The following is a 57,671-nucleotide window of genomic DNA, read 5'->3' as shown; positions in this document are numbered from 1 at the left end:
CTATGACGACCCTATGCGCTAGAAATCACTCCTTTTTTCAATCGTAAGACTCGGAATGCTAATGGCCCTTTAAAAAGGTTCTTCGTCGTTTCATGTGGATTTGGCCTAATCGAACAGGCGGCCCATCGGGCTGCCAATCAGGTAGATCATGGCGATGAAGTTGGCCTCGTTCCGGTAGCCTCGGGCGCGTGATCTAGCCGCCTGGAACAGGCCGTTCATGCCTTCCAGTCGTGCGTTCGTCAGTCCCGAGATCCAGCGCCTCACCACCTGCTCGGCATGCCGCTCCAGGGTCGCCAGGGCCTTTCCCATCGGCTTCAGCAGCGGCTTCTCCGAGACCGCCGCCTTCATGACCTTGAGATAATTCGTGATGCGCCACCGGGCCGCTCGCGGCGTCGGCGCCTTCTGGATCCAGCGCAGCTTCTCCTTGATCACCCAGGCATCGGACGTGGCGCTCTGGTCAGCTACCAGCTCCTGGAGCGCCGCTAGCTGCTTGGGCGTGAGGTTCTCGTTGTCCAGGCTCTTCAGCAGGGCCCAGCGCAGTGACTTGGGGTGTCCCTGCTCCCGGTGCTCTTTCTTGCGCACCTCGTCCAACCGCTTGGTGAAGGTCTGCACGATATGAAACCAGTCGACCGTGATCTCAGCCCTGGGAAGGTGCTCGGCCACACCACTGAGGAAGGCTTGTGACATGTCGCACACGACCTCGATCACGTTGTCCGGGTCGCCGCCATGGGCCGCCAGGAAGGCGCTGAAGGCCTCGATGGCCTCCTTGCCGTGGCCGGGAACGGCGAAGATCACCGGCTCCTGCTTGCGTTGCATATCAAGGAACACCGTCACATAGCGTTGACCGCGCCGGGACGCGGTTTCGTCCACGCCGACGGTGGCCACGTTGCTCAGATCCAGCTGCCCCAGCATCCGACCGACGTAGTGATGCACGATGCGCCACAGCCGCTTGTCGGAGATCTCCAGCTGTCGGGAGACGGCCAACACCGGCATCTCCTTGACCAGTGGCATGGCCGCCTGCTCGAACAGCAGGGTGAAGTCGCTGCCCGGCCTCGCCCAAGGGACCTCGATACGCTTGACGCCATGCTCCGGGCACTTGGTACGCGGCACGCGGGCGTGCAGGTAGCAGTGATGCTGGAAGAAATTCAGGTGCCGCCACGTCTTGTCAGAGAAGTCATGAGCCGGACAGGCCTGGCCGCACTCAGGGCAGGGGTAGAGGCTACCACGCTCGGCCTCGACGTAGAGGTCCAGACGGTGGGGCGATACGGAGGTATCCAGGTGCTGGTCCTTGAGAATCCAGGGCGCTTCCAGGCCCAGGCTTAGGGTCAGAATCTGGGTGCCGTCCATGTCGTACCTCCTGTCGTCGTGGAGGTCATATCCTGGCCCAGCTCAGGGGGGGGAATTCCACACCCAACGACGAAGAGCCAATTATTTTTCCCTTCGACAATATTTTTTTGAATAGCCCTCTTGGTCAGTAGCCGTTAGGTTCTAGTGAACCAATAGTTAACTGAATCAATTCACCAAAAGCGGTATTGGGAAAAAGGGGTAGGCCCGCCTCATTCACGAGGGGGCCGATTGCACGGTTTGAAGGTGGTGGCTGTTGACATCGCTTACCAGGACCGGACTCTTCAGCGCGAGTAGCTATTGAGTAATACCGGAGCGCGGTCCTTTTTTCGCTTTTTGATAGCTCTTTGGAATCGATTGCGGCCGTCCAAGCAGTCGTGATCGCCGACCGCCGCCGCGGTCGCTCGCTTTCTGATGCTGTGGTGGTCTCGTTGGAGCGTCAACTCAACGCGGTCAGCTTTGGCAACCCCTTCAGCAGCGTCGGCCACCACTTGTCGGTAGCGGCTCCGAGATGAACGGTGATTCGCCGAGCGTGCAGCCTTCAGCGTGGCGGCCGCCTTCAGCACCTGCTCGCGCATCCGGCTCAGGCTCCAGCCTTGTCGGGTTTGCCGCTCCAGGAGGCAGCGCAGGCCATGCAAGACCTGGTAGGCGTAGAGGCTGAGCAGCAGACTCACCTCGTTGCGCGCCATCACGTCCTGGACGGTGGAGGCGCCGCGATCTGTCGACGAGAGATGCACGTCGAGTGCCGACTTCACCTCGCCCATGTGCGCTTCGGCGCTGCCGCGCTTGCGGTAGAGCGCCAGGACCTTCTCCGGCGGCCAGTCGAACTTGCCGAGGTTGATGACCAGGAAGAAGGCATGCAGCAGCAGATCATCGGGGTGCTCTTGCACCACCAACACCACGCGACGCGGTGCCGGCCAGGAGCCGGCTTGGTACTCCAGATCGTGGCACCACTCCCGAGGCTGCTCGGGTGGCCGGCCGGGTGGCCGCTTCAGGAGCGGCGCTGCCAGCTTCTGTAGACCGGTGTGGCTGCGCAACCGGCCCAGGTATTCGATCTCCCGATCCTCCAGGGCCTCCAGCGTCGCGTTATCGGTAAAACCGGCGTCGATGCGCACACGAACCTGGGCGCCGGTGCTCTCATTGAGTCGCCGCACCAGATGCGGGATCCAGGTATCAGCGTTCTCGGCCGGACCAGCGTTGCCCTCGCGCAGCACCCCACCCACCATGTCACCGATTTCGGCCAGTGAGGCGACCAGCGGCGAGTCAATGCGTGCCCCGTACAGGCCATGAAACGCCGAGCCGCCCTGATGGCCGTGGACTTCGATCGGCAGGCCGTCGATGTCCAGCGTCAGCTGCTTGGGACGTTCACCGTTCTTCAGCGAGGTCAGGCGCCAGAGCACCAGCCGCAGCAGGCCTTCGTGCACGACATCGATGTTGTCGTTGCGGCCCAGGCAGGTCAGCAGCCGCGACAGCGTGGCTTGCGACGGCCGGTCTTGGGCCAGGGGCGTCGTCCCGCGCGCGTCGCTGCAGCACCAGGGTACGCAGCTGACTGGCCAGCGAATGAGGATGCGCAGCGGGTTGCGCTGGTCGACCAGGTTGTCCTCGAGCGCCTCGATCACGCCGCTGTTGTCGAGGGCTTCACGCAGCAGCAGCGCGCCGCTGTCGCTGGTGGTGCGCTGGCCGCTTAGCTCGACACGCACAGCGCCGTTGCACGAGGGCGTCCAGGTGGACAGGCTTTCACCCATAGCGGATGGCTCTCTTGGTTCAGGTTCTTGGCGGAACACACTGAATTTTCAAGAGAATACCATCCGCTATCTTCGTTTTCAGGCCGGCCTCATGAATAAGACGGGTTAAGTAGTGGACGATGATGAGCAGCAGCGTACTACAGCGTCTCCACGTCAAACGCTACGATTTGCCGTTGAGCGCTGGAAAACTCTACGCCTACTAAGTGAATAGGCTTGCCGCTAGCACGGTACTTGTCGGCATAGCCCTTGGTTTTGATCTGCTCAATCGCTTTGCCTTTAGGCAGTTGTTCAACCACCTTGAACTCAAACAGGTAAACATGCCCGTTAAAGTCTATGCTCATATCCACTTTGCCGTGGTGGCTGGCGTCTTCCACCGTCACATTCACACCCAGCGCGGCGAAGTGGCTGTAAAACACGCTGGCGTAATGGCCTTCGTATTGGGCAATGGGGTTGTTGCGGTACCAGTCGTGTGGCAAGCCGGCATAAAGCGCTTTGAGGTGGGTTTCCAGGCCTTGGAGATCGTGCGCTTGCAAGTTACGGAACAGCGTAAGCCGCTCCCGAGGGGGGGCTTGCACACCCAGCACAGGTAAAAGCGCTTGGTTAAGGCTGGCTTCCACCTCAAGGTTGGGGTAGCCCAAGGTGTAGAGCCAATAACCGGTCATCGGCTCCTCGACAGCATGCGCGGTCAGGTAGCCCGTTTGGAACAAGAGCGCTTCGGTGGCGATATGGTCGACATCAAAGCGGCCTAACAATTCGGCTTCTGTTTGCAGTTGGCTCAAGGCAGGAGTGAACACACCGCGTTTTTTTAGCAGTTCGACTAAAAACGTAGGGGTAGCGCTTTCAAACCAGTAAGGGGTGAATTTCCGCTCTTCTAACAAGAGCAATACATCAAACGGGTTGTAAACGCTGGGCACGTCTTGCCCGCCCCAGCGATAGCCGTTGTACCAGCGGCGAATCTCGTCACGGTCAAGCCCAGGCAGTTCAGGCGCAAACACCGTGTCCACATCGTGGTCGGTATAGCCACAGATAGCGGCATAGTCAGATGAGAGTGTGATGTCGCGCAGATTGTTCAGCCCTGAAAACAGGCTGACTTTGCTGAACTTGGAAACGCCGGTCAGCAGTACAAAGTGCAGGTGGGGGTCGGCATCTTTCAGCACGCTATAGAGGTTTTTCAGACCTTCGCGCAGTTCGCGCGCCCTATCGCTATCGAGAATATTATCAAGGATGGGTTTATCGTACTCGTCGATCAGCACTACTACGCGTTGACCGTGAACACGATGCGCTTGCTCAATCAAGCTAGCAAAGTCGTCCGCAATACGCTTAGGAGGCGTCGACGTAATCTGCAGACGTGCACGCTGCTGCTGCAACTGATATCGAATGTTCGCATCTAGGTCCTCTCTGTCAGCCGCCACTCCATTGCCAAAGCTTAAACGCACCACCGGGTATCGCTGCTGCCAGTCCCACTTGTCGTGAATATATAACCCGTAAAATAGCGCTTCGCGGCCTTCAAATAGGCAGCCCAGGGTATCTAGCAGCAGGCTTTTGCCAAAGCGACGCGGGCGGGAGAGAAAATAGTATTTGTTTTGGTTCGCCAGCTTTTCAATGAACGGCGTTTTGTCGACGTAGTAATAGCCGCCTTCTCGGATATCCGAAAAAGTTTGAATGCCTATAGGCAGCTTACGACGATGAGCAGCTGGCATGCTGGCCTCCAATGCTGAACCGATGAAACACAGGACAGTTTAGCACGGTGGCGATAAGGGCAGGTGGCGCGTATGGAGCTGTGTTTTTTTGCATAGGTACTGCTGGCGTTCTACGCGTAGCCGAATCAATAAAAGGAGTCCGTAGTGCGCGGTGACCAGAGGTCAAATTTGGTAGAAAACAGGACACAGAAAAGTCACGGTGTGTGCCAACGTTTGGACAATGAAGGGCACAGAATGGCGTTAATGGGTGTGATAGAGAAGATTTGAAATGCATTGGAATGTTAATTAACTTGTTGATTTAAATATTGTTTATTGGTTTTTTGACGGTGGGGAAGGGCGATGCTTGTGCGGCTTAAACCGGCCTCCGAAGCCGAGGGTCGCAGGTTCGAATCCTGCCGGGCGCGCCAGATTGTGAAAAAAGGGCCTGCGAGAAATCGTGGGCCCTTTTTGTTGGTTTGGCTTCTTGTCGGCCAAGAGCGGACGTTTAGGATCCACTGAGATAGCGCTTTGATAACGCCTTGTTAAGCTTTCTTCCACTTAAACCTGATTCTATGATGATGCACTGTGTGGGGCAGTACACCGTCAAACTGTAAGCGGCCAGTAACAATACCCGGAAATATTCCAACTTTATTGGCAAACTCTTCAATGGAAGCCCTGCTAAAATCCCGTACTCGGACAAATTTTTCGTATTCATTTTTAGGAATTAGTGTCTCTTGCGCAAAAAGATCAGCCTCCTCTTCTTGCCTCATATATTGCCTGTCGCTTCGACCGTTTTCTAGGAATGTAGCCCTTTTATCATGAAGCAATATATGTCCTATTTCATGCATCAAACTAAACCAAAAAATATCAGACCAGCTACCTCTAAGTGACATCATTATTACTGCTTTATTTTTCTCTATCCAAAAAGTGGCGCCCGTCGTATATGTTTTTGGAAAGTGAGGTATCAAAACCAAAGCTACACCACAGCTGGCTAACAAGCTGCTAAGCTTATCAAGCATAACGTTAGGGTCTGTCTCAAACGTAAGGGCTTTAATGTCGGCTAGGCATCTATTTAGTTTTTCAGGATCAAGCTCATTTACTTCTTTCCGAGACGCAAGGATATGACCTGCTCTCAACCATGCCGCTAGGCCTTCATGAGAAGTACTATCTTTTTCAACTTGTCTAAATGCAGGCGCATACTCTTTTACTTCTCCTATATTAAATAAAGACGAAACGCCGAAAAATTTTCTGAGCTCCTTCACTCTAGCTATTTTGCTTTGGGTTTTCTGGACTAACCCCAATTTTGATAGTTCCGAGTAGGGATAAGACGAGACTACATCCACCTCGCCTTCAGCCTTCTTCTCGTCAATTTTTTTGGCAATCACCAATCGATAACTGGATTCCAAATTATTCCAGACATGCGCAGGTACACCCACAACTTGCTCAAGCTGTAGTGCAGTTTCCGAAGTAATTGCTTTTTCACCCTTCAAGATCTCGTTGATAGCTTGAGCGGGGCGCCCCATCCGACGAGCTAATTCCGCCTGACTGACTCCCATTTCTTCAAGCACCTCGTCCAGATACTCACCGGGCGGGATAGCCAAATCTGACATGTGTGCTTGTTCAGTCATCATAGTGTTTGCTCACTTCTTCAATCATCACAACATTCAAGTAGTCGCCATCCATAGTAAAGATCAGCCTATAGAACCCCGTAAGCTTGACCGCATATTGTCCTTCGCGCCTACCTTTTAATGCGTGGCACCTAAGACTTGGCAAGGCTATAAGGTCCTCCAGGGTCTCCGTCGCTTGGATGATTTGGATACGTTGAATGTATTTCCGCGCAACCTGATCGCCGAATTCTCTAACCGCCTGTTTTTGTTGGTTAAAGCACTTCTTTAGCTTTTTCTTGCGGAACTCGACTTTCAAAACAAGGCATCCTAAGGATAGCAAAAAATGACGGCATCTTCACCCTATGGGTGAAGACTATACGCCAAAATTATCGGTTGGTCGACACGAATGCTAAATGGTCCGAGGAGTAATATGCTTAACGCCCGGCTCACGCGCCGGTTTGGAGCCGCAGATCGGCGGAAAATCGGTCGCTGTGCAGCCGATTGTTAAGCCAGTTCCTCAACGGCCCCCCAGTGTATGCAGTTCTCTGGTAGAACCGATCCCTCCACACCAATCAGATAATCGAGCAAAGCTTTTACTTTTGCTCGAACACTTTCATCCTCTCTAATCCGCACTAGCGCATTATATGGCTTCTCGTTTTTTACTTCTTCCCCGAAAAGAGCCGTTTCGAAACAGGTCTTGCAAGCAACGAGATTTACACTTCCGTCCTCTTCCTGTAAGTCTTCGATAGTACTATTCATGCCCCAGGCGGGATTTTTCTTCCCATTAGCCGTAAGCTCCTCATCGGTATCGTGAAGAATGCAAAACGACTTAGAGAATTGTTTAAGCACTTTGGCTACTGACGGAATAATTCCTTTCCCCCTTGCCCTGATGATCTGAACATCACCATATTCCTCTGGGTAGAACTCTTTTAACATCGAGAAAGCTGTATATTCAGTGTCACCCTCAACAATGACTTGTCTTCCACCAAAGAAAAACTCATGCACATAAGGATCACAGACATTCATCAACTTCAAATTTCTTTTATCATCTTCGTCCAGCTTGGCTCTTTCAGGACGATATAATGTTGTACTCTTAACCTCACTGTCTTCGTCTCGAAACACTCTAATTATGGTCGTATTGTCTTTCGACAAATCTATAAATATTGGAGAGTGCGATGTGATCATAACCTGCCAATTACCGCTCTCCGGTAGATCATAAAGGACCGACCTAGCCTCCCGAATGGCGGAAGGGTGCAGGCATATTTCAGGCTCATCCAGCAATAGCACATGGGGTCGAGAACCCTTTTTATCCTGAGATTCAGATAAGTATTTTAATGTTGCCCATAACAGGGTTCTCCTTGCACCACTCCCTTGGTGCTCAATAGTACTAAAGTAACCGTCTTCCGGCCCCATAAGAAGATCCGCATTACCTTTGAAGGGCTGATATGCTCCTTCAAGATCAGCTTCTGGCTTTGCATCGAATTTTATTTGGTGTTTAGGAAATAACTTGCTCAAATACTCGGATACTTCACTTTCGATCACTTTGACTTCATCCTCAGTCGCTTGGACGACTTTTGTCTGAAGCTGCCGAATTCTATCTAGTATCAATTCATAATCGGATTTTTCTTGCTCAGGGTCTGTCTTAATTTCTGATATTTTTTCCTTTAGCATGCTGGTTATTAGCTTGGTTATTTCAGCTGCTTGCTTTTCTGGTGTTGCGAAAGCATCTATCCTATGTGGAAGGGGGCGCCGAGAGTTAGCAACGTTCGGTGCTCCCCAAGGAACTTGATCATCCCAATCATTTTTTTGAGTATCGAACCCTTGTCTCTTGGGGTCTTTATTTGGGCTGTCCCAAACCCATTTTTCACGGATTAACCACTCGCTATCTGCAGTGGGCTCAAGCCATCTTTCACCCGGTGCATCATCAAACACGATTGTATGCAATTCAATTGTAGGCAGATTTTCTGGATCGACTTGCCCATTGGGAAAATCGTTTATTGTCAGTCTTCCATCCTTGGAGCCGTGGGACATTACAGTTTCATAAGCCCTCAAAATACTGCTTTTACCGACATTATTAGGCCCGACAAGAACAACGATATCGTCAAGCTCGATCTCAACTGTCTCAGCCCCAATTGATCTGAAGTTATTGATCTGAAGTTTATGAAGACGGGGGCGAGGAGAGTTCCCTTCTTCATCGACAAGAGGAACCACCTCTACTGATTTCTTCTTAACAGCCATGTTATCTCCTTGTAGGGGCTTAACAGTGAAGCATTTTTTCGCCGTGCGGAGCATGGCGGATAAATGCCTGTTGGACTAAGGCGCGTCCATCAGGCAGCTATTTAATAGGGGATTGTATTGATCAGCGTGCGGCCTGAGGTACCAAGCCGTCCATTGGCATGTCTGTGGTAACGCGCTCTAATGGTGAGATTCGCCATCATGTCAGTGCCCCCGAATCTAAGTTAATCCAATGTAGCGCGCCTGATGGCTAAAATCCATCACCGGGACGAGCGTCGCCGTGACCCGCTAGCGGGCCAGTTAGCCAAGTCCGTTGTCGTCGTAGGGCGTTACATCATGCTCGATAGCGTTGCTCCTTGTGGTTAGGCGGCTGATCATGGATGGGCCGCTGGGGAGTGAGCGTCCCGATCATCCGCAATGTCGGCTGACGACAGTGTGGACAGGTGTAGGTTGGCTCCGCATCGCTGGCGGCTGTATCAACATTTGGGACTTGCTCAACAACCGCTAACGCTCGACGAATCTGCATCAGACGTTGCTGACGGCAGCGATTGGCCAGAAAACCGTAGTGACGCACCCGCATCAGTCCTTTGGGCAGGACGTGAAGCAGGAAGCGACGCACGAACTCCTCGCCATTGAGGATAAGTGACTTGTGTCGGTCATGGTCGCGATAGTCCTTGTAGCGTAGGGTCACTTGCTGGTCGTCTACGGCGAGGATACGCGCGTTGCTGATGGCGATCTGGCGCGTGTAGCGCGTCAAGTAGCGAACCACCGCATGGGTGTGTTCAAGGCAGTCCTTGCTGTAAACCACCCAGTCAGTGGCCATCAGCGTGTTAAGTTGAGCATCGACATCACCGGGCCGGGTGACTCGGTGGAGATCGCCTGCATGGGCGGCCTTGCGCAGAGCGCTCACCATGTGCCCGCGAAAGTGGCGTGACAAGGCCCGTACGGGGAACAAGTAGTTGCTATGCGCCCCACGCCAGCGGCCATCGTCACTCAAGGCACCGCCTGGGACTAAACAGTGCAGATGCACATGCTGGCTCAGGTTCTGGCCCCAGGTGTGAAGCACGGCGATCATCCCCATTTCGCCGTCAAGGCGTTTGGGATCTCGTCCAAACGTGCGTAACGTCTGCCAGGCACTCTGGAAAAGCAACCGATGGATCACTTCGGGATGAAGCTGAACCCAGCCATTAAGGCTGTGCGGCAGCGTGAACACGACGTGGTAATAGCGCACCGGCAGGATATTGGCTTGCTGACGCTCGGCCCATTGTTCAATGGCGCGGCCTTGGCACTGTGGACAGTGACGATCGCGACAACCGAAGTAACGTGGCTGTACGTGAGCACAGTCGGAACACTGCAAGACCATTCCGCCCATCGCCTCCGTTCGGCAGGCCAGCAGATGGGTACACACCCGTTGGCGCTGGCGATCAAGACCGATGGGATCGAGAAAACGGGTCAATGCCTGTTGCAAGGTAGCGGCCTTAGTCATGGCTCACCTCCAATCCGGCCACCAGGTCAATATGACACTGATCTCCCCCTTGCTGGCTCGGTAGCCAGTGCAGGTAGCGCATCGTCGACTGGAGGTTGCGGTGGCCCAGTAGTCGCTGGAGCTGATGGACGGGCAGGCCTTGCTCCAGAACATGGGTGGCATAGGCATGGCGCAGACTATGGATGCCACCGACCCGCTCGATCCCGGCCAGGCGCTTGGCTTGAGTAAAGGCCTTCTGTGGCGCACTGGCGTGCAGGGCTTGATCGGGAAACAGAGCGCTCGGGAACAGCCATGTGACTGACCGATAGGCGCGCCAGTAATCGCGCAAGCGATCAAGCAGGGTCACCGGTAATAGCACCATACGATCCTTGCCGCCCTTGCCCTGCGTCACGCGGAGTTGGTAACGCTGGCTGTCGATGTCACTGACTCGCAGGTGGCAGACCTCGGTCACACGCAATCCGCAGCCGTAGCACAGTTCGAGCATCATACGATGCTTGGGGTTTTGGCAGGCGGCCAGGATCCGCCGAACCTCGTCGCGGGTCAGCAGTTCTGGAATCCGCTGCGGTTTTTTGGGGACGGTGAGAGGCACATCAAACGACGGCCACTGCAACACGTGCAAGTACAGGAACCGCACGCCGTGCAGGTAGACACGGCAGCTAGCGGCGGACAAACCGCGCTCCTGAACCAGGTGATTGAAGAAGTGTTGCAGGTCGTCGGTACTCAACGTGTCTGGCGAACGGTGGAAATAACGTGCCAGATCAGTGACCACCATCAGGTAGGTGTTGTGGGTACGTTGCGCAAAGCCACGCTGACGCATGGCCGCGATCATCTTCTGTCGCAAGGCAGTCATCGTCGTCACTCCTGTCTATTGACCCACGTGGGTCAATCAACAGTGTGGCCCGATGAGGCAAAAAACGTGGTTCGTCGACAGCTACCGCGAAGCGGTTTAGTTCAACAGCGTATTAGACGGCGCGCTCTATGATTGAATGAACAAGCTGGCACTTTTTTCCGGAAAATGCAGCTTGTCAGGCTCTCCCAAGGCTATGATTCTTTGGCCTATTAATTTCCATTAGGCCATATAATCAAAATTCGCGCGCCTACTGCATTTCCCGGAATGTCCGCTCAGGGTCGAGAGCTGACGCTGGCGATGTTAACTGGCTGTATTTTCTAATCGTAACGGAAAATGGTGCGCTAAATAGCTGACATTCGAGGCGCTAATTTGAAAGTGACGCGACCTAGTCAGGTTTTCGCATTGTACAGCCATTTCGAATACTGAATCCGCGGCCGATTCCACGCTCTGCATAAACGTCTACAGCACCCAAGAATAGCGCCATCCCCTCGCCTGATTTGACCTACGATTGAGTGTTAGAAGTAGGCTGATAAACGTGAGTACGCTTGTGAATATGTTGGTGGTTCGCGTAGTACTCGTACAAGTTGTGCACTTCGGTTGACCTGTGATGGATACCACGTTCTCCCCACATGAGCCACACCAGCGATTTGCCGGACTGCGTCAAGTAACTGTCAAGAAGATCACGACGCAAATAGCTAAAAGACCCACTGATCTGCGAGCCGTACTCACCGACTTCGCGGTATAGGGACGCCACACCTGCGGCATCGTGCAAGTCCCATTTGTTGGCATGGTATTTGAGACTCAAAGCCTTACAGAGCCATTTAGAAGGCAGGCATGCACCGCTATTCTGGTTCATTAAGCTGTGGTAGCTCTCCCAGTTATATTTCTGCACTGGGAGCTCGACCGCGACGCCACTGTTTGACCACCTATCATCGGACACAATGTATTCCGCGCGGTTGTCCTCTTGCTCATCAGCGACAGGTAGTCCAGGAATCGAGGAGAAAGGCATCTCACCCGCATAGGTGTAGTAGTAGCCAGGCTCTTGCGGAATTGCTTCATTGCCAGGGTATTCGAGACCAGTGAACAACTTGCACAGGCGTTCGACTTCTCCGCTGTCAACAAGTACACCTCGCAGGAAGGTGAAAACCTGTCGGTCATCGGCCGGGGCATTCTGTTCTAAGAACCCGTCAAGCAAGGCCCACTGCCCCGTCAAGCCATCAATATCATTGATCTCTAGTATCCCGCGGTAGTCTGGTTGCGGACCTCTCACGATCCAATCACCGGTACTCGTAGGCTGATCGCTAAACAAGTCTGGGAGTTGCAGATCGATGCTCTCAGCCTCAAGAGGAAACGTCGGATCGATGTCTGCATCTGAGGGCCTAGCGCTGCGTTCATCGGCAAGGAATCCCCCTGCATACCGGACACCCCACATCTCGAAGTAAGCGATCCAGCCGTACTTCTTCCCGTATCGGTCGACCTTGTGCTTATCACCTCCCATACGAGGGCCGGAGTTCATTTGCCGGTCAACGGCTTCAAATTGCTCGGGGTCATAGCCCAGCTCCAGCATTCGCGAAACTATTGCCGGTAGCACCCGTTGGTATTCTGGGTTGCTATCGTCGTAGTTCCAGCGATCTGGAATCAGTCTCCCTACCGTGTAGTTGCTGAAGTCCATTCGAATTGCTGCGTCCTTCGCACGTTCGATCACCGCCGAGTCGTACTGCGGCAAGCTGTCAAACGGACTGGGCAGCTGGCTAAACGGCGGAAGCAGGTGTGCTGCCTCGTCCTCAGACAAGCAAGCCGGATCAAGTATCCTTGCAATGGCAATTGTTCCCAGACAGTACTGCTGATATAAGGCATGCCAAGTAGGATGCGAAGCGCCAGGTGAGAACATTGCTTGATAAATCTCACGAGCAACTCGAGGCAAGGCCTCACGCATCTCTACAGCATTGATATCCGACCAGGTTGTCAGCGCCGCACCGTAGGCTGCGGCGAACATCCGCTCGGGGACGTATTGGTCTGGAACGGAAATTGACTCCACTGCCAGCTGGAAAAACTCCCCTGGCCGTTTGGCTGCGAATTCGTACAGGGTCTTGGTGGCCACGTCGCGCAGGCTTCTGATTGTTGATGTCAGCGTCCACATAACCCAGCGGGCCCGCCGAATCTCTCGCTCGTCTAGGTCACTCGATTTCCATTTAGACGACAGGAATTTGAAGTCGTCTTCAATTTCTTCAGTTCTCTCTCTAACCCACTCCGACCAGAAAAGATCGCGCTGCGTATTGGGCATAGCTAAGAGCACGCCGTGCAAGAAGTCCATGTCAAACGGATGCGCTCGTGCTGCCCTGGTACTCCGGAGTCTCGTGAAGGCAATCTGTGCGAACCGTTTCGACTTTTGCATTGCGTGCGCAAACTGTTCTACTGTTTCCCGCCCGTTGTGCCTTGGATCTGATTGCGCCGTCAACAAAAGAGCGTTCATGACGAGGTTCTCGTCCGACAAGTCTTGCCAAAGCTGGCGCCTGCCAAGGCGTTGGGGATACAGGCCAACTAGAGCCCGAAACACGTCAAAGGCGAAGGTATGCGACCCAGGCTCACGGAATTGGAATTGCGCGCGTCCCTCATCGCTTTGCAGCCACTGCGCCAAGCCAGGCCTGTCAAGCAGGTGGAGCGCCATCATATATCCGGCCATCAGGTCGTATGAAAATGCGATTCCTTGGCCTCCTTCTTCAGAAGTTGTTCGAACGAGGACGCCTTCGGATTCCAGCGCGCGAATGACGCTAGCATCCCAGCCCATGTCTCGAACTGCCGTCCGAGCAGCGTTGAACTCCACACTTCTCACGTTGCCTTCCCAGAGAAGGCGCGCGATCGTCAGTAAAGCATCTTGCACTTCTTCCTGATAGATGCGATCCGCCGTCGGTGAAAGCTCAGCGACTCGTGCGGCAACCCTGTTGAAGTGCTCTTCGAACAGGCTAGTAAGCGAACTGGGCAGTGCCTCCACTCCGACAAGGTGCTGGCGACGAGGGTTTGCCACCTCGCAGAAGATTCTTAGCGTCAGCGGGTGCTGCAAGAACTCGATTGGCAGATCCGCATCGGTGGCATCGATCTTGTAGTACTCAAGGTACTTGTCGATGGCCGTCTGCGGGTCTTCCTGGAACCCATTGTGCTCAAGTTGAGGAAGTTCTTCCGGCAGGCACATCTGAGCGAAATCATTACGTAGAGTGACAACTAACAGGACATACGGAAAGTCCTTCAGTAGCTCTTCCGCTCGCGCAAGCTCATCCTTCCAGTTTCTTGGGTCTTCTGCCTCATTCAGGCCGTCAATGACAACGGGTAGGCGCTTGCCCGCGCGCTGTCCCGCCGCATCTACAGCCTCAATCAGCCGTTCGAAGCTCTCCGCCGGCCTGCCAGAAATCTTGAAGGCAGATACAAGAGCGTCAAGCCCTTTGCCTGCATGAAGATTCTTGCCCAGCAGCAAGACTCCGCCGGGGAGGTCTCCGTCCGGTTGTGTCACCTTGATGGCAAGCTCGGATTTTCCTTCGCCTGCAGCTGCGAGCACAGCCTCGGATCGAAGGCCGATCGACCTCTCCAGACTTTGCAGCGCCGACGAAACCGTGTGGAGATCCGCGACCAGATTCGCGGCTAAAGGTGCTCCACCTGAACGCGTCCCACGCAGCTTCGAGAGCAGCTTGTGGTAGCGCACCGGCTGAGACGAATTCGCTACCAGTATTTGCTGTACAGAGTCGAAATCGCCCTTGCCGAGCGCCGCGTGCAAGCTATCAAGGAAGTCAGCCAATCCGGTAGCTCGATCCAGGAGCGAGTCGACTTCGGCCTTGAGTTCGGTTTTGAGTTGTCCCGTGAGCGAAGCAATGGCCGCACAATTTGTCTTGAGGACGCTTGAGAGCTGCTCCAGTGACCCCCACGCGCTCTGGCCGCCCAGATGCCTGAGTATCTTCTCCTCTGCCCCAACGACCACATGTACTTCTGGCTGGTATCGGCGGTTGAATGGAGCAGCAGCGAGCCTGTGCTGCTCAGCAAGTAGCTCAGGCGTCAGAACTAGCTCACCGAAGTAGGTTTCTCGAAGTAGTGCTCCAGGCCCAACCAATAGATCTTCGATGTCCGTTGCTGTCAGCAGCTCCAGCTTCAACTCGGGGAAGCGGTCTTTCTCAAGCGCAAAGAACCACTCTTGGTCTACCTTTGTCAGCGTGTGGCGTGTCCACAGCTTCCAATCGGTAACTCCTGGGACATGCTTACGCGTCTTCTCTATGCCCTCTATGATCTTTCTGCGGCGTGTGGTACCCAAGTTTTGTCCGTTCGCCAGTTCATACCATTTACATTGCCAACCAATCCAGCGTGGCGGCGCTCCGAGATCACAAGACTCGGTCAGTTCAAGGTGAAACTCCACACCAGGCTGGTTTGCGAGTTGCTTGAAGCGACCGAAGCGTCTGTAGTGTTGGCGCACCAGAGCACGGCAAAGCTTCTCAAAGTTTTCGTCCGCTGCTCCGGGCAACTCACTGAATACATCCCAATTTGCTTCAGGCATTAGCGTTTTCTCTTTCAACTGGCGTCGTCGGGATCGGACGGGTAGTCGTGTGCTGAGAAGACTTCAACTTTCGCACCAGCCTCGATAAAGAGTTTCACAAACGCTGAAACCTCTGCCTCGTCAGTCGTGACAGTGATTTGATCGCCTTCAAGATCGAGGTGATGATCAGATACCAGTTGGTCGAGATCATTGGGACCTAAGGTGTAGAGGTTCAACCTGTGAAGCAACGAGAGCATGTCATCTGAAAATCTCTGATCCTCTGGAGCACCAAAAGATATGGAGTGGCTGTCATCTTTCGAAGCCTGATCGCTAAGCTTGTCAATGTCCTTCACGACCTTCTCCGCGTCTTGCACTCGTTTAAACTTTCCGATGAGAACCAGGTTCATCGAATGCTCAGACCCGTATCCGTTCCAAATCTTCATGATTGCGTCTCTAGTTTGATCTCGAAGGTGCTTCTGAGTTGTTTTAGCGCCGACAAAACTCCGGCACCTCCGATTTTCGCTCCAGCGGGTGAGTAAGAACTCGCGCGCAGCATGCCGGATGCGTCTATGTGCGCATAGGCTTGAAGGCCTTGCTCATTGGGAAGCGGATCGCACGTAGGCAGTCCTGTCGCACCCGCCTGACTGACCGTAAGGGGAACCTTGCCTCTGTAGTTGGAGACCCACTCCTGAAGTGCTCGGCCGACCAATTCGTTCATGCTTGTGACCGCAGTGGTTGCTTGCTGAGGAAGCAGCAGCAATTCACTAGCTCCAACCTTTTGAGCAAGCTCGCTTATTGCGTCGAGTTCTGCAACCGTGCGCTCGTTGACTACGACATTGATCCCAAAGGGCGACAAGGTAGCAATCTACTCCATGCCTCGAAGCAGGCTGGCAAACGGCTTCCCACGCTGTTCTTCATAGGTACGACCTACCCCATCAACGCTAATGCGCGCGAAGTGGATCGACCCCTTGAGGCGCTCGACCAGCTGTGGAGTCAGGCGATGACCATGAGTCGTGAATGTAACCGCGAGCTGAGTTTCTCCCGCAGCCCGTTGGCATATGTCGGCGAAATCAGGATGCAGCGTTGGTTCGCCGCCGCCAAATCCAATGCCAAGGCATCCCTCAGTATCCAATTCCTTCAACCAGCCAAGCAGTTGATCAGTATGCAGCGACGCCTTGTGCTTAGGCGCATAGCAGTACTCGCAGTGAAGATCACAAACATTGGTGAGCGCAATGGATACTTGGCGGGGAGACATCGACCAAACCGCCTCTTCCGGGCGCCATTCATCTAGCAGGACATTCAGACCTGAAAAGCGATCGAAAAGATGCACCCCATCAGGGCCGATTCTGGTCTTCATAAGGCATTTCACCGAAAGCAGTTCTACTTTGAATGGGGCTTAAAGCGCGTCGAAGTTATCGAGGCAGAAGTTGGCGCCTAGTCTGCTAAGGGTCGTTAGCAGCCACCGTATTCCCAACTCGTTGTGCCGAATGACCTTCGCCAAGCGTCTGCTACTTCAACTGACTTGAGTCCAGCCTAGCACAGGCTGGTTAAGTTGGCTGAGAGTCGAGGGGCGAGCTATCAACGCTTCTTCCGTCGGGTAGGGGAGCCGTCTTGGATAAGAAATTCTTCAACGAGCGCGCTATCTACACAGACAACACATGCAGCCGTTGCTGCAGCTATTGCATAGGCTTAGGTATAAAGCGCCAAGTAGCGGTTTTTGGAAGGTAGCAGATGTTGGCGACACAGGTCAGCCAGGCGTTCGCGGTCTTCGTCCCGAATCGCCTCAATCATCAATTCGTGCTCGCGGCGGGCTTGAGCGAGGGCGTCGCGGTCGGTGATCGCAATGAAACGGATGCCGTGGGCTTTCTGGGCGAACTCGTTGATGGTGGCGTAGAGGTAGGTGTTGCCGCAGGCCCGGAAAAGCGTGCGATGGAAAGCGATGTTCATATGAAACACCTGACGCAGGTCGTGGGCATACACGGCCTCGCTATGCTGCTGATGAACCGCTTCCAGTTCAGCAAGCCATTCTGGCGGAGCTGGCAAGGGCAGCTTGTTGACGGCGGCCAGCTCGAGAATCTCGCGCATGGCGTAGATCTCTTCGACCTCATCCGGTGGATAGCTCCTGACGAAGGCGCCCCGGTTTTTGATGCGCTCCGTCAGGCCGATGCTATCGAGTTGGAATAGCGCCTGACGGACGACGTGCCGCTTGCAATTGAAGCGTTCCATCATGGTTTCTTCGACCAGCCGCTCGCGGGGGTGCAGGCGGCCGAGCACAATGTCCTCTTCTACCGCGGCCACGATGTCACTGACACCATGGGTAGATTGCGAGGCTTGGGTTTCGGCACCGCGTGTTGACGGCTGGGCGGTTCGGCTCATGATCGGTTTCTCAGCCTCCATGGCAGGGCATATGGTTAAGAAGTGTACCAAACTCGCCTTCACGCTTCATGCTGCCTCGGAATCCTGCAGGTGGGCGCCGGTCGACAGGCGCGGAAGTCGCAGCCTTCCTCGGCTTGCAGGATCTGCTCCATAAACAGGCGACGATAGCCCAACAGCGGCGCTTCGCTCGTCTCGGTTTTGAACGCCTGCCGACGTGCATCAAGCTCCGTGTCATCCACTTCCAGACTTAGCCGATTGTTGCTGACATCCAGCGATATGACGTCGCCATCGCGCACCAGTCCTAGTGGGCCGCCCTCGGCAGATTCCGGGGAAACGTGGAGCACGACGGTACCTGCCGCCGTGCCGCTCATGCGCCCATCGGATATGCGCACCATATCTTTGACGCCTTGGGCGGCCAGTTTCTTGGGGATCGGAATGTAGCCAGCTTCGGGCATGCCCGGTGCGCCCTTGGGCCCGATATTCTGCAGTATCAGCACGTCGTCGGCGTTAACATCCAGGTCGGGATCGTCAATGCGGTTGGCCAGGTCTTCAAGGCCGGTGAACACCACGGCGCGGCCACGATGGGTCATCAACTCGGCGGAGGCAGCCGACTGCTTGATGATGGCGCCGGCGGGGGCCAGATTGCCGCGCAACACTGCGATGCCCCCCTGGGCATAGATAGGGCTTTGCTTGGGGCGCACGATCTTCTGGTCGATGAGGTGCACGGCGGCATCGATGTTTTCACCCAGGGTGTGGCCGTTGATGGTCATGGCATTCAGGTGCAATAGCGGTTTTAGCTCGCGCAACAGGGTGGGCAGGCCGCCGGCGCGGTGCAGGTCCTCCATGTAGCCTTCGCCTGAGGGCTTGAGGTCCACCAGTACCGGGGTTTCCTGGCTCATGCGGTCGAAGGCTTCAAGGTCGATGTCGATGCCTAGCCGCCCGGCGATGGCGGTCAGGTGAATCAAGGCGTTGGTCGAGCCGCCTAATGCGAGCAGAACCCGCAGGGCGTTCTCGAATGCCTCAGGGGTCAGAATTTGATCGGGGGTAACACCAGCCCGAGCGAGCGCTACGGCCTGGGCACCGGATTGCTCGGCGATGCGTTGCCGGTCGGCATAGACCGCCGGTGCAGTAGCGCTGTTGGGCAGCATGATACCCAGTGTCTCAGCCAGGCAAGCCATGGTGCTGGCGGTACCCATTACCGAGCAGGTGCCTACGGTGGGGACCAGCTTGTCGTTGACCTCGTTGATCTCCGCCTCGTCGATGTCCTTGCCGCGATAGGCCGCCCAGTAACGGCGGCAGTCGGTGCAGGCGCCAACGCGCGTCCCGCGGTGTGAGCCAGAGAGCATGGGACCCGTGACGACCTGAACTGTGGGAACACCAGCGCTTGAAGCAGCCATCAACTGAGCGGGAACGGTCTTGTCGCAGCCGCCGATCAGTACCACGGCATCCATCGGCTGAGCGCGAATCATCTCTTCAGTATCCAACGCCATGAGGTTGCGCAGGTACATGCTGGTGGGGTTGGCGAAGGACTCATGGAGGGTGATGGTAGGAAAGTCGACCGGCAAGCCGCCCGCGAGCATCACACCGCGTTTTACGCTCTCGACTAACCCCGGCACGTTGCCGTGACAGGCGTTGTAGCCGCTATAGGTATTGGCAATGCCAATGACCGGGCGTGAAAGCGCGTCATCCGTGTAGCCCATTCCCTTGATAAAAGCCTTGCGCAGGAACAGCGAAAAGTCGGCATCGCCGTAGTTGGTTAGGCGATTGGACATGCCCAGAGTAGGGCCGTCGGCGTCAGATTGCTGATGGTCACTGCCTTGGCGGTTGTTTCGGAAGTCCTGGCTCATCGCGGTTTCCTCTATGTTGTTCGCGGCTTGTCGGAGGTCCGTTGATTACGGTTCTTGAACGCAAGGCTAGGCGGTAAAAATCGGCTTGGCAAGATTATTAATAATATTATTGACAATATTGTTGATAGGCAACTACGTTTGATCTTGCAAGCACGCCTTGCACGACAATGTGCGATACAACGACAAACAGCACGTGAGGTAACAACGATGCAAATCCGTAGCGCTTACGCCGCAACCCTACTGTCCGCCCTGATGTTTTCAGGGGCCGCCCAAGCCGATTATTCAGCCGCTGATGAGATCAAGGTGCTGCAAGGTTTCAAGGCCGGTGGGGGCAGTGATGCCCTGGCTCAGTTGACCCAACCGTTCTTGCGGGAGTCGCTGGGTGTGGAATTTATTAACGAGTACTTGCCTGGGGCCACAGGCGCGATTGCCTGGACCCGTCTAGCCCACCAGTCGCCGAATGATGGCAGCGTTATCAGCATCACCAATACGCCGATGTTGATGACCAACTACATCATGAATGACGCCATCAATTATTCGATCGAGGAACTGACGCCAATCGCCAACGTGGTCACCGACCCAGGCATCATCGTGGTGCCAGAGGATAGCCCCTATGAAACCGTGGAAGAGTTCCTCGCTGCCGCTGAGGAAAGACCCGGTGAGATTACGGTGGGCAACTCGGGCGTTGGGGGGGATGACTTCTTCTCGACCATCATGATCGAGAAGGCGACCGGCCTGTCCTTCCAGAAGGTACCTTTCCAGGGCGATGGTCCATCGGCCACGGCGGCGCTGGGCGGCAAGATCGATGCCAGCTTCAACAACCTGGGTAACGTCTATGGCCACATCGAGTCGGGCAGCCTGCGGCCGCTAGCGGTATTTGCCGAAGAGCGTCTGGATATCCTGCCTGATGTGCCCACCATGGTAGAGATGGATATCGACGTCGTGGCGGGTTCCTCACGCGGTTACAGCGCGCCAGCGGGCATTCCGGACGAGGCTCGCGATGAGCTGATCGCTGCCTTTGAGGCGCTGGGAGAGAACGAGGAGTTCCAGAAGACTGCCCAGGAGCGTGCCATGAACCTCGACATCCAGACCGGTGACGATTACGGCCAGATGATGCAGGACATGGAAGGCCAGTTCGTAGAAATCTGGGCAGATGTCAAAGATGAGGTCAACCAGTAAGGCAACGGCGCCAAAGGCGCAATACGGCGATCGACAAGGGGGTGTGAGATGAACATAAGTCGTCTGGTGTTGGGGGTGTTTGCCATTGGCTTAGCAGCGACGTTCTATGTCACTGCGCTTGGCTACCCCGATAAGGCGGCGAACATGCCTCTTATCTACTCGGTCGTCGTGGCCTTGTTAGGCGCGGCGATGGTGGGGCAAGAGATCATCAGTACCCTGCGTCGCCGCAAGGTGTCGGTCGAGGGGGCGGCCACCGCTTCCGATGCTGACCCAGAGGAGACAGCCGTTAGCGAGCAGGAGCACCAACGCAAGCCATGGAAGGCCATGCTGATCTTCCTGCTGGCCGCCGTCTACCTCTATAGCATTTCGATACTGGGGTACCTGGGCGCCACGGTGGGCTTCATGGTCGTGGCCCTGTCGATCATCGGACATCTCTCATGGCGTTTCGCCGCAATCGGTATCGTGTTGCTGGTCACGCTGGTGTGTACGGTTTTCATCGGCTTTTTGGGTCTGCCTGTGCCGCTGCTGCCGCCATTGCTGTCCTCATAACGACATAGTGCGCACTTCTTATCCTCAGCTCGCCTTTATCGGCCCAGCCTGTCAGCGAGTTGGGGGTGGGTGCCTGACGCAGGCTTCTGGAGTCTAGTCATATGGATAACCTTGTTCTGGTGGGCCTGACCAACGTCATCTCGTTCACCAATATTGCCCTGATTCTGGGTGGCACACTGCTGGGGCTATTTGTGGGGGCCATGCCAGGGCTCTCTGCCACGATGGCGCTGGCTTTGTTGCTGCCGCTCACCTTCGGTATGGACCCGGCCTCGGGGCTCAGTATGCTGGCGTCGCTCTACGTGGGGGCCTCATACGGTGGTTCGATCGCCGCCATTTTGTTGCGGACGCCGGGCACGCCTTCGGCGGCGGCGACAGTGCTTGATGGCTATCCGTTATCGCAACAGGGTCAGGCTGGCAAGGCGTTGGGGGTCTCGATCTTCGCGTCTTTCATCGGGGGTCTGATGAGCGGTATTGCACTGCTCACAGCAGCGCCTCTACTCGGTGTGCTAGTACTCAAGTTCGGCCCGATCGAGCTTTTCGCCATTGCCGTACTGGGTATTACCATCATCGGCTCGCTGGCCCAGGGCTCGGTCATCAGCGGTCTGCTTTCCGGGGCCCTGGGGCTGCTGGTGAGTACTGTCGGCATGGACCTGATCACCGGCACGCCACGCATGACCTACGGCATCATTAATCTTTTCTCGGGCATTGAGTTCACGGTGGCGCTGATCGGACTGTTCTCGATCCCCCAGGCGCTCATCCTGATCGAGAATGCGCATGGTAAACAAAAGGTGGCGAGCAAGATCACCGACCGGTTGATTCCGCCACTGGCCGAGCTTCGCCGTTTGCTCCCCAATATTTTCCGCTCCGGCGGCATTGGCATCATTACCGGTCTGATTCCGGGAACCGGCGGTGATACGGCGAGCTGGTTCGCCTATAACGAGGCGAAACGTTTTGCCAAGGACAAGAGCCGTTTCGGCAAGGGTGACATCGCTGGGGTGGCCGCCCCTGAAGCCGCCAACAATGCGGTGGTCGGCGGTGCCCTGATTCCCACGATTGCCCTGGGCATTCCTGGCAGTTCCTCCACTGCGATTCTGCTGGGTGCTCTCATGGTGCAGGGCATCCTGCCCGGCCCCAATCTGCTCACAGATTATGGCGATGTTACCTACACCCTGATCTGGGCGGTCATTTTCGCCAACATTGGCTTACTGCTGGTGGGTCTTTTGTTTACCCGCCTGTGCGTGAGTGTGACGCGGATCCCTGACAGCTTTGTGGCCTGCTCGATTATAACGCTGTGTGTGATTGGTGCCTTTGCGATTAACAACAGCCTGTTCGAGGTAGGGATGATGCTCGGTTTTGGGCTGTTCGGTTACTGGATGAACAAGGCGGGCGTGTCGCCAGCGCCGATGGTGATCGGGCTGATTCTTGGGCCGGTCATGGAAACCAGTTTCCAGCAGTCAATGCTGATCGGTCAGGGCAATCTGGGCATCTTTTTGACCAGCCCTATCGCCGTTGTGTTGCTGTGCATTGCCGCTTTCTCAGTACTGCAGGCGACCCCGTTTTTCCGCTGGCTGCGGGGAACGCTGAGAAGCCGTACTCAGCCGGAATGACCCAAATCTCAATGTAAGGATTTACCATGACAACGATAACTGACGTACGAGCTCGGACGGTCAATGTACCGCTGGATAATCCCACCAGCTTTTCCAATCGCCAGGTACTCAAGCGCGATTACGTGCTGGTTGAGGTGGTGGGCGATGATGGCCATGTGGGCATTGGTTTTTGCTATGGCGGCAACAATGCGGGTTCGCTGGTGGCCAATGCCGTCAGGGAACTGCTCAAGCCGGTGCTGATCGGAGCGGACGCCCATTCGACCGAGGCACTGTGGCAGGCAATGTATCAGGAATCGCTGCTGCATGGTCGCTGCGGTTCGGTAATGCGTGCGATCAGTATTCTGGATACAGCGCTTTGGGACCGAAATGCCCGGGCCGCGCAACTGCCGCTTTATAAATTCCTGGGCGCAAGCGACACGCAAAGCGTGCCAGCGTATGCCAGCGGGGGTTACTACCTGGACGGCAAGACCCCCGCGATGCTGGGTGAAGAAATGGCCGGCTACGTGGCGAAGGGGTTCAAGGCGGTCAAGATGAAGGTCGGCCGCGAAGACTTGGCTGGCGAGGAAGCGCGACTGGCGGCGGTGCGCGAGGCAGTAGGCCCCAATGTGCAGGTAATGATGGATGCCAACAATGCCTGGCGGGATCTGCCGTCGGCGCTGGCCTTTATGCGCATGGCCGAATCGTACGCCCCTTTCTGGATCGAGGAGCCGTTCAGCCCCGATGATATCGACAACCATCGTCGCCTGGCGGAGCGTACGCCGGTGCCGGTCGCCACGGGCGAAATAGAGGCGGGCCGCTGGCGCTTCAAGGAGTTGCTGGATAAGGAAGCGGCAATGATTCTGCAGACCGATGCCGCCGTATGTGGCGGTATTACCGAGTTTCGGCGCATCGCCGCCACAGCGGCCAGTTACGGTGTCGACATTTACCCGCACTGGTTCCACGACCTGCATATTCACCTGGTGGCGTCGGCACCCAACGTGTCCATGGTCGAGTTCTTCGCTGACGATCAGGTGCTTAACTTCAGGCGCCTGGTGGATACACAGTTGCAGTTTGCCGACGGCCAACTGTTGCTGCCCACCGCTCCGGGACTTGGCTTCGGCTTTGATCAGGCGGCGCTTGAGCGCTATGCCATCGAACCCTGGCACTAACCGTCTTACAACAAGGAGAATGTCATGTCTCAAGTGAGTGGAGACGTCTGGTCACCGGTCATTACCCCCTTCGGCGCCGACCTGGCGCCGGACGGGCAGCGTTTTGTGGCGCATTGCCAATGGCTGGCCTCGAATGGCGTCGGCTTGGCGGTGTTCGGCACCAATTCCGAGGCCAATTCAATGACGGTGGCTGAAAAGCAGGCGTTGTTGCAGGCGCTGGTGGATGGCGGTATCGATCCTGCCCGAGTGATGCCCGGCACCGGCAACTGCGCGATTGACGACTGCGTCTCATTGACCCGCGCGGCGGTGGAGGCGGGCTGTGCCGGTGTGCTGATGCTGCCGCCTTTCTATTACAAGGGGGTCAGCGATGAGGGCTTGTTCCGCTACTACAGTGAAGTGATCAACCGCGTTGCCGATTCACGCCTGCGGATCTACCTCTACCATATTCCGCCGGTCACTCAGGTGCCGCTTTCGCTCGAACTGATCGAACGGTTACGCGATGCCTTCCCTGGCATCATTGCCGGCATCAAGGACAGCGGCGGTGATTGGGCCCACACCCAAGCGTTGACCGAGCGCTTTGCCGGGCAGGATTTCGCCGTGTACGCGGGTAGCGAACGGTTTCTGCTGGATACCTTGCGGGCCGGTGGCGCTGGCTGCATCAGTGCCACGGCCAACGTTAATCCGGCGGCCATCGTTGAGTTGGCACGGCATTGGCAGGAGGGTGATGCCGATGAGCGTCAGCAGCGCCTTAACGTGGTACGCGACCTGTTTGAAACTTATCCGCTGATCCCTGCCATGAAAGCGGCGACGGCGTATTTTTCGGGAATCGACGATTGGCGGCGCTTGCGCCCACCCTTGGTGGAGCTGGACGACCAACGTACCGCTGAACTTATGTCTGCGCTCAAAGCGACGGGTTTCCAAATGCAAGGAGTGGGTGAGGCGCGCCATGGCTGAGCAAATAAAACCGTGGCGGATTGTCGCCGTACGCCGACTCAGCGAAGCCCAGCTTGAGGCGCTTTCCGGCATGGCGGAGGTTGACTACTTCGAGGATGTGGATGCCTCCAATCACGCCGACTTTATGGCAGCACTTTCCAAGGCCCATGGCCTGATCGGCGGTAAGTTGGAGCTCAGCGAGGCGATGTTGGCCAAAGCGCCAGCGCTACAGGTGGTTGCTACTATTTCGGTAGGCTATGACCATTTGCCCCTTGAGGCGCTGAGCCGGCGCGGCATTCTGCTCTGCAATACACCGGATGTGCTGACCGAGACCACCGCCGATACGGCGTTTGCGCTGATCATGGCGACTCAGCGGCGTCTGGTCGAGCTTTCCAATCTTGTCCGTGACGGTGGCTGGCAGGCCCATATCGGCCCCGAGCATTTCGGCGTTGATGTGCACGGTAAAACCCTGGGCATCGTAGGCGCAGGGCGGATTGGCGCGGCGATTGCCCGGCGCGGGGCACTGGGCTTTGGCATGCCGATCCTGTACACGGCGGCATCGCCCAAACCGGCGCTCGAGCAGGAGCTCGGCGCACAGCGGCGTGATCTTGAGGCATTGTTAGCCCAAGCGGATATCGTCTGTTTGAGCGTGCCCTACAACGCCGACACCCATCACCTGATTGACGCCGATGCCCTGTCCCTTATGAAGCCGACGGCGGCACTGGTCAATGTGGCAAGGGGAAAAGTGGTGGATGAACCGGCGTTGATCGAGGCACTACGCCGCGGTCGTATTCGTGCCGCAGGGCTCGATGTGTTCGCCGAAGAACCATTGCCTGCCGACTCACCGTTGTCCGCCATGGACAATGTGGTGGTTGCCCCGCATATTGGCTCGGCGACCCATGAAACGCGTGACGCCATGGCGCAACTGGCCGTCGATAACCTGGTGGGTGCGCTGGTTGGCAGTGGACCGCTTACCCCCGTTAATGAGGATGTCTGGCGACGGACCTTCTCTGAAGCCCAGGAGACATAATGCCCCGACGATTGGACCATATTCTGAGCCTGGATGATTTCGAGCGGGCCGCCAAGCGGCATTTACCGCGACCGCTGTTTGGCTATGTCGCGAGCGTCGCCGAAGACGGCATGACCGCCCGCGCCAGTCGTGATGCTTTCGATCACTACGTGTTTCTACCGCGGGCGCTGGTCAATGTGGCCGATGTATCGACGGAAACCGAGCTCTTTGGTTGCCGCTACGCCTATCCGTTTGGCATTGCCCCAATGGGGATAAGTGCCCTGACGGCCTATCGGGGCGATCGGGTGCTGGCGCGGGCGGCGTCAAACGCTGGCATTCCCATGATCGTCAGCGGTACCTCGTTGATTCCTATGGAGACCTTGGCAGGGTCGAATGGCTCAGATTGGTTCCAGGCCTATCTGCCCGGAACGCCAGAGGAGATTGATGCCCTACTGGCGCGTGTCGAGAAGGCCGGATTTAGCAATCTGGTGATCACCGTGGACTACGCCGTGCCGCCCAATCCTGAAAATCACCGGCGAGCGGGCTTCTCTTCACCGCTGCGCCCCAGCCTCCGGCTCGCCTTGGATGGCCTGGTACGGCCACGTTGGCTATTCGGGACCTTTTTAAAGACATTGTGGTACCACGGCGTTCCGCACTTCGAGAATAACGCGGCAACGCGAGGCGTGCCGGTGCTGGCAAAAAACGTTAACCGGGATTTCTCGGGCCGTCGGCACCTGGATTGGTCAACGCTTGATCGGGTTCGGGCGTGCTGGAAGGGTAACCTGATAGTGAAAGGTATTCTCCACCCAGACGATGCACGACGGGCCGTCAGTGCCGGTGCCGATGGGGTGATTGTTTCCAACCATGGTGGCCGTCAGCTCGATGCCACCGTGGCACCGCTGACCATGCTGCCCGAGGTGGTGGAGGCAGTTGGTGAAGCGGTGCCGGTGATGATCGATGGCAGCTTCCGGCGTGGCAGCCAGGTGCTCAAGGCGTTGTCCTTGGGCGCCAGCTTCGTGTTTCTGGGCCGTCCCTTTAATTATGCGGCCAGCATCGCGGGCGACGCCGGTGTGGAGAAAGCGGTCACGCTCTTGGGTGACGAAATAGAACGCGATATGGCGCTGCTCGGCGTAACAAGCGTCAAGGCGTTATCCGTGGATTTACTAAAGCGAAATGGGTTCTATTAGTTCTATTTAAACTGATGTGGATTCAGTGAAAGTGTTCCATCCATCGCGATGAACCTGCTGGCCTGGCCCATCAGAAACGCGGCGCTCAACGGCGGGGCGCCATGAACGTCAACTGTTTTCCGTATTGCCCCCTGATTTTGTTGACGAGCAGATCAAAGTCTCCAGCGCCTGAGGTCAGCACGATGACCTCGGCTGTCTCCGCGCGCTCCATGACATCGAGCACGATGCCAACATCCCAATCCCCTTTTGCAGAACCGTCTGAACGCTGACTAAAAGGCGTTCACGACGCCTCTGTTGGTGGTGGATATCGCCCAAAACTTATTGTCATCAAAGTGGCGGCCATAGGTTTCGAGCACGTCGGCGTCACCTTTTGCGTAAAGCGTCTGTGTTTTATCCCGTCCCGGGCGGGCAAGGAAGGTGGCGAGGTTTTTAGTGTCAATACAACTTTTAGGTAAATTTTTTCGAATATGAAAAGCGAGAAAAGTACCTTTTTATGGAATGATCATTACATTAGCATGCTAATCACCTAGTGGAGAGCATTTCTCCGTACCAACCCAAGGAGACGTATCATGAAACTCAGGACAACGCTTTCAGCTCTTGTCATTGTCGCCATTCCCATGGTCGCCCAGGCCGACCCGGCCACTGAGCGTGCCATTCAACTGAACGAGCCTCTGAAGACTGGCCAGGTAACGCAACAGGACGCTGATACGTCGGTATCGGTCATGGATTTATCCCAGGATATCGTGAGCGAAGGCGACAGCGCTGCCATGAAAAAAGCACGCGCTAGCCTTAGAACGGAAAATCAGCACGAGACAGATATCCAGTTGAGCGCTGATCAACTGGAACTGGCGCGCGAAGCGACCACCTAAACGCGATCGAATACCGACGTGCTATTTGGCTTATGAGCCTCGGGGCCCCGACACACTGTCGGGGCCTTTTTAGTGTGCGCCAGGCATGGCGCGCAGCGCCTTAACTGGCGCTGTTCCTGGGGGTGGTGCCTCAGGATGACTTGGGGGTGAAAGTCCCCTGCACGCCCGGCAAGGGGAAGTGCTAGCCGACGGCAAGGGTGTCTCCCGCGAGGGGGAATCTGAAGGCAGCCTGAGGCAAAACGCTGGCCTGACGAATAGGAAGCGGATACGAGGCGTTATGGCGGGGTGAGGTGGCACTAATCACTAAAGCCCGATACTTGCACGGAACGTCATGACGTAAATCCGACAGGCATAAGCGGGAAGGTCGCGCGTCTTACCCTGGGAGGTCTGGTGGTCTGCCATGGTGCTACCGGCGTCGAGAGGCGACGGGATGGACCACCAGACGTCAGCAGAGGCCATAGTAAGTGCCGGTTCACTCCGGCACCAAGGGCCGAACATGAAGAACCGCGAGTAGGCGATAACGTCTCGAGGATCGATCATGAAGACAGAAACTGACGCTAACACCGTCACTCACCCAGAGGGGCAGGGGCAGTACCCTGAGCCCCAGCCGGTGAGCGTCGAGACGACCCCGGCGTCGCTATCGTGGACGAAAGCGGAGCCAACCTCGCTCATGGAACGGGTCGTTGACCCGGAGAACATGGAGCGAGCTTACCGTAAGGTGGTTGCCAACAAAGGGGCACCGGGTGTCGATGGCATGACAGTGCATCAATTAGCCAACCACCTAAAGCAATACTGGCCAACGCTGCGCGAGCGGCTGCTGGCCGACGAGTATCACCCAAGCCCAATCCGAGCGGCCACGATCCCCAAGCCTAAAGGCGGCGAGCGGCAACTCGGCATTCCTACGGTCACAGACCGACTGATCCAGCAAGCGCTGCTGCAGGTGCTCATGCCTATCTTCGACCCGATGTTCTCCGAGTCGAGTTACGGCTACCGCCCCAAACGCAACGCCAAGCAGGCCGTCTCGTCCATGAAGGCCCACGTTACCGCCGGCCACCGCTGGGTGGTCGATCTCGACCTGGAAGCCTTCTTCGACCGAGTGAACCACGACCTGCTGATGGCACGGGTGGCGCGACGCGTTGACGACAAATGCGTGCTGCGCCTGATCCGCCGCTACCTGGAGGCAGGCATATTCCAGCACGGCCTGCCCACACCGAGACGCCAAGGAGCGCCTCAAGGTGGGCCCCTCAGCCCGCTGCTGGCGAACATCCTGCTGGACGATCTGGACAAGGAGCTGGAACGCCGAGGCCACCGCTTCTGTCGCTACGCCGATGACGTTCAGGTGTACGTCAAAAGTCGACGAGCAGGCGAGCGTGTCATGGACAGCTTGAGTGAGTATCTCGAGAGTTCACTCCGGCTGACGGTCAATCGCCGCAAAAGTGCGGTGGATCGGCCGTGGAAACGCGGCTATCTAGGCTACAGTCTCACTCGGCACAATCAGCCGAAACTGACGCTAGCCAAGACCAGCCTGAAGCGTATGACGCAGCGTGTCCGGGAGATCCTGAAGCGTGGCAGGGGGCGTAACATCCAACGGGTAATCGAAGGGTTGAGGCCAGTCCTACGAGGATGGGCCAACTACTTCAGCCTCGTTGATGTAAAGCGCCCGCTGGAAGCGCTGGATCAATGGATACGCCGCCGCTTACGCGGCCTGCTCTGGCGGCAATGGAAGCGCCCAGCGACCCGGCGGCGGAAACTCCGAGGCCTAGGTCTGGACGCATACCGAGCTTGGAAATCGGCGGGTAATGGGCGAGGCCCCTGGTGGAATGCCGGGGCATCGCACATGAATCAGGCCCTGCCGAGGAAGTGCTTTTATGACCATGGCCTAATCTCGATACTCGATACGGTAGGATGGCTCAAACGTTGTTCATGAACCGCCGTGGTACGGAACCGTATGCCCGGTGGTGTGAGAGGACAGGGGAGGTAACTCCCCTTCCTACTCGATTTACGAACTCATGAATCAAAGCACCATGGCGTTCATGGTTTGCTACTCTGCCCGCCACTTGCTCGACGAGCCCCATCTGGTCACCGCCGCCTCGGCTGGCTCGCGATGGTGGCCATGCCAGGTTCCAGCCGCTGCATTCAGCGGCGCTCAGTGCCCCCATCAAGCGCGCGAAGAGAGTTGGTTCGAGCGAGCAGGGGGCCAACGCTCAGGGCGGTTGCTGTAATGCAGGCCTGGGCACTCACAGCGAATCGCTAGTCTTTGACTACCATCCGCCTGAGCAGCAGGGGCAGCAGCAACATCAGTAGCGTGATACGTAGCAGGTGGTGAGTGGTAACAAAGGCAGGGTCGATACCCAAGCTCAGTGCAACCAGGCTTAACTCCGGGGCACCGCCGGGCATGTAGGCGAGCAGCGCTGCCGCGGCGGAATACCCGGTGAGCAGGTGGCCTGCCCAGGCCGCGATAATGGCGAGAAACAACAGTACCAGGGCCTGAATGACGGCCATCAGCAGCGCCATGCCCACCGCGCCAAGCTTGGCGCCAGCAAAGCGCACGCCCACGGAGATACCGATGATCACCTGGGCGAACGCAATGATCGCCGGGGGCACCGCGGCGTGGGTGAGGCCGGAGAAGTGCAGTACCCCTGAAACCAGCGCCGGGCCGAACAGCAGCGGGCTGGGCAGCCGAAGGATCTTGCCCAGCCATACGCCGCTGATGCCCGCCGCCAACAGCCAGCCGATATCTATCGGGGTTGGCATCCATAGCCACTGTGACAATGCGGGCGTGGCACCGCCAATATCGACATGGCCGATAAACTGCAGCGCAGGCGGAATGGCCACCAGCAGCACCAGGATACGCACGGCGTGGGTAATGCCGATAATGCGTAGATCGGCCCCGGAGGAGAGCGCCATCCCCGTCACCGTGGAGACCCCGCCAGGCACGCCAGAGTAGAGCGACGTCTCCCAGGAATGCCCGGCCACGCGGCAGGAGAACCAAACCGAGAAGGTCATCATTACCGCCGTGGCGATCAGCATGACGGCAAGGCTGATACCCCACAGGCTGGCGTCTCCGGTCATCTCTGGTGTGAACGCTGAACCGAGCATGACCCCAATGACCACTAGTACCCCCTTGCGCCCCCTGCGCGGTGACTCAAGGGGGACGCCCGCCAGAGAGGCCACGGTGGTGGCGATCATGGCGCCCAGTAACCAGGGGAGGGGAAGTTGTAGCCAGTAAGCCAGCCCACCGCCGACAATCCCGAGCGCCAACGTCGGCAGAAAACGACCCAGCGAGCCTATCCGTGCTGCCAGCATGGCTTTCAATCTCCTTTTAGCGTTAAAACCCCGGCAGTTGAGAACATCTGCCGGGGCGGTCGTGTCGAGCGATCGGCGTTTGGCTTTTCGTCAATCAGCGTCTGGCCGCAAGCATCTTTGGCACTGCCCAGGGCAGCACCAGCAGCAAGGCAGCGGCTATCCACAGCCCCAGTGAAATACCCGACTGCCACAGGATGCCGACATCACCCCCGCTGATGGACAGCGCGCGGCGCAGATTCTGCTCCATCAAGCCCCCCAGCACGTAGCCAAGAATCACGGGGGCCAAAGAGAACCCCAGCTTGCGCAGCAGGTAACCAAACACGCCGATGATCAGCATCAGGTAGATGGCAAACAGGTCGGAGTGCAACTGGTAGACGCCGACGAACGCCAGGATAGCAATGGCGGGTACCAATACCCAGCGCGGGATAGTCAGCACGCGGGCAAAGACGCCAGCCAGCGGGAGGTTCAGCATCAACAGGACAATGTTACCGATGTAAAGCGAGGCGATCAGGCCACCGGCCACTTCCGGGCGCTCGGTGAACATCATCGGTCCTGGGGTGATGTTGTAAAGCATCAGCGCGCCCAGCAATACGGCCGTGGTGCCCGAGCCGGGAATGCCAAGCGTCAGCATGGGCACGAAGGAGCCCACCGCGGCCGCGTTGTTGGCTGACTCTGGTGCTGCCAGGCCGCGCATGTCGCCCTTGCCAAAGGTATTGTCCTTGTCGGAAAGGCGCTTTTCGGTAGTGTAGGAGACGGCGCCCGCCACCGACGCTCCGGTCCCGGGGAGAACGCCGATGATAAAGCCGAGCAATCCCGACCGGCCGATAGCACCTTTACACGCGATAACTTCCTTGAGGGTGACAAAGACACGACCCAGCGGCGGGAGCTTGCCGTCGTCCTCCGAGCGGTGAGCATGCTCAAGCATCAGCAGAATTTCGCTGATGGCAAACAGCCCGATGATCATCACCACAAAGTCGATGCCGTCATAGAGCTCGGGCAAACCGAAGGTATAGCGCAACACGCCGCTGCCGGAGTCGATACCCACGGTGGCAATCAGCACGCCGAGCACCGCGCCAATGGCGGTCTTGATAGGATCCTTGCCCATCATCACCGACATGGAGGAGAAAGCGAAGATCATGAGCGCAAAAAATTCGGCCGGGCCGAACATCACCGCGACTTCCGCCAGCAGCGGTGCGAAAAGTGTCAGGCCGATAATGGCAATGGTGGCGCCAATGAAGGAGCTAACGGCCGAAAGGCCTAGCGCGGGGCCGGCAAGCCCTTTCTGTGCCAGCGGGTAGCCGTCCAGGGTGGTCATGACCGCACCGGCATCACCGGGCACATTGAGCAGGATGCTCGACATGCGTCCGCCGTATTCGGCGCCGGTGTAGACGGCGGCCAGCAGGATCAGCGATGACTCCGCCGGCAAGCCGAGGGTGTAGGCCAACGGCATCAGAATGGCGATGCCGTTGATCGGGCCAATACCCGGCAAGGCCCCGAACAGGGTGCCCAGCAGGGCGCCAAGGAAGGCCAGGCCCAGGTTGAGAGGGGTTAGCGCAACCCCGAAGCCGTCGATCAGGAAATCGAACATCTCAGCGATCCTTTAGATGAAGCTGGCGAACAAGTAGCCAGAAGGCAGACTGATGCCGAGGGCGGCGGTGAACAGAAAATAGCCGACAATCGACATGACAATGCCGGTGATCAGTGCCTTACCCCAGGTGGCATCAAACAGCCGCGCCAGGGCGGTGACGACCAGCATCGATGAGACGATGAACCCCAGCTGTCTGAACAAGACGGCGTAGACCAGCAGTAAAACCAGCACCAGTAACAACCGGAGCGCCAGTGTCTTGTGCGGCCAGCTACCGTTGTCGCCGGGCCTTAAGATCATGACCAGCGATAGTAAGGTCAGCAGAATCGACAGCCCCAACGGGAATGCCTTGGGGCCGACGGGCTCATAGCTGAAAGGTATCTCCAACTGAACGGCCTGAACGGCGATAAACGCCGCCAGACCGATCAGGGCAATACCCAATACTCGGTCGGCGGCGATGCTCATTGCGTCAGACCCACTTCTTCGGCCAGCCCTTTGAACTCGGTAACCTGTTCCTTGACGTAGCTGTCGAAGTCGTCACCGAAGCGTGACATCGGGAAGAGACCACGCGCTTCACGCAGTTCTGCAAAGACAGGGTCTTCTGCCAGTGCCTGCATGCGCTCGATCCAGGCCTGGTAGGCTTCATCGCTGACCTCCGGCCCCATGTAATAGCCACGCCAGATCGGCCATTCCACGTCGTAGCCCTGCTCGGCCGCGGTAGGGATGTCGGCGTAGGGGCCACCCATCCGCTCTTCGGAAAGTGACGCCAGTACGCGGATCTTGCCGCTCTCAAGCTGAGACTTGAGTTCCGAGAGGTCGCCGGTGAACACTTGAATATGGTCACCGAGCAATGCCGCCAGGGCCTCGCCGCCACCCTCGAAGGCCACGTAACGCAGATCCCTCGGTGACATGTCCCCGGACTTGGCAATCAAGGCCGCCTTCATCCAGTCCTGGCTGCCCACGGTTCCGCCAGCGCCGAAGGCAATCTCGTTGGGATTTTCTTTGAGATCGGCCATCAGCTCTTCGAGATTTTCCCAAGGGGCATCGGCACTGACGACGATCGCGCCATAGTCGACGCCGAGCGCGCCCAGCCAGCGGACTTCATCAGCGTCGTACTGGCCAAACTTGCCAAGCGCCAAGTTGACGGCGGCACCTGTGCTGGCGGCAACGATCAGGCCAGGGTCATCGGTACGTACACCGTTGACATGGTTATAAGCCACCGCGCCAATGCCACCGGGCATGTAGCTGACCATCATCGGCTTGTTGATCATGCCGGTATCCTGCAGGCCGTTGGCGGCCAGGCGGCAGGTCAGGTCGTAGCCACCGCCGGGCTTGGCTGGCGCGATGCACTCGGTGGATTCCGGGATCGTCTGAGCGTGGGCCTGGCCCATCAACATTGCACTGCCTAGGACGGCAAGGCCAGAGGCGCGGCGAAGGATTGGGTTGATCTTCATGACGAACTCCTGTTCTCTTGTTGTCGTCGGGCGCGGGGAATGTCCGAGCCCGGTCATACCAGATGACAGTCGCCATGTTAGGCAGGCAACCTTTCACCAACCTGTCATCTTTCCAATACTGTTCTGAGACTTTAGTTACATGCGCCTAATCATCGTGGAAGACGATCCGATGATCGCCCGCTCGCTGGACAATGCGCTTGCTCGTCTGAGCAATACCGTTGATGCCTTCACGCGCGCCAGCGAGGCGCGTACGGCGTTGCAAAATGACGCTTTCGATCTTGTTTTGCTCGACCTGGGGTTGCCTGATGGCGATGGTCTTGAATTGCTGAGGGAATTACGCGAGCGAGGTGACAGGACACCGGTGCTGATCCTTACGGCTCGGGACGGTATCGACGATCGCGTCCACGGTCTCGATCTGGGTGCGGATGACTACCTTGCCAAGCCGTTCTCGGTGGCAGAGCTTGAAGCCCGTGTGCGTGCCTTGCTACGGCGCAGCCAGCAGCGCAGCGATAATCGACTGAAATACGGCCCTTTATGCCTGGATCCCACGGCGGGCGTCGCGACACTCGATGGCACAGTGCTTGAATTGCCCCGCCGTGAGCTGCGCCTGCTTGAAGGGCTGCTGCTACACGCGGGCAATATCGCCCCGCGTGAGATGCTTGAAGGGCGAGTGTTCAGCTTCGGGGACGTTGGCTCCAACGCACTGGAAGTTTACGTGAGTCGGTTGCGCAAGCGACTTCAAGGAAGCTGTCTGCGTATCCGAACCTTTCGTGGCCTGGGCTATCGCCTTGAGGAAGCGCCCAGGTGATTCACGTTCAGGGCACGCTAAAAGCGCGTCTGGCTATCTGGCTGCTCGTCATGGTCTCGGGGCTCGGTACGCTACTGCTGATGGAGGCTTATTATTCCACCCAGCGCGCGGCCGAGCGCGCCTATGACAGTCAGCTTGAAGCGGCTGCACTGACGACCGCCGAGTCGGTGCAATGGGAAGGCAGCGAACCTGTCGTCAGGATTCCGCCCGCTGCCCTGCAAATTCTGGCAACCTCTCATCAGGAACGGGTCTTCTACGCCGTGCTCGATCCTGACGGACGACGTATCTCGGCCAACCTCGATATCCCCATCCCCAGGGCAGGGCGTGACAAGGCGGCCATCGAGCCCACCTGGCTTGATCTGACGCAGGCGGGTACCCGCTGGCGGTTGCACGGGAGGGAATACGACTCGGCGGGATGGGACATTCAGGATCCCGTGCAGATCTGGGTGGGGCACACGGTCAGTGGGCGTCAGGCATTGGCAAAAGAGCTGTTTGATCGAGCGGTCATTCGATTTATCGCCATGGTGCTGCTGGCAGGCATCCTGATGCTGTTGGCAATGCGAGTGGCATTGAAACCGATGCGCCAGTTGCGCCATCAATTGCGGCAACGCACCGCCGATGACACGCGGCCCCTCAATGGCAATGTGCCGGAAGAATTGCGTGAAACGGTCGAGGCGCTTGATACGCTGTTTACCCGCCAGCGCGAGAGCCGCGACAACCTGTTGCGCTTCACGGCGGACGCCAGCCATCAGCTCAAGACTCCGCTGGCGGGCCTGCAGAGTACCAGCGAGCTGGCTCTGCATAGCCGCGACCCTGATGAGTGGTATCGAGCCCTGTCGGATGTGCACGACGGGGCGAAACGCACCAGCCGCCTTGCCAGCCAGCTGTTGAGCCTTGCGCGCCTGCGCCATATTGAAGAAGCTGACGAGCTCAAGCCGCTCGACCTGAAAACGACGCTCCATGACACCGTGCTGGAATGGGCCCAGCGCGAGGTGGCGATGAACCACGACCTGGGGCTGGACGAGCTGCCTGCCGGGCCTGCCATGATACGGGGCCAAGCCTGGGCCCTCAGCGAGCTGCTGGGCAACCTGATCGACAACGCGCTGCGCTATACCCCCGCCGGTAGTGAGATTACCCTGGGACTCAAGACCAGCGACGATCACATCGTGCTCTATATCGAGGATAATGGCCCCGGGGTGGAGCCCGACGTTCGTCAACGGATGTTTCAGCCCTTTGAACGCGGCGGACGCCAGGATACGCAGGGGTCAGGCCTCGGTCTGGCGATTGTGGATTCCATTGCGCAACGCCATGAGGCCGATTTGCAGGTCAAAGAGATGCAACCGCATGGGCTTCGGATTGAGTTGCACTTTCTGGCGATAAGAGGGGAACCCTGATGCACCGCCTTTGGCTGATGACGGCCCTGCTGGTTGTCTTTTTATCATCCTCTCAGCGTTTGCAAGCGATGCCGCTGGTGGTGGAAGCCGCCTTGGATCGGCAGGTCGTCGCGCCTCTTTTGGCGGCTTTCGAGCAGGCCCACCCCGCTATCGAGCTCATCTACCGTGATCGTTCCACATTGGAAGTCAATGACTTGATAGCGACAGCGGAACCACCGCCCGACGTGGTGATCAGCTCCGCCATGCCCTGGCAGATGAACCGGGTGAACCAGGGCTATGCCCAACAGCTGGATTCGGCACAGGCCAGTGAATGGCCCGACTGGGCCAAATGGCGGAATGAGCTGTTCGGCTTCACCTTCGAGCCGATCGTCATGGCTTACCGGCTTGATCTAGCGCGCCACATCCTGCCACCGCAAACGCATGCAGACCTTCACACACTGCTAAGCGAACAGCGTGAGGTGTTACAGGGTAAGGTAACCACCTATTCCCCGTCAGAAAGCGGTATCGGTTATACCCTGTTCCAGCAGGATGCCCGTTATACCGACAGGTTCTGGGATCTGGTGACGGTACTGGGGGATGCCGACGCCGAGCTCGAAGCCAATACCCGCTCGATGCTGGAGGGACTGACGGAGGGACGCTACTGGCTGGGTTATAACCTGCTGGGTTCCTATGCCATGGTGTGGGCTCAGGAAAATCCCGAGGTGATTGTGCAGGTACCTCAGGACTATGCCCTGGTGATGATGCGAACCGGGTTCATCCACCGTGATGCGCCGAATCTGCGGGCAGCTCAAGCCTTTATGAACTTTCTGCTCAGCCGGGATGGTCAGCGTGTATTGGCGGCGCAAACACCGCTGTTCAGCGTGCGGCCAGATGTGGTCGGGCCTTACACCGCTCAACGCTTGCGCGATCAGGTCGGCGATCGTCTCTATCCCATCACCCTTAACGCCTCGGTGCTTGCCTTTGTCGATGCCCTACGTCGGGATGCGTTTATGGCACGGTGGCAGCGTGAGTTTAGTCGCTATCAGCGCGGCGATGATTAATGCACTGTTATGCCGTTTTTGTTAACGCTAACCTAGCAGCAATTCTTTATCGATATGTATAAAACTATTTGCCTCGTTTATCAGTGAGGCGGCTGTAAACTGAGGGACGCCGTAAACCTCAACGGTTTTACCATGTTGAGTGCGGATTTTATTGACGAGTAGGTCAAAGTCCCCATCACCGGTTACCAGCACGATAATATCGGACTGTTCGGCGTACTCTATTGCATCAAGGGCAATGCCAACATCCCAATCGCCCTTGGCGGAGCCGTCCGAGCGTTGAATGAAGGGCTTTAGCTTCACTTCAAACCCAATGGCCCTTAGTATCGTTTGAAACTCGCGTTGTTTTTTATCGCCTTTGTCGATGGCATAACAAACGGCTTTCACAACGTCTCTTCCTGTCGTTGCTTGAGCCCAAAACTTATTGTAATCAAAGTTTTTCCCGTATGCTGATCGCACCGTGTAATAGATGTTTTGAATATCCACAAATATGGCGACTTTTTTCATAAAATATAACTTTTATCCCGTGAGTGGTATTCAGTTCAAGCCGAACAGTTGGCTGATCAGCGGAATCAGCACGGAGCTGAATATCCCCGTCATGCCCATCGCCAGGCCGGCAAAGGCGCCCGCGAGGGTGTTGCGTTGCATGGCATAGGCCGTTCCGAACCCGTGTGCGGCCAGGCCGAGTGCGAAGCCGCTTGACGTATGTGAACGCACCTTGAGAACGCGAAATACCAACGGGGCTAGCAGGCAGCCCATCACGCCGGTGGTCAACGATAAACCGGCGGATAGTGATGGGAATCCGCCTATCTGTTCCGAGATGCCAATGGCGATGGGAGAGGTGACCGATTTAGGGGCCATTGATAGCAACAGCGCATCGCTGGCGCCAAAAAGCTGGCCAATCAGCAAGGTGGTCACGACGGCCGTCAGGCTGCCGCTTAGGCAAACGACCAGCAACGGCAGCAGCATTTGGCGGATACGTGCACGGTGGTCATAAAGGGGCACGGCCAGCGCCACGGTGGCGGGACCCAGCAGAAAATGAATAAACTGCGCCCCTTCAAAGTAGGTGTCGTAGTCGGTGCCGCTAAGGGTCAGCAGCAGGATGATCATCAACATCGCAACCAGCACCGGATGCAGCAGCGCAGTGCCGCCTGCCTTACGATTAAGCATGCTGGCTGACAGGTAAGCCCCCAGCGTAATCACAATCCAGAACAAAGGCCGAGCGTTGAAGTAAACCCAAAAAGTGGTGAGCTCCATCGCTTATTCCTTATGCTTGTATTGACGTCTTTCCCACGCCTGCAGCATCCAGCCGGTTAGCGACAAGGTAATGAGGGTGCTCAGTAGCAGCGATGCCAGAATCGTGAGCCACTGCTGGGCGAGTGTCTCTGCAAATAGCATCAAACCGACGCCTGCCGGGACAAACAGCAGCGATAAATGCCGAACCAAACCCTCGGCAGGTAAACGCAGGCTATCGGGCACGCGGCCATGGAACATCAGCCCAATCAGCAGGAGTAGCATTCCCGCTACCGGGCCTGGAATTGGCCAGCCGAACCATACCATCAGCCACTCGCCCATTAATTGGCAAATCAGCAGTATCAAAAAACCCTTAACCATATGGATGACCTCGCCAGTTGTTCGGAAAGGGTCAAGCGTTGTATGTCCCTGTGGCGAGTTCACCATATCAGGGATAGTGTTGATACTCAGGAATAGTGTTGATACATGCTATGGGATGACGGACAAAACGTAGGGCGCGCCTACCAGCGTCAGGAATTTGAGTATTCCAGAGACTGATAGACGCGCCCATCGTGATACATATGGCGTTAAAGGAACGCTAGACGTAGAAGTCCAGATCCTCCTGCGCTTTCAGTAGATCCCGCATCTTGATGGGATCGTCGCCAAAGAAGAAGAGCAGGCCCCAGTGCGTCCCGAAGGCCGACCGGTCTGGCACCGTCTCTTCCGTCGGCGCGACCAGTTCATGGGACTCGAAATAGGGATGCTCGATCGTTTCTTTGGGCATCTCCAGCTTGCTGACCACGCGGCGCCTTGGGTACACACCGAAGCAGCCTGCGTAGCCTTTCGCATCGACCACCTCGCGTGGGAAGAAGGCGGCCACTTCCTCTTTAGTACTTTTCGGGTCGAACACCAGCATTGAGGCCTGGTACGCATTAAACCCGTAGGCTTTTTCGATAAGCTCGAACGCCTTGAAGCCGGGCGGACGATAGGCAACCTCGCCAAAGTACATCTCGCCGTCAGCGGTGACGAAGTACTCGGGGTGAATCAGGCCGAACTGGATGTCGAACGTTTTAATCAGCAATTCGATCTGCTTGGTAATCGCGTTGCGCCAGCTTTCGAGTTCTTGCGTGGCGGGCACGAAGACCGAATAGCCCAGCGTCACGTATTCCGAGATGTTGAGGAACTGGATCTTGCCATCGTGTATCCAGGCTTCCACCGCAAATTCCCAGCCGCTCAGGTGGCTTTCCATCAGCAGCGGATATTCTTCGTCTGGAATGTGTTCAATTTCTTCCACCGTACGGATCATGCGGTGGCCGAGGCAGCCAGCTTTATCGAATGCCTTGACGTGAATCGGGTCGTCCGGGTCACCATCGAGCTTGAGCAGTGTCTGGTTGACGCGCTTCATGAAGCGAATAACGTCTTCTTTCTCGTGGGCTTCTTCGAAAATTCCCACGCGAATACCGCCAAGCTGCGCACGGCGTTTCATGAGGGCCTTGTCGCGGAACAGGATGGATTGCCCATACATGCGTGGACTGTCCAGGAGGACAGAGTTTATCGCACCGGACCACTCAACGGTTTCTTCAAACAGTGGGATCGCAACGTCGACGCCTTCGGCTTTCAGCCTCTCGGCGATTTCCATGGACCGGTCATTCAGCCGGATAAAATCCCAGGCGATGAAGGGGATATTGTTAGCGGTGCAGAAATCTTCGGCCCATTCCGGAGCCACCACGACATAACGGCGGTCAAATTTTTGCGCCGCCTTGATCGCATTGACACTCCAGCCGAGCAGGGCGATGTAGCCCTTGTTAGGGTCCTTCGGGGTCTCGGTACCTTTAACCGAATCCATTTCCGGGTCGCGCCAAGCGGTTACCGATTCGGGTAACTGCTTTTCTGATGTTATCGACATTCGATGTTCTCCTTTGCGGGTTAACCGAGACAGACTGCGACAACATAGGGGTGTACAAGATGAAGCAAGACGCAGTCAGTGTTGTTTAGAGATGATCGACCATGTCAGCAGTAGGAACTTTTCAACACATCTACTCTAACCCTAACCTAGTCGATTCCCATGTGGATGGCAATTTGATTGTAGTATTTCCGGAAAAAGGTTGTATAAGTTTACTTGCTGCTCGGAGAGGTTAATGGGGCTGATGGGCCCGCAATGATTTGTTGCCAAGGGTGCCTGATGGAGGCGCTCACAACATGCGCGTTCTTCTAAAAACTTCGGCCCTGTAAATTAAGAGAGGCGGCAGGACGTATTCCGTCATGCCGCATGGTCGTGTAGTACTTCAATCCTCGCGCATGGCCCGGGCCAGCATGTCCGTAATGGGTTTTGCCAGGTAGCTGGAAAAGCTTCTTTCCCCAGTACGCAGCATCACTTCAGCGGGCATGCCGGCGAGCAGTTTCATGGTTTCAGTCATGTTCTCTTGCCCTTCAGTGGTGACGCGTAGGCGCACCTTGTAATAGCGGGCTCGTGTCGCTTCGTCTTCAAAGCTGTTGGCACTGACGTGAACCACCTCGCCGTCAATGACGTTTGACAGGCGCTGGTTGAAAGCGCTGAAACGGATCTCGGCAGGCTGGCCTATATAAAGGTGGTCAACATCGTGGTCCGGTACCTTGGCTTCCACAATGAAACCGACATCGGTGGGCACAATATCGAGCAGTGGATCACCCGAACGGATAACGCCGCCCAAGGTGTGCACTTTTAGCCCGACCACCGTTCCCGAAACCGGTGCCAATACCTCGGTGCGGTCTACCTTATCCATCAGGGCGGTTAGCCTTTCCTCGGCGTCGGCGACTTCGGCCTGAGTTTGACGTAGAGCCTCGCCCACCTGCTGCTGAAACTCCTGCAGTCGCACCTGCTTTTTCAGCGCGTTCTCGCTGATCTGGGAATGCAGCCGGGCGACTTCGGAGGCATGCTGGGCATTGATGCTCTGGTACTCAAGACTCTCACGCTCCAGTTCGTGCATTCGCTGGCTGCTTATCATGCCTTTTTGAAACAGTTTACGGTGATTGCCAACATCACCGTTAAGTGAGCTGATGCGTTGTTGATTGATACGCTGAGTGTTGGTCAAACCGTCGATCTGTTCGTTCATTTGCACGATCTGCTCATCCAGGGAGGCCAGCGTGCCGGTGAGTGAATCGCGTCGTGACACAAACAGGCGTTGTTGTACTTCGAGTACCTCTTTCACTCGAGGGTGATCGGAGGAGGTTAATTCTTCAGGAAAGCGAAGGGTGTCGGCGTCACTGAGTTCAGCGAGCAGCCGCACTTCCGTCGCGCGGCTGATCAGATAATCGGAGCGGGTAACCCGCAGTTGGGAGCGTGCCTGGGTATCATCCAGTACGATCAGGACATCCCCGGCTTCGACATGGTCGCCGTCTTCGACCTGAATGCTTTTGACAATACCGCCCTCCAGGTGCTGGATGGTTTTGGTGAAACTTTCCACCGAGACGGAGCCGGGCGCCACCACCGAGACCGCGAGATTGGCGAACACCGACCAACTTCCGAAACCGCCAATCGCCAGTATCAAGATGGCAACGCCCAGTCGGCGGTAGCGCGTATCTTCGAGGGGCAGTTCGTTGTCTTTGCCTGGCGCCGGGCCGGGCCCTTGGGTTTTTTTCATGTTCATGACTGGGTATCCTCGCCGCCATTGCGGCCTCTTGCGCTAGGCTTCAGTGAGGCCACGCGCTGGGGGGGCACTGGGCGTCCGCCATCCGCCGTCATGCGAGTAACGGGAGCCATTTTGGTGGGCGGCTTGAGCGACGCTATCTGCCCTTCTTTGAGCACCAACACCCTATCGACATTCTTGAGCAGGCCAGGCCGGTGGGTAATGATCAGTGCGGTGGTGCCCTCCTGACGCAGCCGTACCATGCAATCTGCCAGGGATTGCTCGCCGGCTTCGTCCAGGTTGGCGTCCGGCTCGTCGAGCACCAGCAGAACGGGCTTTCCGTATAGCGCTCGCGCCATGCCGATGCGCTGTCGCTGGCCTGCGGAAAGGGCGTTGCCGCCATGGGAGAGCCAGGTGTCATAACCGTTCGGCTGTTCGAGAATCATGTCGTGTACGCCGGCTCGCTGAGCAGCCAGCACGACCGCTTGAGGGTCGACCTCCTCAAAGCGGGCAATGTTTTCCGCGATGCTGCCATCAAACAGCTCGATATCCTGAGGCAGGTAGCCGATATGCGGCCCCAGTGCCGTTCGGTTCCACTGGGTGATGTCGGCCCCGTCCAGGCGCACACAGCCCACCTGGCTTGGCCAGATGCCCAGTGCCACACGCGCAAGCGTCGACTTGCCGGAAGCGCTGGGCCCCACGACGGCCAGATGCTCACCCTTGGCAACGGAAAGGTTGATACCGCGCAGGGTAGGCAGTTTTTGCCCCGGCGGTGCGGCGTTAACACCTTCGAATACGAGGCGCCCCTTGGGATTGGGGAGCGGCATGCGCGGCTCTTCGGCCGGGATGGTGGCCAACAGCTCTTCAAGGCGGCCCTTGGCGGTACGCGCACCCGAGAAGCCCTTCCAACCATTGATCATCTGATCGATAGGGGCCAGCGCGCGGCCCATAAGGATGGAGCCGGCAATCATCATGCCGGGCGTCAGGTCGCCTGCCAGTACCAGGAACGCCCCGAGCCCGAGAATCAATGACTGAAACATCAGCCTGAGGACCTTGGAAGTGTTGGTAATCAGGCCTGCCCGGTCGCTGGCTTTTGACTGCAGCACGAGGTATTCGCGATGGCGCGCGCTCCAGCGGCCCATGATGCCGGGCAGCATGCCCATGGCGTGGAGCACCTCGGCGTTTCTCAGGTTGCTGTTGGCCAGGTCCTGGGACATGACGTGCTGACTGTTGGCATCGTTCAGCAGTGATTTAGTGATGGCTTCGTTGATGATGGCAAGGATTGTCAGAATGATCCCCGCCCCCAGGGCAAAAAGCCCGAACCACGGATGAAACAGCGCGAGCACGCCGATATAGATGGGCACCCAGGGCGCATCGAAGAAAGCGAAAAGACCGTTGCCGGACAGGAATTGGCGCAGCGTTGTCAGGTCATTCAATGGCTGGGCCGAGGGCTTGCCGGGCATCATCAGGGAGCGTTTGAACATGGCGGCATACAGTCGCTGGCTGATCTGCACGTCGAGTTTGTTACCGATCCTCACCAATATGCGAGAGCGCATGAGTTCCAGTCCGCCCATGACCATAAACAGGAACACGACTACCAGGGTTAGCATCAGCAACGTTTCCTGACTGCGTGTAGTAATGACCCGGTCGTAGACCTGTAGCATATAGAGAGGGGGAACGAGCATCAGCAAGTTGATGAAGAAGCTGAATGTGCCTACATAGATAAAGCTGCGTCGGCAGGTGCCAAGTACTTTCTGCAGGTCGGAACCTTCGCGAGAATTCAACATGGCCAAGCTCCAGAGCGAGGTAGTGAAAAGTATGCTGACTGCCGAGCCATCGCATTCACCTTTTAAGAGTCATCTTGCCGGTCGTTAACGGGGCGCCATTAGGTTCTGCGGCGTCACTTCTTTTTGTAACTCTATTGTTTCTTTGTGTTATTCAGCGTATCAGCTTGCTTTTAAACAGACGTTGCTATTTTTTTCGTTTTATTTGATGGGATAACTCCTGATTAGTGTTTTTTGCTTCAGCATTTCCTTTTAGCTTTGGTGGCTATTTTTATAATCAAATCCGCTTATTTTGTTTGTCACTATTTTGTCGATCAGCGGTGTCTGAATTTAGGTGTTTTCATTTAATATGTTGTTTTAAATGGTTTTTATTGCTAATAAATTTTGACGTTTTGTAACATTTGGATACATAGATCCCCTTTTTGACCTGCCTTGCTACCCGGTAAAGCCCGGTTAGACTCACCAATAGTCGCCCCAATCCGCCATCTGTGAACACGCTATCCGAACACCGATGGCCAAAGGGGAATGTCGTCAACAATGCTTGGTGAGTGCTCATAGTGCACACCCTTGTGCGCTAAAAAGTCTAATTAAAACCGTGGGGTGGAACATGTTTTCAATGTCTTTCGTATCTGGTCAGGCAAAGTCGTTGTTAGGATCCGTTCGTGAAGGTGGCCGCTGGGGCCGGGATACCTTCCAAGATCATCACCTCCACGTTGTCCCCCATCCATCCCCCTGGGAATCCTCCATAAAATCCATGCGCATGGCCTGGGAAGATGCTCGTAATGAAATGTCAGTTTTTGAAAGTTTCGAGCGCCCGTTCGTGTTTGAAAACCTGCCTTCCCCGGCTTTGGGCAGGCTCAAGATGCGGCTTGAAGCCATGGATGAGTTCGGCCGGGTGCTGCCTAACGCAGAAATGAACATTGAACTTGATGTGGTGCCCGAAAATGAAGTCGCCGATCCCGCTGCGTCGGGTCGAGCGGCAGCGGCCTCCGAGCCTGTGGATACAACGCTTACCTCGCTGGCGGCTGACGAGCCACTGCCTGCGCCGGCTGACGATGGTCCGTTCATGGCCCAGGCGATACTGGCGGATACCTTCACACCCATTCGTATTCAGGCCGAAGACAGTGATGCCAGCGATGGTGCGTCGGCGTCCATAGCGGGCGGTAGCATAGCGGTGGTTAATGACCCAAACGAGGCGAACACCGCCAACGCCGATGGGCAAGCCTATGTCGACTATGGTAATGCAACGGGCGAAACACTGACGTTCACCTTCAGTGTTGATGAAGCCGGTGAGTACGAACTGGCACTGGGCTATGCGCTTAGCCAGAATGGTGATGGCACTGACCGGAACCGCCCCCTGCGCCTCGACGTCAATGGCGAGCTTCAGGATCGTATGTTCGACCTGCCGAGCACGACCTTGACCAGTAATGCTGCCGATTTCAGTGACTTCGGCGAACGTACGATTCGCGTGCAGCTTCAAGCGGGCGAGAATACCGTCAGCTTCACGTCTAACGGAGCCAGTGGGCCCAACGTCGACTATCTGGAGGTGCGCGCGCCGGACCCCGACGTCTACGTGATTCAGGGTGAGGATTTGGTGGTAGAGCCGAATTCTAATGCTGAATCGGACGCTACCAATCGGGTCGTTACAGTCGATAACATCGCCTCTTTTACCAATGGTTTAGAGACGTTCCGGGTGGGTGCCGAGGGGGCGAGTTATCTTGATTGGGCATTCGGTAATGCCAATGCCTACGGTGATTTTACTCTGGATGTGGCCACCGCGGGCACTTACAACGTGACCGTCACTTACGCCACAAGCGATGCACGTTCATTGAATCTCTCCTTGGTCGACGATGGTACCCCTACTCAAATAGGCTCTTTCGCCTTTTTGCCGACAACCGCGCCCGCTTACTATCCAACGGGTACTTCTGATGTCCCTTCGGGCAATTTGCCCGGTGGTGGTCCAGCGCCTTCGGCGTGGGAAGGCTGGTCCACCGAAACCATTGAAATCTCTCTCGCCGCGGGCAGCAACACCCTGCGTCTGGGCGGCGGCACCACTGGCCCCAATATCGACAAGATCGAGGTGGCATTGCTGGCGGCCGACCCGGTGGACCCTACCGGGCCGGTGATCGATGCCATCGTTATTCAGGCGGAGGACGCCGAATTGGGCGCCGATAACGACGCCGGCACCCTGGTGCGCGACGCCCAGAATCCCGAGAGCGGGGCAAGTTTCAATGGCCTTCGCCCTGATTATTCCGGCACTGGCTATGTCGACTACGGCAGCCAGCCCGGTGATAGCCTGACCTTCACGGTCAACGTTGCCGAAGCCGGCAGCTACGACGTGAACTTCCGCTATGCCAGCAGCGGCGATCGCCCGATGGCCCTTGCCGTCAACGGCGCAGCGCTACCGCAACAGGCGTTTGTGTCCACGGATACCAACGGGAGTAACGAAGCGCCGGAAGGTTTCGACGTCTGGGGTTATCAAAGCCTGACCACCGAACTCGTGGCTGGCGACAATACGATTGTGCTGAGCATTCCCGCTGGTGCAGGAAGCGGTCCGAACCTCGACCGTCTTGAAGTCACCACGGCAGGCACCGGCCCGGTTGGCGATGTCGAGGCGGATACCGATGAGACAGCGCTGGCCTTCAGTGCCGACAACCTTGTGGTCAACGGCGCCAACGCGTCCGCGGCTGGGTTCAACGTCACGGGACGCGATGACGACATCGTCTTCGTCGGGGTGACCTTCGATAATGGCGTGACTGTCGACGAAGTCACGCCAGACGCCGATGGCAACTTCACCCTGGATCTCTCAGGGCGGGACGACGGTGATCTGTCGGCCAAGTTGATCGCCATGGACGCCTTTGGCAACCGCGTTGAGCGGTCCCTCGCCCTTACCCTGGATACCACCGCCGATGAGGGGGGGAATCTGGCGCTTGAGGGCCCGGACGCCGAAATCGCGCCTGCCGACAGCGCCACAGTCGTGTTCGGCGTTGCTGGCATTGACGTCGATTCGACACTGGAAGTCAGCTTTGATGGCGGCGCGACTCGCCAATCTGCCACCAGCGATGGTGACAGCCTGTCGGTTGACCTGAGTGGGCAGGGACCGGGCGATGTCACGGTGACGTTGATCGTGACCGATACCGCCGGTAATGAAGCCAGCGTTCAGGACACAGTGACGCTTGCAGCCCCAGCCGGGCCGGTGAGTCTCTCTGTCACCTTCGATGACGCGACCATCAGTGCGTATAACGAAACCCAGGACAATCCCGCAAGTGGCACCGGCGCCGCGGTAGAAGACGATGGCGGCACGCTGTCGTTGACCGATAACGTCTGGAAGCGCGCCGACCTACCGAGCGACTACACCATCACTGGACAGACACTGCTGACCCTGGACGTCGCGATTTCAGCGTCGCCGGTGCCGGAGATCGTCGCGATCGGTTTCGATGCCGACGATAACCCCTTCAACGGCGGCAATAGTGTCTATCAGCTTGGCGGTACCCAGACCCAGGGTGGGTTTATTGATCTGCGCGGCCAGGGTGTCGACAACGGCGATGGCACTTTCCGGTTCACCATTGATTTGGCGGCGCATGCCGGGACCACCATCGACTCGCTGGTCTTCGTCAACGACGATGACCTGGGCGCCATAGGCAGCGCGAGCTTCAGCGCTGTGAGTCTTTCAGAAGACGAAGTGCCCGATACCAACAGCGCCCCACGCGTGGTGGGCGGCGGTATTGCCGATCTCAGCCTGGATGAGGGATCGAATCTCGAGGTCGACCTGCCCTTCGTCGATGATGATGGTGATGCGCTCAGCTATAGCTTCGTCGTCACCGACGGTGATGGACAGCCGGTCACCGTGGACGGTCTGAGCGTGGTTGATCAGGTATTGAGCGGCAGCCTTGAGGGGCTGGCGCCCGGCGACTACACCGTCTCGGTGACCGCCGATGATGGGACGGTCACTACCTCGACCGACTTTGCGCTGACGGTTGAAAACGTCAACGACGCGCCCGTTGCTGAGCCCGTCGCGCTTGAACCTTACTTCGGCGAAGTGGGCGAGAACTTCATTCAGATCCCGCTGGCTGACTTTGCGTCATTGTTTTCCGATCCTGATGGCGACAGCCTGACGCTGTCCGCCGAAGATCTTCCCGCCGGACTTGAGGTGGTAGACGGTGTTATTCAAGGCACTCCCAGCCAAGGCGGCACGTTCGACGTGGTGATTCGTGCCACCGATCCGGCGGGCCTGTCCAGCACGCAGACGCTGAGTTTCGTGATCGAAGGCACGCAAGTGGGCGATTCGATCACCATTGAGGCGGAAAACTTCACCGATCTTGATGCGTCCAACCTGATCGTGACCGGAAGTGCAAGCGCGTCCAACGAGCAACTGATCCGGCTGACCAGTAACGAACCCGCGACGATCGGCACCGATCTCGCAGCCGGCGGTATAGAACCTGGCTGGTACGTGGCACGGCTGTATGTGTTCGATGAAAACGATGGCGAAGGTTCATTATCGCTTACGATCGGCGACACCGTCCTCGAGGCACGCAACGCCGCTAGCGACAGCCTGAGTTCCGATGTGGTGCTCAGCGACGATTTCGGCACCATCGTGGGCACGGGTCCGCGCGGTAATGCGGGCCAGAGCGGCAACCGCAAGGAAATCGTGTTCGAAACGCCCTTTGAGGTGACCGCCGGTGATCTGGCGAGCCTTGAGCTTCGCGGTGCCGGTGGCGAGCTGATGCGTATTGACTCGCTGGTGTTCGAGCGCATTGATGAGCCGGTCAACACGGCGCCGACCCTCGAAGGCTTGGGCGCCGATGTCAGCGTCGATGAAAACAGCACGATTGTGGCGAACCTGGCGATCGACGATGCCGATGACGACAGCCTGACCGTGACGCTATCAGGTGCCGATGCGGCCTTGTTCAGCTTTAATGAGGCAACCGGGGAGCTCGCCTTCATCAACGCGCCGGACGCAGAGTTAGCGGCCGACAGCGATGAGAACGGCATCTACGAGTTGACCGTGACCGTCTCCGACGGCGAGGACAGCGTCTCTCAGGACACCCTGATCACGGTGGCGGATCTCAACGAGAGCATCGTCATCGGAGAGACTACCTATGCCATCGACGAGAACCTGACCGAGATCGGCGCGATTCCAGTGGTCGACGAAGATGGCCTGACGACCGGCCTGAACGCGCCGGTGTTTGCGATTACCGGTGGGGTGGATGCGCCGCTGTTTACCATCGACGCGGCCACCGGTGCGCTGAGCTTCATCAGTGCCCGCGACTTCGAGCTGGCGGTGGATGACGACGAAGATGGCGTCTACGCAGTAGAGGTCACCGTCACCGACGGCGACCTGACCGACGTCCAGACCCTGGAAGTCACCGTCAATGACGTCGATGAAGCGCCTTTCTCGCCGCTGAGCCTGCAGATCCAGGACGGCACGGTGACCAGCTTTGATAACGACGCCAATGATACGGACACCACGGTGCGCAATCCGGGCAACCCGGAAGCTAATGAGAATCTGGAGAACGGACTGCGCCCGGGCTTTTCTGGTACCGGTTACCTGGACTTCGGCGATACGGCCGGTGATAACGTCACCTGGCAGGTCGATGTGGCCCAGGCCGGCCAGTACGATATCAGCGTGCGCTACGCGACCAACTCCGATCGTCCACTGGACCTGGTGATTAATGGCGGCACCCCGGTTGTTCTCGACATGCTGGCGACCGACCCCGACGGCACCGGGCCAATAGAAGGGTTTGATAACTGGCTGTTCGAAACCGTCACCGTGACCCTGGAAGCCGGTACCAATAGCATCGAGTTGGCGATTCCGGAAGGCGCGACTACCGGCCCCAATATCGACCGCATCGAAATCACCGAAGGGGGCACAGGCCCGATTCCTGTCGATGACAGCGCGGACGAAGATGGCAACCTGACCCTGACCGCCGCCGACGATACCCTTGAGCCTGGGCAACTTGCCACGGCGCTGTTCAATGTGGCTGGTGCCGACGACGATATCGTGACGTATGAAATCAGCTTCGATGGCGGTACGACGCGTACCGCCGTCACCCCAGAGGCAAACGGCGATATCACGGTAGATCTCAGCGACCAAAGCGGTAGCGTCACCGTCACGCTGATCGTCACCGACGCGGTGGGTAACGAAGCGCAGGCCAGCGACAGCGTCACCGTCGATGATGGGACGCCTGTGCCCTTCAACTTTGAGATCCAAGGCGAAGCGCTGACCATCGAAGATCCGGACAACGTCGGTGATACCCTGGATACGCAGGTTCGCGATGCCAACAACACCGAAACCAATGCCGCCACCGGCTCCGATGGCCTGTGGGATGGCTTCTCCGGCACCGGTTATCTGGACATGGGTGGCGATGTCGGCGATGCCGGGTCATTCGATGTCGTCGTCGATGAAGCCGGCACCTACACCCTGACGGTTCGCTACGCTAATGGAGGAGGCAACGGTGCCGATCGCCCGATGAATATTTTGGTGGGTGGCGAGTCCCAGGGCAGCCTGGCATTCGCGGCTACCGGTGCTGATCCAGACGGCTGGGAAAACTGGACGGACGTCGAGATCGAGGTGGAGCTTGAGGCGGGCACCAACACCATTCGTCTGGAAAACCTGACGGCGGCCGGGCCCAATATCGACCGTCTCAGCGTCACGCGCGAAGGCGTCGAGCCACCCGAGGTAATTGAGCCGGGCGAGCGTTTCTCCGTCAAGATCAACTTCCAGCCTGAGGGCGTGGTGGTGCCTGACGGTTATATCGCCGACAACGGCAAAGCCTTCGGCACCCAGTCGGTGACCATCGACGGCCAGACCTACCAGTATGGCTGGGTGACCGAGGCGTCGATCTACGACGGTGAACCGGGCACCACGCCACTGGATATTTCGAGCCTGACCAGCGTGGCGGTCAACGACCGTACCGATGATATCGCCGGCCTCGATCCGCGCCAGGGCACCTATGCCCACTTCGACCAGCCCGGAAGCGCGTATGTGCGCGCCGGTTGGGAAATCGAGCTGGAAGACGGCTACTACGAAGTCACCATTTCGATTGGTGATACCTCTGGGCCGTATGACAGCCGTAACGTGTTGAATGCAGAAGGCGAGCTGTTCAACGACCCCTTCACGCCCTTCCGTCCGGACGACTTCCCGGCGGACGGCAACCCGGGCGATGACACAGAAGGCGTGCGTTCTGATCTGGTCACCCGCATCGTGCAGGTTAGCGACGGCCGTCTGACGCTCGACTCGCTGGGGCTCGACAACGAGAACACCGAGATCCAGTACATCGAGATCCAGTCGCTGCCCGACCTGACCCCGGATGACGCGCGTGAAGCTCCGGAGGATTACGCTTTCTTCACCGACGCGCGCGCCATCGCGGGTGTTGGGGAGAATGAAGTAGAAGTTGACCTCGACCCGGAAGACAGCGCCATTCCCACCGGCGTTGACCCGACATCGGACATTTTTGTGGGCATCTCGGTGGTCGATGGGCGTGGCGGTGCCTTGCTTGAAAGCCTGAACGACGGTTCGGTGAAGCTCTTCGAAACGGTCACCGGTGAAGAGGTCTCCTTCAACGTCAATACGACCGGTGGCTTCGACTCACTGACCATCTCGCCCAGCCAGACGCTCAAGCCGTTCACCAGCTATACGCTGGTGATTGATGGCTTCCGGGACCGCGGGCCCAACGATGATGCCGATGCCCCGACCCGTGAGTTCCAGAAGTACACCAACACCTTCGTGACCGGTGAGGAACCGGAGGTGGTCGCCCGCGACGTGGCCTTCAACGATGTGGTGGAGCTTAACGGTGCCGCGGACAATGCTTTTGGCTTCACCTCGCTGGAGATGAGCCCTGACGGCGCCTTCATGTACATCGCGACCATCGGCGGTGATCTGTTGCGCTACGACGTCGACCCGGTCGACGGCTCGCTATCCAACCGCCAGGACCTGAGTCTGCCGAACGATTACTTCGACCAGCCCGGGCAGAGTCAGCAACGTGGCATCATCGGCCTGGTGGTGGATCCCACCGACCCGAATGTGCTGTGGATCACCGACAACTACCCGATTCCGCTCAATGGACGCGATAACGGCGTGCCGGAATTCAGCGGTCGCATTACCAAGATCACGCTGGACGGCGGTAGTGATTTTTCCGGTACCGCCGAGCCCTACATCACCGGACTGCCGCGCTCCAACGGCGACCACGTGACCAACAGTCTCGAGTTCCGCCCCAATCCGGACTATGACGCGGCTACCAACCCCGATGTGCCGACGCATCTGCTGTATCTGATTCAGGGCTCCAATTCGGCCATGGGCGAGCCGGATAGCGCCTGGGGTAACCGTCCCGAGCGTTTGCTGAATGCCGCCGTCATGGAGATCGACCCCACCCGTGACGCACCTCCCGGGGGCTTCGATGTATCGACCGAGCCCGTTCCCGACAACGGCCAGAATACCCGCTTCGATGACCCTGACGGCCATCCCAAGGATGACCCTATCCCCATGGGCAATGGCGAATTCCTGGTGTTCGATGAACGTGGTGTGGCCACGGTGCAGGACGCCGACGGCAACGTGCTGCAAAGCTACTATGACCCCTATGCCGAGGGCGCGGTACTGACGATCTTCGCCACGGGTGCACGCAACGCCTACGACCTGGTATGGCATTCCAACGGCTTCCTGTACGTGCCGACCAACGGCTCGGCGGCGGGCGGCAACGTGCCGGACGATCCCTCGACACCTGAGAACGAGCGTTACACCAACGTCGAGAATCAGGACGACTACCTGTTCAAGATTGTCGAAGGGGGGTACTACGGCCACCCCAACCCGCTACGGGATGAGTACATCTTGAATGGTGGCAACCCCACCGGAGGCAGTGACCCCAATCAGGTAGATGCCTACCCCTCAGGAACTAGCCCAGAGGGTAACTACGATATCTCCGGTGTCTACTCGCTGGGTGAGAACCGTTCGCCCAACGGAGCGGTGGAGTACACCAGCAATGTGTTCGGCGGCAACCTGCAGGGTAACGTGCTGTTCACCGAGTACTCCGGCGGTGACGATGTGCGCAGCATTACCCTCGATGCCAACGGCAACGTGATCGGCGACGATGTACTGCGCGACCCGGAAGGCAATGTCATTACCTACGTGGATCCGCTGGATATTATCGAGAACCCGGTGACCGGCCAGCTCTACCTGCTGACCCTGAACCGCGGCAACGGCCAGAGCCAGATTATCCGCCTTGATCCGGCGCCAGGCGGCGTGGTGGATCCTGTGGATCCCGATCCAGAACCCGGTGACGACCTGGTATCGCTGCTGGTCATTCAGGCGGAAGATGACACCCCCAATGATGGCACCTCGGTGACCATCGCCGATGGCGCTGGCGCGGAAATCCAGATTCGCGACATCAACAACACTGAAACCACGGAAGGCCTGCCTAACGGTCTGCGTCCCGGTGCCTTTGGACTGGATGGCAACACCGATGGTGATGACGGCGTGCCCGGCGGCTATGCCGACTACGGCAGCACCAATGCCGACTTCATGACCTTCGGTTTCAATCTGGCCGCAGACGACGCTGGCGATTCGGTACTGCGAATCCGCTACGCCAACGGCGGCGACACTAATCGTCCGCTTGAGGTATTCGTCAATAACGTAAGCGTCGGGGTGTTCGATTTTAGTCCTCCTCCCGGGCTTACTGGGGATGCGGCCTGGGCAGAGTGGCTGACCGAGGACGTGGCGGCGTCGCTAGTAGTGGGAGAAAACACCGTGCGCCTGCAGGCCACGAACAATACCGGCCCCAACATCGACCAGCTTGAAGTATTGCAATCGCCGCCGGACAGCACCTCAGGCTTCACCGATTACGAAGCTGAAAATGCCTCGCTTGACGGTCCTGTGGTCGTACCGGAAAGCGTTGATGATCGCAACGCGTCCGGTGAGGGCTTTGTCGACTTTGATGGCGCGGGTGATCAGACCATCACCTGGACCGTCGAGGTAGGTGAGACCGGCAACTACGAGATCGGCTTCCGCTACGCCCTGGCGGTGAGCAAGGCCGACCGCCCGATGGAAGTGACCATCAACGGCGTTAACCTGGGGGTGGTCAATTTCCCAGGCCAGAGTAATGAGGCGGAAAACGACTGGTTCTTCCAGGAATTGCTGGTCAACCTGCAAGCGGGCAGCAACACCATCAGCGTGACGGCACCTGAGGCCAACGGCCCCAATGTCGACCTGCTGAGAGTGCCCGATGCCCCCGTCGATAATTTCATGCCGGTGTATGCCGATGTGTCCGATGGCGCACGCATTGAGTTGGAAAGTGGCGACAGTGCACGGACGATCAACGACCTGACCGCCGACTTCTACTTCACGGTGGATGCCGACGGTCTTTATCGCCTGGATCTAGCGGCCAACGCCGGGGCCAGCGATGGCCAGGGCCTGTCCCTGACCCTCAATGGCCAGCCGTTGGATGTGCTGGTCTATCCAGGGGAGGGAGATGCCGGGGAAGAAGGCACCTATGTCGAGCTTGAGGCGGGGGTGGAGTACAACCTGCGTGCGGTCTCCAGTGCCGACGGCGCCGATGACCTGGATTATCTGGACGTGACGCCTGTCGTCGGCAGCGACAATGCCGATATCGCTGTCCAAAGCGGCGATGCCGCCTACTATTCCGACCGGCTGCACTTCAGCTACCTGGAGAACAACAGCGCCTCGAACGACAATCGTGACTTCAAGGAAAGTGCTACCGTCACAATCTCCAACACGGGCACCAGCGAGCTTGCGATTCTCGACGCCGATATCGACGGCCCCTTCGTGCTGGAGGACCCGAGCGCCTTCGACGGCCTGATGCTGGCTGCTGGCGCGTCGGTGCAGGTCACGGTGCTGTTCGACCGGGACAGCTACACCGCGCCTACTAACGACGCCGGTGACGGGGTGTTCGAAGGCCGCATTCGCCTGGTGACCAACGATGCCGATTCGCCGATTGCCGAAATCCACATGGCAGGCTTCTGGCAGGCGCGGGACGAGGGCGGTTGGGAACCCAATGTCAATGAAGTCTGGGAGGTGTTCGGCTTCGGAAACCGTATCGACGGCCTGACCACCGTGGGAGGCGGCGAGAACTCGGTATTGAATGACTTCGACCTCTATCGTCCCGTTAACGACGACGAAGTACTGTCGCGCTACTGGACGCTGGCCGACGGTGCTGGCGAGGCGAAAATCACCCAGTTGGCGGCCTACCATGGTGCTGGCGGCGCAACGCTGGGCATCCATAACCCTGGTAACAAGGGACAGGACATCATCTTCAGCAACCACGCTGGGGATAACAACCAGAGCCTGCTGCCGATTAAGAGTGACGGGCAGTTCGCCACCGCGAACTTCTCGCTTGCCGATATTCCCGGTGGCTGGACCGGTCAGGGCGTGTTTGGTATTGAAGTGGCGAACCTGTCCACCGACCCATCGCTGAACCCTGAGGGAGGCGGCACGCCGCCCGCCGATGCCGATGGTATCGAACGTGGCTATACGGTACGCATGTTCCGGGCGTTGGATGCCGAGGGCAACGTGATTCCCAATACCTACCTGGGCATCATGGACTACACCGGCATCAACTATGACTACAACGACAACATGTTCGTCATCGAAGGTGTCACGCCGGTGGCCGGTGGTGAGCTGACGGTGATCAACAACGACGGCGTGCCGTCCAACGACCGACTGGTGATGTCGCGGATTGAAAACCCGGCCAACGCCGCGCAGGAAGTCCACGACGAAGCGACCATCACGATCAGGAACGATGGCTTCGAGACCCTTGATATCAATAGCATCGAGGTCAGTGATACTACCCTGTTCGAGCTTACCGAAGCGTTTGCGGCGGTCAGCCTTGAGCCGGGCGAGTCCATCGACGTCACGGTGCGCTTCATCGCCGATGATCCTAACGATGCCAGCCTTTACGAGGCGAGTCTGATCATCAACTCAAGCGATGCCGACGAGGGTGAGAAAGTCATCCAGCTAGCCGGTTTGGCCCAGAACCAGTCGGAGAGCGGACAAGAGCCACTCGTTCAGGAAATCATCAACGCCTTCGGTTACAGCACCAACGTGGCCGAAGGGCAGATGAACCAGGGCGGGCTGGTGGAAGCCAATGGCGACGAGATCCTGTCACCCTACTTCCAGCGTGCCGACGGTGGCTCGCCGATCAAGATTACCCAACTGGCGGCCTACCATACCCAGGGCGATGTAGCCCGACTGTTCGTCCACGATGTGGATAGCCGAAATCTCGATGAGATCCTGGCCCACGATGAGGCTGATGGTCAGACGCTACTGCCGCGCACGCTCAACAACGGCGATCTCTTGACCACGACCACGCTTGATCGCGATGCGCCCTTTGGGTTCTTCGCCGAGATCTCGGGTCGTCAGGGCTATATTTCCTGGTCCGATCCGGACGCTAACCTGTATGAGGACACCATTGATGCTATCGGCAACCCGGGCACCAACCTCAACTGGGACGAGAACGATGGCCACCTGATTCGCGTCTATGTCGCCAAGGACGCCGCCGGCAACGTGATTCCAGACACCTACATCGTGATTCAGGATTACGCAGGGGTTAACTACGACTACAACGACAATATCTTCCTGGTCGAGAACGTCCAGACTTATGACCCCACCGGGGCGGAAGATGCTGACGGCAACGGGCGGGTGGACCTTTACGACGACGATGACAATGATGGCGTGCCTAACTTCATCGACGACCCGGACCCGGTTGGTCAGACCGCCTTCAATGCCGGTGAAACTGCCTGGGCGGTGGGCAGCGATGGCTTGACGCTTGAAGCCAAGCTCTACGATAACGGTGGCCAGGGGGTGGCGTATAACGACACCACCGCTGCGCACCAGGGGGCGGCCTTCCGCGCCGACGAAGCGGTGGATATCTCCAACGGCACCGAGGCGCTGGGCTACATTGCCGATGGCGAGTGGGTCGAGTACACCCTCAACGTCGAGACAGCGGGTACCTACACACTTAGCTTCTCGACCTCCGCGACCACCGATGGCAAGTCCATTACCGCCGCCTTCGAGCAGGGGGCCGGTTTCTATACCCCGGCGCAGGTGCAGACCTTGCCCAACACCGGCAGCTTCGGAAGCTTCCAGACCGTCGGTCCGTTGACCTTTGAGCTGGAAGAGGGTGAGCAGGTGCTAAGGCTGACCTTTAACGGTGGTCAGCTGGATCTGGCATCGTTCACCTTGGACTTTGAAGCACCGGTGGACGATGGCCAGAGCGCCTTTAATGACACCCAGACTGCCTGGGAGGTTGGCGCCGAGGGCTTGAGTCTGGAAGCGCGTTTCTATGACAACGGTGG

General features: G+C 57.6%; 40 protein-coding genes and 1 tRNA gene (1 of these 41 cut by a window edge). 15 read left to right on the top strand and 26 right to left on the bottom strand.

Annotated elements, in window-relative coordinates:
* Positions 1-105: 105 nt before the first annotated feature.
* From IT895_RS17305 to IT895_RS17295, 3 genes are all read right to left on the bottom strand, one after another.
* Complete coding sequence (locus IT895_RS17305; RefSeq protein ID WP_159343410.1) at positions 106-1,347, bottom strand: ISL3 family transposase; 1,242 nt, start codon at positions 1,345-1,347, stop codon at positions 106-108.
* A 281-nt stretch (positions 1,348-1,628) separates the two neighbouring features.
* On the bottom strand, positions 1,629-3,089 hold the full coding sequence (locus IT895_RS17300; protein WP_233337292.1) for an IS1380 family transposase: 1,461 nt from the start codon (positions 3,087-3,089) through the stop codon (positions 1,629-1,631).
* Between the two features lie 137 nt (positions 3,090-3,226).
* A complete protein-coding gene (locus IT895_RS17295) occupies positions 3,227-4,789 on the bottom strand; it encodes an ATP-binding protein (protein WP_159343409.1) in 1,563 nt (520 codons plus the stop codon).
* Positions 4,790-5,125: 336 nt separating this feature from the next.
* Here IT895_RS17295 and IT895_RS17290 point away from each other — a divergent pair.
* A tRNA-Ser gene (locus IT895_RS17290) sits at positions 5,126-5,196 on the top strand.
* Between the two features lie 114 nt (positions 5,197-5,310).
* Here IT895_RS17290 and IT895_RS17285 read toward each other — a convergent pair.
* From IT895_RS17285 to IT895_RS17235, 11 genes are all read right to left on the bottom strand, one after another.
* On the bottom strand, positions 5,311-6,399 hold the full coding sequence (locus IT895_RS17285; RefSeq protein ID WP_199284178.1) for a HigA family addiction module antitoxin: 1,089 nt from the start codon (positions 6,397-6,399) through the stop codon (positions 5,311-5,313).
* On the bottom strand, positions 6,389-6,691 hold the full coding sequence (locus IT895_RS17280) for a type II toxin-antitoxin system RelE/ParE family toxin (protein WP_199284177.1): 303 nt from the start codon (positions 6,689-6,691) through the stop codon (positions 6,389-6,391). Before IT895_RS17280 ends, IT895_RS17285 begins: the two co-directional genes overlap by 11 nt.
* Positions 6,692-6,879: 188 nt before the next feature.
* Entirely contained in the window at positions 6,880-8,613 is a 1,734-nt protein-coding gene (locus tag IT895_RS17275) for an ATP-dependent nuclease (RefSeq protein WP_199284176.1), read from the bottom strand.
* Between the two features lie 331 nt (positions 8,614-8,944).
* Positions 8,945-10,096, bottom strand: coding sequence for an IS91 family transposase (locus IT895_RS17270; RefSeq protein WP_199284175.1), 1,152 nt, complete (start codon positions 10,094-10,096; stop codon positions 8,945-8,947).
* Positions 10,089-10,946, bottom strand: coding sequence for a tyrosine-type recombinase/integrase (locus tag IT895_RS17265; protein ID WP_199284174.1), 858 nt, complete (start codon positions 10,944-10,946; stop codon positions 10,089-10,091). Before IT895_RS17265 ends, IT895_RS17270 begins: the two co-directional genes overlap by 8 nt.
* Before the next feature lie 502 nt (positions 10,947-11,448).
* Positions 11,449-15,480, bottom strand: coding sequence for a hypothetical protein (locus IT895_RS17260; RefSeq protein WP_199284173.1), 4,032 nt, complete (start codon positions 15,478-15,480; stop codon positions 11,449-11,451).
* A gap of 14 nt (positions 15,481-15,494) precedes the next feature.
* The gene (locus IT895_RS17255; RefSeq protein ID WP_199284172.1) at positions 15,495-15,902 is read right to left on the bottom strand and encodes a DUF6375 family protein; all 408 of its coding nucleotides are present in this window, start codon (positions 15,900-15,902) and stop codon (positions 15,495-15,497) included.
* The gene (locus IT895_RS17250) at positions 15,899-16,315 is read right to left on the bottom strand and encodes a hypothetical protein (protein ID WP_199284171.1); all 417 of its coding nucleotides are present in this window, start codon (positions 16,313-16,315) and stop codon (positions 15,899-15,901) included. Before IT895_RS17250 ends, IT895_RS17255 begins: the two co-directional genes overlap by 4 nt.
* Positions 16,316-16,324: 9 nt before the next feature.
* The gene (locus IT895_RS17245) at positions 16,325-16,816 is read right to left on the bottom strand and encodes a radical SAM protein (protein WP_199284170.1); all 492 of its coding nucleotides are present in this window, start codon (positions 16,814-16,816) and stop codon (positions 16,325-16,327) included.
* Between the two features lie 332 nt (positions 16,817-17,148).
* Positions 17,149-17,835: a GntR family transcriptional regulator gene (locus tag IT895_RS17240; RefSeq protein WP_199284169.1), complete on the bottom strand. Its 687-nt coding sequence runs from the start codon at positions 17,833-17,835 to the stop codon at positions 17,149-17,151.
* Between the two features lie 59 nt (positions 17,836-17,894).
* Positions 17,895-19,682, bottom strand: coding sequence for an IlvD/Edd family dehydratase (locus tag IT895_RS17235; protein WP_199284168.1), 1,788 nt, complete (start codon positions 19,680-19,682; stop codon positions 17,895-17,897).
* A 207-nt stretch (positions 19,683-19,889) separates the two neighbouring features.
* Between IT895_RS17235 and IT895_RS17230 the strand changes: the two genes are divergently transcribed.
* The 7 genes from IT895_RS17230 to IT895_RS17200 all read left to right on the top strand — a co-directional run bounded on the left by IT895_RS17230 (position 19,890) and on the right by IT895_RS17200 (position 27,294).
* The gene (locus IT895_RS17230; RefSeq protein ID WP_085919651.1) at positions 19,890-20,861 is read left to right on the top strand and encodes a Bug family tripartite tricarboxylate transporter substrate binding protein; all 972 of its coding nucleotides are present in this window, start codon (positions 19,890-19,892) and stop codon (positions 20,859-20,861) included.
* Positions 20,862-20,909: 48 nt separating this feature from the next.
* On the top strand, positions 20,910-21,410 hold the full coding sequence (locus IT895_RS17225; protein WP_085919652.1) for a tripartite tricarboxylate transporter TctB family protein: 501 nt from the start codon (positions 20,910-20,912) through the stop codon (positions 21,408-21,410).
* 101 nt (positions 21,411-21,511) lie between these two features.
* Positions 21,512-23,017 (top strand): tripartite tricarboxylate transporter permease, encoded by a 1,506-nt coding sequence (locus tag IT895_RS17220; RefSeq protein ID WP_066320954.1) that lies wholly within the window; start codon positions 21,512-21,514, stop codon positions 23,015-23,017.
* Between the two features lie 26 nt (positions 23,018-23,043).
* Entirely contained in the window at positions 23,044-24,165 is a 1,122-nt protein-coding gene (locus tag IT895_RS17215) for a mandelate racemase/muconate lactonizing enzyme family protein (protein ID WP_199284167.1), read from the top strand.
* A gap of 24 nt (positions 24,166-24,189) precedes the next feature.
* Complete coding sequence (locus IT895_RS17210; RefSeq protein ID WP_199284166.1) at positions 24,190-25,119, top strand: dihydrodipicolinate synthase family protein; 930 nt, start codon at positions 24,190-24,192, stop codon at positions 25,117-25,119.
* Entirely contained in the window at positions 25,112-26,128 is a 1,017-nt protein-coding gene (locus IT895_RS17205; RefSeq protein ID WP_085919655.1) for a 2-hydroxyacid dehydrogenase, read from the top strand. Before IT895_RS17210 ends, IT895_RS17205 begins: the two co-directional genes overlap by 8 nt.
* A complete protein-coding gene (locus IT895_RS17200; RefSeq protein ID WP_199284165.1) occupies positions 26,128-27,294 on the top strand; it encodes an alpha-hydroxy acid oxidase in 1,167 nt (388 codons plus the stop codon). Before IT895_RS17205 ends, IT895_RS17200 begins: the two co-directional genes overlap by 1 nt.
* Positions 27,295-27,379: 85 nt before the next feature.
* Here IT895_RS17200 and IT895_RS19580 read toward each other — a convergent pair whose 3' ends face one another.
* Entirely contained in the window at positions 27,380-27,517 is a 138-nt protein-coding gene (locus IT895_RS19580) for an NYN domain-containing protein (RefSeq protein ID WP_325073166.1), read from the bottom strand.
* Between the two features lie 346 nt (positions 27,518-27,863).
* Here IT895_RS19580 and IT895_RS17190 point away from each other — a divergent pair, with 346 nt between their 5' ends.
* Positions 27,864-28,163 (top strand): hypothetical protein, encoded by a 300-nt coding sequence (locus IT895_RS17190; RefSeq protein ID WP_085919657.1) that lies wholly within the window; start codon positions 27,864-27,866, stop codon positions 28,161-28,163.
* A 303-nt stretch (positions 28,164-28,466) separates the two neighbouring features.
* Here the strand turns inward: IT895_RS17190 and IT895_RS17185 are convergent, their stop codons facing one another.
* Positions 28,467-28,703 (bottom strand): hypothetical protein, encoded by a 237-nt coding sequence (locus IT895_RS17185; RefSeq protein WP_199283555.1) that lies wholly within the window; start codon positions 28,701-28,703, stop codon positions 28,467-28,469.
* Here IT895_RS17185 and ltrA point away from each other — a divergent pair.
* Both ltrA and IT895_RS17175 read left to right on the top strand, forming a co-directional pair.
* A complete protein-coding gene (gene ltrA / locus IT895_RS17180; protein WP_199283554.1) occupies positions 28,702-30,090 on the top strand; it encodes a group II intron reverse transcriptase/maturase in 1,389 nt (462 codons plus the stop codon). The genes IT895_RS17185 and ltrA overlap by 2 nt on opposite strands.
* Before the next feature lie 82 nt (positions 30,091-30,172).
* Positions 30,173-30,385: a hypothetical protein gene (locus tag IT895_RS17175; RefSeq protein ID WP_199284164.1), complete on the top strand. Its 213-nt coding sequence runs from the start codon at positions 30,173-30,175 to the stop codon at positions 30,383-30,385.
* Positions 30,386-30,413: 28 nt separating this feature from the next.
* Here the strand turns inward: IT895_RS17175 and IT895_RS17170 are convergent, their stop codons facing one another.
* From IT895_RS17170 to IT895_RS17155, 4 genes are all read right to left on the bottom strand, one after another.
* Positions 30,414-31,469, bottom strand: a complete 1,056-nt coding sequence (locus IT895_RS17170; RefSeq protein ID WP_199284163.1) for an AbrB family transcriptional regulator — start codon at positions 31,467-31,469, stop codon at positions 30,414-30,416.
* A gap of 94 nt (positions 31,470-31,563) precedes the next feature.
* Positions 31,564-33,057: a tripartite tricarboxylate transporter permease gene (locus IT895_RS17165; protein ID WP_085919658.1), complete on the bottom strand. Its 1,494-nt coding sequence runs from the start codon at positions 33,055-33,057 to the stop codon at positions 31,564-31,566.
* A gap of 12 nt (positions 33,058-33,069) precedes the next feature.
* On the bottom strand, positions 33,070-33,519 hold the full coding sequence (locus IT895_RS17160; RefSeq protein ID WP_085919659.1) for a tripartite tricarboxylate transporter TctB family protein: 450 nt from the start codon (positions 33,517-33,519) through the stop codon (positions 33,070-33,072).
* Positions 33,516-34,508 carry a Bug family tripartite tricarboxylate transporter substrate binding protein gene (locus IT895_RS17155; protein ID WP_085919660.1) on the bottom strand — a complete coding sequence of 331 codons (993 nt, stop codon included), beginning with the start codon at positions 34,506-34,508 and terminating at the stop codon, positions 33,516-33,518. Before IT895_RS17155 ends, IT895_RS17160 begins: the two co-directional genes overlap by 4 nt.
* Before the next feature lie 139 nt (positions 34,509-34,647).
* On the opposite strand from IT895_RS17155, the gene IT895_RS17150 reads away from it, so the two are divergent.
* Genes IT895_RS17150 through IT895_RS17140 form a run of 3 tightly spaced genes read left to right on the top strand, consistent with a single transcriptional unit; the run spans position 34,648 to position 37,750 of the window.
* On the top strand, positions 34,648-35,316 hold the full coding sequence (locus IT895_RS17150) for a response regulator (RefSeq protein ID WP_085919661.1): 669 nt from the start codon (positions 34,648-34,650) through the stop codon (positions 35,314-35,316).
* Positions 35,313-36,710 (top strand): sensor histidine kinase N-terminal domain-containing protein, encoded by a 1,398-nt coding sequence (locus tag IT895_RS17145; RefSeq protein WP_199284162.1) that lies wholly within the window; start codon positions 35,313-35,315, stop codon positions 36,708-36,710. Before IT895_RS17150 ends, IT895_RS17145 begins: the two co-directional genes overlap by 4 nt.
* The gene (locus tag IT895_RS17140) at positions 36,710-37,750 is read left to right on the top strand and encodes an ABC transporter substrate-binding protein (protein ID WP_199284161.1); all 1,041 of its coding nucleotides are present in this window, start codon (positions 36,710-36,712) and stop codon (positions 37,748-37,750) included. The genes IT895_RS17145 and IT895_RS17140 overlap by 1 nt, the downstream gene beginning before the upstream one ends.
* Positions 37,751-37,777: 27 nt before the next feature.
* Here IT895_RS17140 and IT895_RS17135 read toward each other — a convergent pair whose 3' ends face one another.
* The 6 genes from IT895_RS17135 to IT895_RS17110 form a co-directional block, all read right to left on the bottom strand.
* The gene (locus tag IT895_RS17135) at positions 37,778-38,254 is read right to left on the bottom strand and encodes a LabA-like NYN domain-containing protein (RefSeq protein WP_085919664.1); all 477 of its coding nucleotides are present in this window, start codon (positions 38,252-38,254) and stop codon (positions 37,778-37,780) included.
* Positions 38,255-38,284: 30 nt separating this feature from the next.
* Entirely contained in the window at positions 38,285-39,004 is a 720-nt protein-coding gene (locus IT895_RS17130; RefSeq protein WP_085919665.1) for an LrgB family protein, read from the bottom strand.
* Between the two features lie 3 nt (positions 39,005-39,007).
* Positions 39,008-39,361 (bottom strand): CidA/LrgA family protein, encoded by a 354-nt coding sequence (locus IT895_RS17125; RefSeq protein ID WP_085919666.1) that lies wholly within the window; start codon positions 39,359-39,361, stop codon positions 39,008-39,010.
* A 217-nt stretch (positions 39,362-39,578) separates the two neighbouring features.
* Entirely contained in the window at positions 39,579-40,886 is a 1,308-nt protein-coding gene (locus tag IT895_RS17120) for an ATP-grasp domain-containing protein (RefSeq protein WP_066314588.1), read from the bottom strand.
* Between the two features lie 379 nt (positions 40,887-41,265).
* Positions 41,266-42,606, bottom strand: coding sequence for an HlyD family type I secretion periplasmic adaptor subunit (locus tag IT895_RS17115; protein WP_199284160.1), 1,341 nt, complete (start codon positions 42,604-42,606; stop codon positions 41,266-41,268).
* Positions 42,603-44,372: a type I secretion system permease/ATPase gene (locus IT895_RS17110; RefSeq protein ID WP_199284159.1), complete on the bottom strand. Its 1,770-nt coding sequence runs from the start codon at positions 44,370-44,372 to the stop codon at positions 42,603-42,605. Before IT895_RS17110 ends, IT895_RS17115 begins: the two co-directional genes overlap by 4 nt.
* Positions 44,373-44,985: 613 nt before the next feature.
* Here IT895_RS17110 and IT895_RS17105 point away from each other — a divergent pair.
* Positions 44,986-57,671: the 5' portion of a carbohydrate-binding protein gene (locus IT895_RS17105; protein WP_199284158.1), read on the top strand. 1,549 nt of this gene lie beyond the right edge of the window; 12,686 of the gene's 14,235 nt are visible here — the first part of the coding sequence; its start codon is at positions 44,986-44,988; its stop codon lies off the right edge, out of view.

The sequence above is a fragment of the Halomonas sp. A40-4 genome (assembly GCF_015767635.1).
Taxonomy (GTDB): Bacteria; Pseudomonadota; Gammaproteobacteria; order Pseudomonadales; family Halomonadaceae; genus Vreelandella; species Vreelandella janggokensis.
The sequence above is the reverse complement of the archived record's forward strand: the minus strand, read 5'-3'. Positions and strand labels throughout refer to the sequence as shown.

What these genes read in the sequence shown, in the direction of transcription:
- IT895_RS17230 (WP_085919651.1), top strand. Translation starts at nt 19,890, where the DNA reads ATGCAAATCCGTAGCGCTTACGCCGCAACCCTACTGTCCGCCCTGATG.
- IT895_RS17210 (WP_199284166.1), top strand. Translation starts at nt 24,190, where the DNA reads ATGTCTCAAGTGAGTGGAGACGTCTGGTCACCGGTCATTACCCCCTTC.
- IT895_RS17260 (WP_199284173.1), bottom strand. Translation starts at nt 15,480, where the DNA reads ATGCCTGAAGCAAATTGGGATGTATTCAGTGAGTTGCCCGGAGCAGCG.
- IT895_RS17120 (WP_066314588.1), bottom strand. Translation starts at nt 40,886, where the DNA reads ATGTCGATAACATCAGAAAAGCAGTTACCCGAATCGGTAACCGCTTGG.
- IT895_RS17205 (WP_085919655.1), top strand. Translation starts at nt 25,112, where the DNA reads ATGGCTGAGCAAATAAAACCGTGGCGGATTGTCGCCGTACGCCGACTC.
- IT895_RS17220 (WP_066320954.1), top strand. Translation starts at nt 21,512, where the DNA reads ATGGATAACCTTGTTCTGGTGGGCCTGACCAACGTCATCTCGTTCACC.
- IT895_RS17125 (WP_085919666.1), bottom strand. Translation starts at nt 39,361, where the DNA reads ATGGTTAAGGGTTTTTTGATACTGCTGATTTGCCAATTAATGGGCGAG.
- IT895_RS17235 (WP_199284168.1), bottom strand. Translation starts at nt 19,682, where the DNA reads ATGAGCCAGGACTTCCGAAACAACCGCCAAGGCAGTGACCATCAGCAA.
- IT895_RS17215 (WP_199284167.1), top strand. Translation starts at nt 23,044, where the DNA reads ATGACAACGATAACTGACGTACGAGCTCGGACGGTCAATGTACCGCTG.
- IT895_RS17170 (WP_199284163.1), bottom strand. Translation starts at nt 31,469, where the DNA reads ATGCTGGCAGCACGGATAGGCTCGCTGGGTCGTTTTCTGCCGACGTTG.
- IT895_RS17190 (WP_085919657.1), top strand. Translation starts at nt 27,864, where the DNA reads ATGAAACTCAGGACAACGCTTTCAGCTCTTGTCATTGTCGCCATTCCC.
- ltrA (WP_199283554.1), top strand. Translation starts at nt 28,702, where the DNA reads ATGAAGACAGAAACTGACGCTAACACCGTCACTCACCCAGAGGGGCAG.
- IT895_RS17240 (WP_199284169.1), bottom strand. Translation starts at nt 17,835, where the DNA reads ATGAGCCGAACCGCCCAGCCGTCAACACGCGGTGCCGAAACCCAAGCC.
- IT895_RS17110 (WP_199284159.1), bottom strand. Translation starts at nt 44,372, where the DNA reads ATGTTGAATTCTCGCGAAGGTTCCGACCTGCAGAAAGTACTTGGCACC.
- IT895_RS17270 (WP_199284175.1), bottom strand. Translation starts at nt 10,096, where the DNA reads ATGACTAAGGCCGCTACCTTGCAACAGGCATTGACCCGTTTTCTCGAT.
- IT895_RS17185 (WP_199283555.1), bottom strand. Translation starts at nt 28,703, where the DNA reads ATGATCGATCCTCGAGACGTTATCGCCTACTCGCGGTTCTTCATGTTC.
- IT895_RS17245 (WP_199284170.1), bottom strand. Translation starts at nt 16,816, where the DNA reads ATGAAGACCAGAATCGGCCCTGATGGGGTGCATCTTTTCGATCGCTTT.
- IT895_RS17300 (WP_233337292.1), bottom strand. Translation starts at nt 3,089, where the DNA reads ATGGGTGAAAGCCTGTCCACCTGGACGCCCTCGTGCAACGGCGCTGTG.
- IT895_RS17130 (WP_085919665.1), bottom strand. Translation starts at nt 39,004, where the DNA reads ATGGAGCTCACCACTTTTTGGGTTTACTTCAACGCTCGGCCTTTGTTC.
- IT895_RS17140 (WP_199284161.1), top strand. Translation starts at nt 36,710, where the DNA reads ATGCACCGCCTTTGGCTGATGACGGCCCTGCTGGTTGTCTTTTTATCA.
- IT895_RS17200 (WP_199284165.1), top strand. Translation starts at nt 26,128, where the DNA reads ATGCCCCGACGATTGGACCATATTCTGAGCCTGGATGATTTCGAGCGG.
- IT895_RS17255 (WP_199284172.1), bottom strand. Translation starts at nt 15,902, where the DNA reads ATGAAGATTTGGAACGGATACGGGTCTGAGCATTCGATGAACCTGGTT.
- IT895_RS17115 (WP_199284160.1), bottom strand. Translation starts at nt 42,606, where the DNA reads ATGAACATGAAAAAAACCCAAGGGCCCGGCCCGGCGCCAGGCAAAGAC.
- IT895_RS17295 (WP_159343409.1), bottom strand. Translation starts at nt 4,789, where the DNA reads ATGCCAGCTGCTCATCGTCGTAAGCTGCCTATAGGCATTCAAACTTTT.
- IT895_RS17150 (WP_085919661.1), top strand. Translation starts at nt 34,648, where the DNA reads ATGCGCCTAATCATCGTGGAAGACGATCCGATGATCGCCCGCTCGCTG.
- IT895_RS17155 (WP_085919660.1), bottom strand. Translation starts at nt 34,508, where the DNA reads ATGAAGATCAACCCAATCCTTCGCCGCGCCTCTGGCCTTGCCGTCCTA.
- IT895_RS17165 (WP_085919658.1), bottom strand. Translation starts at nt 33,057, where the DNA reads ATGTTCGATTTCCTGATCGACGGCTTCGGGGTTGCGCTAACCCCTCTC.
- IT895_RS17135 (WP_085919664.1), bottom strand. Translation starts at nt 38,254, where the DNA reads ATGAAAAAAGTCGCCATATTTGTGGATATTCAAAACATCTATTACACG.
- IT895_RS17175 (WP_199284164.1), top strand. Translation starts at nt 30,173, where the DNA reads ATGAATCAAAGCACCATGGCGTTCATGGTTTGCTACTCTGCCCGCCAC.
- IT895_RS17225 (WP_085919652.1), top strand. Translation starts at nt 20,910, where the DNA reads ATGAACATAAGTCGTCTGGTGTTGGGGGTGTTTGCCATTGGCTTAGCA.
- IT895_RS17285 (WP_199284178.1), bottom strand. Translation starts at nt 6,399, where the DNA reads ATGATGACTGAACAAGCACACATGTCAGATTTGGCTATCCCGCCCGGT.
- IT895_RS17160 (WP_085919659.1), bottom strand. Translation starts at nt 33,519, where the DNA reads ATGAGCATCGCCGCCGACCGAGTATTGGGTATTGCCCTGATCGGTCTG.
- IT895_RS17305 (WP_159343410.1), bottom strand. Translation starts at nt 1,347, where the DNA reads ATGGACGGCACCCAGATTCTGACCCTAAGCCTGGGCCTGGAAGCGCCC.
- IT895_RS17265 (WP_199284174.1), bottom strand. Translation starts at nt 10,946, where the DNA reads ATGACTGCCTTGCGACAGAAGATGATCGCGGCCATGCGTCAGCGTGGC.
- IT895_RS17275 (WP_199284176.1), bottom strand. Translation starts at nt 8,613, where the DNA reads ATGGCTGTTAAGAAGAAATCAGTAGAGGTGGTTCCTCTTGTCGATGAA.